Origin of the sequence: Methylobacterium sp. (genome assembly GCF_019745455.1) — a bacterium.
Taxonomy (GTDB): Bacteria; Pseudomonadota; Alphaproteobacteria; order Rhizobiales; family Beijerinckiaceae; genus Methylobacterium.
In genome coordinates this window covers 1-54,664 of the sequence record NZ_JAIETD010000018.1, presented here as the reverse complement: position 1 = coordinate 54,664, position 54,664 = coordinate 1, and the positions used below count along the sequence as shown (strand labels likewise).

Genomic DNA, 54,664 nt, shown 5'->3' with positions numbered 1-54,664 from the left:
CCATACAGACGTTATGAAGACGCAGGCGCTGCGTCAGGCGCTGGACACGCACAAGTTCGACGCGGCCTTCGGCGGCGCCCGGCGCGACGAGGAAGCCTCGCGCGCCAAGGAGCGGATCGTCTCCCTGCGCACGGCGCAGCACCGCTGGGACCCCAAGCGCCAGCGCGCCGAGCCCTGGCACCTCTACAATCTCAAAAAGAAGCGCGGCGAGTCCCTGCGGGTGTTCCCGCTCTCGAATTGGACCGAGCTCGACGTCTGGCTCTACATCGAGCAGGAGCAGATCCCGATCGTGCCGCTCTACTTCGCGGCCGAGCGCCCCGTGGTCGAGCGCGAGGGGCAGCTCATCATGGTCGACGACGACAGGCTTCCGCTCGAGCCCGGCGAGACTCCGAGGAACCTGCGCGTCCGCTTCAGGACCCTCGGCGACTACCCGCTCACCGGCGCAGTCGAGAGCGATGCCGCGACCCTGCCGGAGATCATCGGCGAGACGCTGGCCGCCCGCACCTCCGAGCGCCAGGGCCGCGTGATCGACAAGGACGGCGCGGGCGCGATGGAGCGCAAGAAGCAGGAGGGCTATTTCTGAGATGACGATCCATCAGGCACCCCAGGCTTTCGGCTACGACGCCTTCCTCTCGGCGCACCAGAACAAGGAAGTCCTGCGCTTCATCACCTGCGGCTCCGTCGACGACGGCAAGTCGACGCTGATCGGCCGGCTCTTGCATGACACCAAGCAGATCTTCGACGACCAGGTGACGGCGCTCCAGCGCGATTCGCGCAAGCACGGCACCCAGGGCGCCGAGATCGACCTCGCCCTCCTCGTCGACGGGCTTCAGGCCGAGCGCGAGCAGGGCATCACCATCGATGTCGCCTACCGCTTCTTCTCCACCGACCAGCGCTCCTTCATCGTCGCCGACACGCCCGGCCACGAGCAATACACCCGCAACATGGCGACCGGCGCCTCGACGGCGGACGTCGCCGTGATCCTCGTCGATGCCCGCGCGGGGCTCACACGCCAGACCCGCCGCCACGCGCTCCTCGTCTCGCTGCTCGGCATCAGGCGCATCGCGCTCGCGGTGAACAAGATGGATCTCGTCGGCTGGTCGGAAGGCAAGTTCGAGGAGATCACGAAGGCCTTCGAAGCCTTCGCCGCGCCGCTCGGATTTACCGAGATCCGCGCAATCCCGCTCTCGGCCAAGAACGGCGACAACGTCGTCCTGCCCGGCGCGGCGGTGCCCTGGTACAAGGGCACGCCGCTTCTCCAGTACCTCGAAGAGGTTCCCGTCCGCGTCGAGGAGCAGGCGGCGCCGTTCCGCATGGCCGTCCAATGGGTCAACCGGCCGAACTCGGAATTCCGCGGCTTCGCGGGGCTCATCGCCAGCGGCCGCATCGCGCCCGGTGATGCGGTCATCGTCGAGCCGTCGGGCCGGACCTCGACCGTCGCCCGCATCTTCACCGCGGACGGCGACTTGCCCGTCGCGGTCGAGGGCCAGTCGGTCACGCTCGTCCTCGCCGACGAGATCGACGCATCGCGCGGCTCGGTGATCGTGGCGGCCGACGCACCGATGCGCGTCACCGACAAGCTCGACGCCCGCCTGTTCTGGGCGGCAGAGAGCGAGTTGCTGCCGGGTGCGACCTTGCTCGCCAAGATCGGAACCGTGATGGTGAACGCGGTAGTCACCGAGATCCGCACCCGAATCGACCCCGAAACCGGCAAGGCGGAGTCGGCCGCACGGCTCACCGCCAACGACATTGCCGACGTCTCGCTCAGCCTGGACCGGGCGGTCGCGGTGGATGCCTATGGCACCAACCGTGATACCGGCGGCTTCATCTTGATCGATCGCGAGACCACGGACACCGCAGCCCTCGGTTTGATCCAACCCGATGCAGCCGCGTCGAGCGTCAAGGACGAGCCGGAAGAAAGCCGTGCGGCCCGCTCGGGCGGTGGCTTCCTGTCGAGGCTGCGCTGGGTCTTCGGCGGCATCTGAGGCGACACGGTTTCCTCTTCGATGGTCTGTGCGATGATGCGGTTTCATCGCCAAGCGAGGGGCCGGGCGAGGTCCGCTTCCGCTGCAGGGCGGCGATGCGCGGGTCACACGCATCTTGCCCGGGTCTGCCGGCATCTCTAGGGTCCGCGCGCCGCGGCGGGAGCTTGGTCGAAGCTTCGCCCGCCCGTACCCGATCATGAGGAGCATGCCGCCATGGGCTTTCTGTCCGACGCCCTTTCCCGCGTAAAGCCGTCCGCGACCATCGCGATGACGCAGAAGGCGCGCGAGCTGAAAGCCGGCGGGATGGACGTGATCAGCCTTTCGGTGGGCGAGCCCGATTTCGATACGCCCGATCACATCAAAGACGCGGCGGTCGAGGCGATCCGGCGAGGCGAGACCAAATATCCGCCTGTCTCCGGCATCGTGCCGCTGCGCGAGGCCATCGCCAAGAAGTTCAAGCGCGAGAACGGCCTCGACTACAAGGCGTCGCAGACCATCGTCGGCACCGGCGGCAAGCACGTCATCTACAACGCGCTCCTCGCCACCCTGAACCCCGGGGACGAGGTCGTGATCCCGCGTCCCTACTGGGTCTCCTATCCGGAGATGGTGGTACTCTGCGGCGGCACCCCGGTCTTTGCCGAGACCGACATGGCTCACGACTTCAAGCTCCAGCCGGAGGAGCTCGAGCGGGTGATCACCCCGAAGACCAAGTGGATCATCCTCAACTCGCCGTCGAATCCCTCGGGCGCCGCCTATGCGCGAAACGAGATGAAGGCGATCACAGACGTGCTGATGCGGCACCCGCATGTTTGGGTTCTCACCGACGACATGTACGAGCACCTCTGCTACGGCGATTTCGAGTTCGTCACCCCGGCGCAGGTCGAACCCAACCTGTACGAGCGCACGCTCACCATGAACGGCGTCTCGAAGGCCTATGCGATGACAGGCTGGCGCATCGGCTACGCCGCCGGCCCCGAGCACTTGATCAAGGCGATGGACTTCGTCCAGGGCCAGCAGACCTCGGGCGCTTCCTCGATCTCCCAATGGGCGGCGGTCGCCGCCCTCGACGGGCCGCAGGAGCATCTCGCCCGCTTCCGCAAAGCCTTCCACGAACGCCGCGACCTCGTCGTGTCGATGCTCAACCAGACCAAGGGCCTGAAATGCCCGACGCCGGAGGGTGCGTTCTACGTCTATCCGTCCTGCGCCGAGACGATCGGCCGCCGCACCCCGTCGGGAAAGACCATCGAGACGGACGAGGATTTCGTGCTGGAGCTGCTCCAGGCGGAGGGCGTCGCCGCGGTTCACGGCTCAGCCTTCGGGCTGGGTCCAAACCTCCGGATTTCCTACGCCACGTCGAACACGGCGCTGGAGGAGGCTTGCAACCGCATCCAGCGGTTCTGTGGCTCGCTGAGCTGAAGACGAGGCTCCCGGCTTGCCCGGAAGAAGCCGAGGCCGGTCGCGACGTTGACGAGTGCTGTCCCTGCTTCGTTCCGGGACAGCGCAGTTCGGCAGCCTGAAGGGCTGCATTAGGGATCTTCGCTGAGGATGGTGCTCGATCGGGGAACCGATCTCCGATCCTCGCCGAGCCCTGGGTTACACGACCATGCGACGCCTTCTGACGGGCGGCATCAAGGCCATCCTCGCGATCGCCGTGCTCTCAACTGCGGCTCACTGGGCGATGCGGGTTCAGCGCGATCCCGCGCCCGACAACCGGGCCGTCGCGGCGATGCCGGATCCGGTCACGACCGGCTCGATCTCGCCTCGTCCTTCGGTGGAGCCTCCGAAACCAAAGGACGCCGCCAGCGGCCTCGACCAGCGCCACCTGTCGGAGTTGATCGCCGGAACTGCGCCCGAGAAGGCGAAGCCTAAACGGGCCGAAGCCGCCAAGCGCTGAATCGAGACCGTCACGTAACGGTCGTCACACTCTGATGCGCTCTCCCTCATCACGAGGAGAGCGAGAGCGATGACGGACCTGCGGAACCCGACCCGGCGCGAGACGATGGCCGGAGCCGTGGCCATAGGGCTAGCCGCAAGCAGCCTGCGCTCCAGCATAGCGACGGCGCAGACCTCCGTCCTGACTGCGCGAGGCCTCGTCTACGATGCCGCGAAGGTAGCGCAGGGCGCGAAGGCTGAAACGGTCGGGCTCCCTGGGGTTCTTGTCTCAAACGGGCGCGACATCGTTCGTACGGATCAAGATGGTCGCTACGCGCTCGCCGTCGCGGACGAAGACATCATCTTCGTCGTGAAGCCGGCCGGCTACGCGCTGCCACACGACGCCGACAACATTCCGCGCTTCAGCTACATCCATCACCCGAGCGGAACGCCGCCGGAGCTCGCCCTACGCTATCGCGGCATCGCGCCGACGGGGCCAATGCCCGCCTCCATTGATTTCGGCCTGACGCCCCGGTTCGAGCCCGACGCCTTCGAGGCGATCCTCTTTACGGATCCGCAGCCGGAGAGCCCGATCGAACTCGGTCATGTGCGCGACACGGCGGTGGCCAGGGTTCTCGGCACGTCGGCGGCGTTCGGCATCACCACCGGTGACATCCTGTTCGACGACCTATCATTCTACGGTCGCTCCAACCGCATCATTGGCCGCATCGGCGTTCCGTGGTTCCACATCGGCGGCAATCACGACCTCAATTTCGAAGCCGCCGACGCCCGCTACAGCCGCGAGACTTTCAAGCAGGTCTTCGGCGCGCCCTACTACGCCTTCCATCACGGCAAGGCGCTCTTCCTGATGCTCGACAACGTCCATTATCTCGGCGCCGCCTCTGGCAAGGGTGACGGCATCGGTCGTTACGAGGGCCGGATCGGGGAGCGCCAGCTCGCCTTCATCGCCAACGTGTTGACGGAGACGCCGCGCGACCGGCTCGTCGTGGTGGCGATGCACATCCCGCTCTTCACCGACCTCGATCCCAACGACCCGCGCCAGAACACCACCGACCGGGACGCGCTCCTCGCGCTCCTGGAAGGGCGCCGCGTTGTCAGCATCGCCGGGCACACCCACACCACCGAGCATCATTACCCGCGCGATAGCCATCATCACCACGTCCTCACCGCCGTCTCTGGGTCGTGGTGGAGCGGGCCGAGCGTGCGGACCGGAATTCCCTCCGCAGATAGCCGCGACGGCACGCCGAACGGATTTCACATGCTTTCGATCGACGGTGATCGTTACGTCACGCGCTACCGCTCGGCGCAAGGCGAGCCCGACGAGGCGATGCGGATCATGCTCGAGAGCCAGTTCCGGGGCGGGGCCGCCGAGGTTCTGAAGGAATACCGTCCCACTCAGACTCTGCGCTCGCCGATCGCCCTCGAGAGCGTCCCGGCCACCGACCTCGTCGTCAATGTCTTCGATGGGGGCCCGAAGACGAGGGTCGCCTACACGATCGGCGATGGCGAGGCGATCCCGATGACCCGGCGGAGGCGGCCCGACCCATTCGTGGCCGAACTCTTCCTTCGCTATCCCGACACCAGGAAACCGTGGGTCAAGGCGGAACCATCGAGCCACATCTGGACCGCGCGTCTTCCAGAGACGCTGCTGGCCGGCACCCACTGCATCACGGTGAGAGTCCGCGACGAATACGATCGGCCGCTGCAATCCTCCATGCTGATCGAGGTCCTGGCGGGCAGCGAGAGAGCGCCGCGCGGCTGAGGCGGGTGGGGCACCACAGATGGAACCCTGTCTGGGGGCGCCGGTTGGTTGAGCATACCCGACAACCGAAACAGGAGGCTCTGCATGGCCAATCCAGGCCTACCGATCCCCGAACCCTTGCCCGGCGGCATTCCCGGCGACCTTCCAATGCCGCCGCCACCCGACGAAACGCCTGACATCGGGCCGACCGGTCCGCGCTCGCCCTATCCTGTCGACGATCCCGGAATTGGCGAGCCCGGCGGTCCAGGCAGCGAGCCTGACTATCTCCCGGGCGTGCCGACCGACCCCGGCGTGAGACTGTAAGTCTGCTCAATGATCCCCATGCGACGCGCGAACGTCGCGTGGGGCGCTCAGTATTTCCGATAGACTGGTTGCGACATGGCGGGCCTCTTCGTCGGTCAGCCGGAGCTGGAACGGCGGCAGAGCTCCGGCCTGCAATGCGACGACAGCTTGCCCCCGTTCATCGGTTCCCACTTCGATCGCGGAAGAGGTGACTTCCAGCATCGCGATATCCTCGTCCGCGAGATCGTCAGGCAGATCGCCGTCGTCGGGTTCGTCGATAGCCGTAAGCAATTGGCCAACCGCTCGGACGAGCGCACGAGCGGCTCGCGCATCCATCACGACGGCCGTGGATTGCTCGTCCTTCTGAAAAGAGAGCTGGATGTTCGCACCTTCAAGGGAAACAGAGATACCCGCCATGGATCGCCTAACTGTTTGGGGTCGAACCCTTATATGATCTCGCCGGGTCAAAGAACACAGGTCTGGGACGCCATCTATCACGCAATCTCGCGGCGTCGGCGCCGATTCCCTCGGCTAAGGCGCCTTGTTGCCGCCGCATCATGGGCCTAAGTAGTGGCTTGCGGAAAGGGGAGGGATCGGTGCTCGATCGGTGCCAACGTCCAGGTCCTTTCGTTTCCGCAAGACTGAAAATACCCGCTTCGTATCGTCCAGTGATGGGCAAGCGTTGTCGGGACGTAAACGATACGAGGTTTTATTCGTGAATACCGGCACTGTTAAGTGGTTCAACGAGACCAAGGGCTACGGCTTCATCCAGCCGGATGACGGCGGCAAGGATGTGTTCGTTCACATCTCCGCAGTCGAGCGGGCTGGCATGCGCAACCTCGTCGAGGGCCAGAAGATCTCCTACGAGATCCAGACGGACAAGCGCAGCGGCAAGGACTCGGCTGGAAATCTCCAGGCGGCCTAAGGTCCTCTCGCGACCGACCTGCTAGGTCGGCGTCGCCACGCCGGATACAAGACCGGTCTCCGCTTTCCGACGACCTTCTCTTGCGGGAGGATGTTGCCGGACGGCAAAACAATAGATCCGTCGGAAAGGTCGCTCGACCTCAAGGCCAATCAGTAACATATCGGCCGGCCACTGCGCTACGGCCCAATCAAGAACGAAAGTACTCGAAACTCGAATGTTGTTCGAATATACGCGCCGTTGTGGCGTCCGGTCGCCTGTCACGGATGCGGCGACCTTCAAGGTGGCCCGCCTGCGCGAGGCGCCCTTCGGTCTTTGCAGTGACAGCAAGACCAACTCCGTCGACCTGACGGACCTCATCGATAGCTCTTATAACTATCACTCTCCCCGCGAACTGCGTTGGCATCTCGCCGAGCGGTTTGGACTGGCCCCATCTGCCGTCGCCCTTCGCGAGAGCGCCTGATCTGAGCATGGCCAGCGGACCTGAGAAGGCCGCTGGCTTTTCCATGTTCAAAGGAGGCACGCGGGCTCGATACTGCCTCCAGGGTCATCGCCAGGTTCGGTGGTGCTATCGCGAGAAAGCGTCCAACACCGCATCTTTCATGCCGCCTGAGACGGCAACCAGTTCGCCGTGGACAGGGTCCGTACGATTGTAGACGGTGGCTCGGCCATCGAGATCGCTGACCACCCCGCCAGCTTCCCGCAGGAGAAGATCTGCGGCGGCCAGATCCCAGTCCCGCGCATCCGACGAAACAAGTCCGATATCGATCGAACCTTCGGCCACGCGAGCGATGCGCAGGGCGAGGGAAGGAACCCGGTCGACGTGAACGAAGCTCGGTTTCGCACCGGCTTTGGTTCCACCGCGCGCGAGGCGGTCGATCATCGGCTTCGGTCCGGTGACCCGAGCGCTTTCCAGCACCGTCTGCCGGGAAGCTGAAATGACTTGGCCGTTGCACGTTGCCCCACCGCCCGCGGAGGCCTCGTAGAAGCGATCTGTTACCGGCGCATGGACGAATCCGAGGGCAGGCGCGCCGCCGATCAGCAGCGCGACGGCGATCGACCAATCCGGATGACCTGACAGGAAGGCGCGTGTGCCGTCGATGGGATCGACGATCCAGACGAGATCGTTGCCGAGCCGTGCCGCGTCGTCGACGGTTTCCTCGGAGAGCCAAGCTGCCTCGGGCAGAAGGCTGCTGAGCCGCACCTTTAGGAAGGTGTCCACCGCAACATCGGCCTCCGTTACCGGAGAGCCGCCCGCCTTCGACCAGACCCTCGCCCGCGTTTGGCTTCCGGCCTGGAAGAACGGCAATGCAAGGCCTGCCGCCTCGCGGATCGTCTCGCGCAAAGCGGGGAGCAGGGCACGCGCGGCAGTGGAAGAAAGCGAGGCGGACATACGGCTCCGTACGGCTTGGGATGGCCGGCCGCTCCAAGGCAGACCGAATCTCCGAGCGAGACGCAAGCCGTCGCCCATTGCGTTGTAGGGCGCGGCCAGGGACGCCACAAGGACGGCGCTTCGGTGGGGATGCCGCACCTCTCGATGATCATGGCAAGGAACCGTTGAGCATTCCGATGGCTTTCATCGGAGCCACGATCGCTTAACTGTCACTCTTAAGGCGTCTAAAGGAGATCTGACCCAAATATGCTTGTCATGACGCGCAGTGAGACTGTGCATTAGCAAGCTAGAAAGCAACCTTCGCGATGAAGACTTCAGCAACCATTTTCACTGAGGCGCATGAGGTCATCGGCCAGGATGGCATATCTGCCTCCATCACCGGTCTCGTCGTATCCCGTCTCCCTATGTTCGGACGTATTCCCGGCAGCAGCAGCCCCGCCGGGATCGCCCTGAGCTTTGCTGGGGACGATCCCGAGGCTTGCGGTGACGATTGCTTCGCGCTCCTCGTCGTCGATGCCGAGGGCCAGACGCTTGGAAGGCTCGGGCCATTCCATGAGGACGACGTCGTCGCCATCTGGCGCGATGTCGCCGCCAAGTCGGGCCTGCCGCGGATGATCGTCCGCGAGGACGGGCAGCTTGCCACCGTCTCGCGCCAGATCGGGCCGGTTTCTCTCGGAACCACCCGTCAGCGTCGGCGGCATGGATCCTTGAGCAACAGGCGTCCCCGCTTTCTCGTCCGCCGCAAGACAGGGCAATTGCCCGTCCGGCCGCTGATCCATCGCGGCGAATCGGAGATCATCAGCGGCGCGCTGTCCTGAACTGTCCTGAACTGTCCTTAGGCCCGAAGCCAGGCCTGCAATATCGCGTCGGCGGCGAGACCGGCGAACAGGATCAGACCCGCGTCGCGGTTAGACCGGAACAGGGCAAGGGCGCGGCGCCCATCCCTCTCCCGCAATCGCAGAACCTGACTTGAGAGATGCCCTGCAAAGAGCACGAGCCCAAGCCATCCCATGACGCCGGTTCCCGAAAGCCAGGCGGCGAGACCGATCCCGAGCGCCGCCGCAGCGTAGAAGAGACCCACTGCAGGCCTGACGATGGCCCCGAAGAAGCGGGCCGAGGAGCGAATGCCCGCGATCTCGTCGTCTTCGATGTCCTGCACCGCATAGATGGTGTCGTATCCGATCACCCAGGCGATCGTGCCGGCATAGAGAAGCAGGGCAGGCACCTCGACACGGCCGAACAAAGCGGCCCAGCCCATCAACGCCCCCCAAGCGAAGGCGAATCCGAGCACGAGCTGCGGCATCGGCATGACCCGTTTCATGAACGGATAGATCGCCACCGGCACCAGGGAAACCAGGCCGACGCCAATGGCCGTGCCATTGAACTGCATCAGCACCAGAAACCCGACGAGGGCTTGCGCAACGAGGAAGATCGCGGCGTGGCGAGGCCTCACCTGTCCCGAGGGCAGGGGACGGCCGCGCGTGCGCTCGACCTTCGCGTCGATGTCCCGGTCGGCGATGTCGTTGAAGGTCGAGCCGGCTCCCCGCATGGCGATGGCGCCAACGAGGAAGAGTGCAAGGTGCCAGGGGTCCGGATAGGGGCTCCCTGCCGCGACCGCCGCGAGGGCCGAGGACCACCAGCACGGCAGGAGCAGGAGCCACCAGCCCACCGGCCGGTCGATCCTGGCGAGACGCAGATAGGGCCGAGCCGCGCGCGGCGCCAACCTGTCCACCCAATGACCGGCCACCGCATCGGCGACCCTGCCATCGGCCATCAGCGGCTCTGGCACGGCCGCAGCAGCGTCGATGTCATGCGGATCAGAGGGCGCCCTGAGGCATCTTCATGCTGCCGGTGAGGCCAGGACCGCCGAGCAGGCCGCCGCCGCCGTTGGACGCCTGGGCACGGGCCTGGGATTCCATCTTGGAAGCCTGGGCGGCCACGGCGCAGACCTTGGTCTTGATGCCACCGACCTTGACGTGGTCGGCCTTGAAGCCCTCGGCGAAGGAATCCGGGATCGAGCACCACTCCTTGTTGGCGGCGATCCACTTGACGCCCTCGGTGCCGTTCGACTGGAGCTTGCCGAAGAGCGCGCAGGCGGCCTGCGGCGTCATCTTATTCTTCGAGTTCGATGCCGAGTTGGCCTTGGCCACGAGATCCTTGCGGTCCTGAAGCGTCTTCTGGATCGCGCCGCAATCGACACTTTGCGCCAGGGCTGGGCCGGCAATCACCATGCCGGCGACACACGCGGACACCGCCAACGCGATACGATTCAAAGACATTCCCGAGCTCCCTCTCACCCATCCCATCCCGGCGTCATCAACCGGGACCTGCCACGGGTGCCCTCGATATCGAGAGTTCGCCCGTCAGGCAGCGACAGCAATCCGAATGGCTGACCTTTCCGCATAGGAATGTGGCGTCTTTCGAACCGCAAAGGATCGGCGACGCTGCCATGTGGGGAACGATGAGAAAACCGAGATCCGTTGCATTTCTGCAATACTGACGGCGAGGAGCAATGCGCTGCAGCGTTGACACGCTCGAACCCTCACGCGACGACGCCGGCATGGCAGCCTATGACTTCACCGCCCCACGCCTCTACATTGATTCGCCGTTGCTGGCCGGGGCGATCCTCCCCCTCGACAGGGCACAGGCGAACTATCTCCTCAACGTCCTGCGCCGCGGGCCCCAGGATCCCGTTCTGGTCTTCAACGGCCGGGACGGCGAATGGCGCGCCGCAATCGGCCAGACCGGGCGAAAGAGCGCAGAGTTGACGTTGCTCGAGCGGACTCGGCCGCAGCCAGGCAAGGCCGACCTCCACTACCTGTTCGCTCCGCTCAAGAGCGCCAGGCTGGACTACTTGGCCCAGAAGGCGGTGGAAATGGGGGCTGGCACCATCCGGCCGGTTTTCACGCGCTATACGCAGGGCGAGAAGTTGAACACCGAGAGGCTGCGGGCGAACGCCATCGAGGCTGCCGAGCAATGCGGCATCCTCGCCATCCCCGATCTGCCGCAGCCGGCACGTCTGCCTGCGGCCTTGGCCGATCTCTCTCTGGAAAGACTGCTCGTGTTCTGCGACGAGGATGCCGCCGTATCGGACCCCATTGAGGCTCTCAAGCAAGCTGCGGATCCGGGTGCTCCGCCGCCCCTCGCCGTGCTTATCGGACCTGAGGGCGGGTTCGCGGCGGAAGAGCGCGCCCTCATCCTCGAGCGCCCGAACACGGTCGCCCTCTCTCTCGGACCTCGCATCCTCCGCGCCGATACCGCTGCCGTCGTCGCACTTGCCCTCGTGCAGTCGGTGCTGGGGGACACACGTTGACGTCGCGGCGCGTTGTTCGACCTTGTCGGCTGGACTAAGGAGGCGACATCAACCCAAGGGGCATGCTTGCCCCGCCTTACGGCATGCCTCTTGACCGGAGGACGGCCCTTCCTTCACCGCGAGGCAGCGCATGGCGCGCGACACGTCCGACACCACGCCGCTCACAACGCGTGCGGAGTTGATCGCCTGGTTCGCGGCCGGCGAGAAGCCGGGTTCGCGCTTCTCCATCGGCACCGAGCACGAGAAGATCCCGTTCTACCGTGACGGCAACAGGCCCGTCCCCTACGAGGGCGAGAACGGCATCCGCGCCCTCCTCGAAGGGCTCAAGGAGCGCACCGGCTGGGAGGGTATCGAGGATGCAGGGCATATCATCGGCCTCGCCGGTGCCGAGGGCGGGGCGATCTCCCTCGAACCGGGCGGGCAGTTCGAGCTGTCGGGGGCGCCGCTGCCCGACGTTCACCACACGCTCGCGGAACTGAACACCCATTTGGAGGCTGCTGCGGCCGTAGCGAAACCCCTCGGCATCGGTTTCCTCGATCTCGGCATGAGTCCGAAATGGACCCGCGATCAGACGCCGATCATGCCGAAAAGTCGCTACCGGATCATGGCGGCCTACATGCCGAAGGTCGGCACTCTCGGCCTCGACATGATGCTCAGGACCGCCACCGTTCAGGTCAACCTCGACTTCTGCTCGGAGGCCGACATGGCCGCCAAGATGCGGGTTGCGCTCGCGCTCCAGCCTGTGGCGACCGCCCTCTTCGCGAACTCCCCCTTCACGGATGGCCGCCCGAACGGCTATCTGTCGCGCCGCTCGGAAATCTGGCGTCACACCGATCCGGACCGTACTGGCATGCTGCCGCAGGCCTTCACTGAGGGGTTCGGTTACGAAACTTACGTCGACTGGCTCCTCGACATGCCGATGTATTTCGTGAAGCGCGGCGAGACTTATCACGATGTCTCCGGTGCCTCGTTCCGCGATCTCATGGCCGGCCGCTTGGCGGCCATGCCGGGCGAGTACGCCACCGTCTCCGACTGGGCGAACCACGCCTCCACCGCCTTTCCGGAGGTGAGGCTGAAGCGCTTCATCGAGATGCGTGGGGCCGATGTCGGCGGTCCGGCGATGATCGCCGCGCAGGCCGCTTTCTGGGTAGGCCTTCTGTACGATGCCCGCGCGCTCTCCGACGGCAGCGACCTTGTTAAGGAATGGAGCGCAGCCGATCGCGAATCCCTGCGCGCAACCGCGCCGCGTCTCGGGCTCGCGGCCAGCATCGGAGGACGGAGTGTCGGTGCCGTGGCGGCCGAGGCTCTCGCCATCGCGCGCCGCGGGCTGACTGCCCGCGCACGGCGAGATGGCAACGGACGTGACGAGGCGATCTACCTTCAACCGCTCGAAGCAATCGTCGCAGCCGGCCGTTCGCTGGCGGAGGAGCGGCTCGCCAAGTTCGAGAGCGAGTGGCACCGTTCGGTAGAGCCCGCCTTCGAGACCTGCGCATTTTAACCCGACCGGAAGAGCGCCGGTTCCGCGGTGTTCGCGCGCACGCAAGGAACTCAGGCGTTCGGTTACGGTTCATCTTGTCAGTGATCTTTTAGGCTCATTATCGAGATGGAGGTTTCCCTATGTCGCGCATCCTGACCGCCGCCCTCGCCGGAACGACCGCCATCGGCATGATGGCCGGCTCGTTCACCCCGGCTCAGGCGGCTCCGCTCGCAGCGGTGACGTCAGCGCAGATCGCCGGCCAGGCTGGTCACGTCGAAGAGGTTCGTTATCGCGGCGGTTACTATGGCGGGGGCTATGGCCGCGGTTACGGCCGTCGCGGCGTCGGCGTCGGCGGTGCCCTGGCGGCCGGTGCGGCCCTCGGCATCATCGGCGGCGCCCTCGCCGCGAGCGCCGCACCTCGCTACGGCTACTACGATTACGGCTATGCCCGTCCGGCCTACGGGTACGGCTATGCCCGACCTGCCTACGGTTACGGATACGCCCGTCCGGTCTACGGCTATGGCTATCCGTCCCACGGCTACGGTTACTACGGCTACTGAGCATTACGGCCTCGAGCGGGCCGTCTGACCAGGTCCAACTCTACCGATGAAGCCCCGTCCTCGAACATCGAGGGCGGGGCTTTCGCATGACGTGATGGAGTGCGTGAGATGACCGATTCGGGACATCGTCTGGAGCTGGATCTCACGGGCCTGAAGTGTCCGCTTCCGGTCCTTCGCACGCGCCGTGCCCTGCGGTCGCTCACCCCTGGTGCCACCATCACCGTCACTTGCACCGATCCACTGGCAGCGATCGATATTCCCCATCTCGTGCTTGAGGAAGGCGATCACCTGGAAGATCAGGAGAGGGCAGGGGCCGCTCTACGTTTCACCATTCGACGTCACGATCCAGTCGGTCCCTAGCCGGCGCTCGAAGGTCCTTCGGTCGGTCGGCCTCATTCATGCGCTATCTTGGTTGGTATCGACCCGGGATGCGCAGAACGTCCTGACTATCGACGCTTCACCGCATGCAGGACGAGAGAGGGACAGGATGGCACCAACGATTGGCGGCACGCGCATCGTTCACGACGGATGGAGCCGGTTCCTCGTCGCGGACATCACGCTGGCGGATGGAAGCCGCATCAAGCGCGAGATCGAGGATCATGGCCGCGCCGTCGCCGTCCTGCCCTACGACCCGGATCGCAAAGTCGCTCTTCTCGTCGAGCAGTTCCGGCCGCCTGCTTTCCTCGCCTCGGGCATCACGTCCTTGATCGAGGTGCCTGCAGGCCTGCTCGACGAGAACGACCCGGAAGAGGGGGCGAAGCGGGAAGCGAGTGAGGAGGTGGGTGTGACGCTCGGCGCCCTCGAACATGTCGGCACCGTCTGGAGCATGCCCGGTATCTCCACCGAGCAGATGGACCTCTACCTCGGGCCTTACCGCGCCAAGGATCGTCACGGTAGTGGTGGCGGGCTCGCCGAGGAGCAGGAGAACATCATCGTCCGTGAGATCGAGCTCGCGACGCTGGCGGCTATGAGCGATGCCGGAGAACTCACCGATATGAAGACGCTCACGCTGCTCCTTGCCCTCAGGCTCCGGCATCCCGAACTCTTCTGACGCTCAGTCAGTGGGTCGGTGCGGCCGTTCGCATGAGCGGAGGAGGTCTGTCGCTTCAGATCTTCGAGGCTGCTTCCTCGGCCGTGCTCCGGCGCGTCGGTGGAGGATCGCCTCGTCCATCCGACAGTTCCGTACCGATCAGGGCGAGGAACCGCCATGAACGGACAAAATAACGGTGGAACAATCGTTTCGGATTCTGCACGAACCGGAACAGCCATTCGAGGCCGTTCCGCTGCATGAACACCGGCGCGCGGGGCTGTAGGCCCGCCGCCACGCTCAATGCGTCGCCGACGGCCGCCACGATCGGCGCACCCATCGCAGCACCCTGCTGATCGACCCAAATCTCGGATTTCGGCGCTCCGACCGCCATGATGACGAGCGTCGACCCGTGAGCCTTCACCTCCGCCGCGAGCCATGAGGAATAGGCAGCGTCCCGCTCGAACCCGAGCGGAGGGACCGCAAACGCGACCGATCCTGGCTCAGCCCCGGCTCGGTGCAGCCGCTCGGTAGCGGCGTCTCCGACGCGATCGTCAGAACAGACGAGAAAGACCCGACGGTCTTCCGTCCAAGGACTCGCCAAAACCGCTGCCAAGATGTCGTGCCCGGTGACGCGGTGAGCCTGTTTGTGTCCCTTCAAGCGAGCGAGCCAGACCAGCGGCATGCCGTCGAGTGTTCGAGCCACAGCGCCCGAATAGGCATGCCGAAAGGCCGCGTTCTCGGAAAGGCTAACGATATGATCCATGTTGGCGGTGACGATGAGGCGCGGCCGGCCCGCGGCTGTCATGCCGGCCGTGGCGAGGATGTCGGCGGCACTGCCCGACGCGAATTCAAGACCGAAAAGGGTCACGCCCATGGCGATGGTCCCGTCATGGCGACAGGGGCGATCGATGCAGATCCTTCGCCCCGCATACCTACAGCGACCCTTTCGAGGGAATTCGTACTGACAGTCACAGCATCTCCACGGAGCCGAACAACCGCCTTCGTCCAGGAGACGATGGCAACATCACGCTGCGAGGACATGCATGCATCGGTCCAACGTGACATCGGCTGGTATTACCCATTTCCAACAAGCGGCCCACCCGCGTCCAGGTTCAATCGCAACTAGGTATCACGCATCGACGGCTCGGAAGCTTCGGCTCCGAGCGACGTTTCCGTGCCTCGACCGCCGACGGTCTCGACCTGCGCCGAGAAGGAGCGCGATGCCGGCGCCGAGAGCCGCACCGATGGCCAGAGCTATCGGCAGAATGATCTTGGGGGAAGGCGGCCAACTGCGTACGCGCGCCGGCGTCGCTGATGAGATGATGCGGACATTCGCGTTGTTGAGCCGCTCCTGCTCCTTCGTCTCGCCGGACCGTCGCAGGAAGGTCTCGTAGACCGCCTTGCGGGATTCGAGTTCTCGCTCCAGCTCGCGCAGGCCGACATTGGCGCGGTCGTTGGTCGCGGTCTCGGTCTTGGCCGCCTCCAGACTCTTGCGGATCGTGGCTTCGCTGGCCGCTGCCCGGTCGTAGTCCTTCTGGGACGTGTCGATGATCCGCTCCTTCTCGCGCTGGATCAGGCGCTGAAGGTCGCGCTGCTGCGCGTATTGCTCGGCCATCGCGGGATGGCGCTCGCCCAGCCGCGTGGCGAGCTCGGCGGTGTTACGCGACAGCGTAGCGTATTGCTGGCGGAGGTTCTGCATCTCGAGGGATTGGAGCATCTCTGGCAGCGACGTCCCTGCCTCGCCGGCCCTCATGCGCTTGGCCTGATCGAGGCGCTGGCGGGCCTCGGCGGCGCGGATCGAGGCGGTGACGAGCTGCTGGTTGAGGTCACCGAGCTGCTGGTCGGAAAGAAGCCGGCCACTGGTGCTCACGAGCTTGTTGTCCTGGCGATAGCGGACGACCTTCCGTTCCGCGTCCTCGACACCCTGCCGAAGGGCGGCGAGACGACCGCTCAAGGATTCCGATGCGCGGCGGGCGACCTCGGTCCGCGCCGCCGCCTCTTCCGCGAAGAAGGCCTCGCCGATCGTATTGGCGATTGTGGCCGACTTCTCAGGAACAGTGGTTTCGACGGTGACGTCGATCACGAAGGTGCGCTCGGGACGCCGCACCGTGGTCTTCAGCTTGAGGGAATCGAGGGCAAGGTTCACTGGGTCTCGCCCCGCCAGGGGCGCCTCCATCCCCAGCACCTGCTTCACCCCATTGATCAGGGGGCTGGAGGAGGGTGGACGTAGGAACTCGTCATCCGCGGCGAGGTCGAGCTTGCGCACGACGCGCCGCAGGACGTTGTCCGACTGGATCACGCGGACCTGACTCTCCGCCAGGGACACGCCGCTATCGGCCTGAGGCGTCCGGCTGCTGATGTCGTTGTCGAGGACACGCAGGTCGGCCGGGTCGACGAGGATTTGGATGCTCGACGTATAGCGAGGGGGCAGCATCGTCAGGGTCGCCACCGCCATGGTGACCATGAACAGAACGCCGAGGACGATGAAGCCGAAACCCTGCCTCAGGCGCCGAAAGACGGTCTTGGCATCGAGGCTTCGATCCTCTGCCACCACCTGCACCGGTTCACCTCTGATGTTGGTCCCGAACTCAAACATCTGTTGCGTTCCCTGAACCGTCCGCCGCACGGTCATCCTGATCGTGACGTCTTGGAACGGGACTGTCCCATTCTGAACCACGATGCCCTGCAAAGGCCGAGGGCGAAGGTCCTTCCGCATCCCGCATGCCAGCGCAGAACGGCGCTGCGGCACCGATGAGAGCCGCGAGCGCGCCTCTAACGAGTCGGGATCGTTGCGGGCCCGTCAACGCGGCACGTTACCGAGTAGACCGACTTTGCCGAGTTAGCTGTGAACGGTGAGCAATTCGGCCCGCTGGCTCAGGAGGGTGCGACCACTCCCGCCGGGTCGTCCCGGTAGGCGTCGATCCCTTGGGCGAGGAAGGCCTGGAAGCGCCCTGAATCCGCACGAGCAAGAGCGTTCCAACGCGCAACGTTCGGACGGGCCCGGCTCGCCATCTCGCGCGTCCGGCCGGATCGAAGCGCTGTCGCCAGCGTCGCTGCCGCGGCGGCAGGCTCGCCGGGGGTGATGAACAACCCGGACTCCCCGAGCACCTCGTCGAAGACCTCGCCCGCGGGAGCCACCACCGGCAGGCCGCCATGCTGAACTTCGAGCAGCGGCAAGCCGAGGCCCTCGGCCCGCGACGTGGAAATGAGGAGGTGACAACGTCCGGCCAGGGTCCTCAGCGCGGCTTCGTCGAGGTACCCGTGCAGGGTGAGGAATGGCGGCGGTTCGGCGAGGAAGGCGTGCTCGCCCCATCCCGTTCGGCCGACGATGTGCAACTCTGTCCGGATGCCGCCGGCGTTGAGGGCCGCCGCGATAGCGATGGCCGCTCCGTAATCCTTGCGCGGCTCGATCGTCCCGATGGCAAGAAGCCGAACGGGTTCGCCGTCACGGTACTCGGCCGGCCCTGAGAGGTCCGAGAGCCCGAACACGTCGCGGACCGGAGGGCGAAGCAGCGCCACGAGGGCATCGCGCCGGCACCGGGTCCGAAGGGCCTTGCCGGTCGTACATGAGTTGACGAAGAAGCGCCGGCCGAACCGTACCGCCAGGGCGAAGCTCGGCGCCATGTAGAGGCGGCTCTTCCAGTTCAGCTCCCGCGGCCGCGTCAGCAGGAAGAGGTCGTGGATATAGGCAAGGCAGCGACTGCCGAGAGCGAGCGAGAGGGGAGCCGGAGGGAACCCGGGAAAGACGATGAGGGCGGACCGGTGAGCGAGCCCGAGAGCCGGCAACCCGACCTGCTGCCATGCGACGAGGCTGATCAGGCCGGAACTGGTGACCTCCCGGACGGAATGCGATCGCAGGGCCGGCGAGGCCACGAGATCCATCGCCACCCGCTCGATGCCGGTGACGTGGCCGCGTAGATGAGTCTGGTCGATGAAGATCCGCCGCGTCGCCGGTGTCTCGCGCATCAGGAAGATCCGGTCCGAAGGCGGCTCAGGAGGCTCGCAAGGTAGATGAGCCTCCTGAGCCAGAATGGCTGACCTCGCCCCATCAGCCTGTGCTTGACGCGCCTCAGGCGCCGCAGCGCAGGATGGGACGATACCTGCAGCGTTGCTGCGTTTCCCTCGTAGCGATCGGCAGAGAACGCAAAGTATCTCATGAGATCGGGGGAGAACCGAATTCTTGCCCCTGCAGTACCGGGAAGGGGTCCGAGCCAGACCTCCAGGATATCGTGCATCCTGAGGGCAGCAGCAGCGTAGCTGTTGCGGTTCTCCAAGGCGATGCGGCCCCAGGCGCCGAGATTGCGGCGAAGTTCCGGGTCTGCGATCAGGCGTTCGATACTGCTCACGAGGTCTGATGCCCGCACGGGCGTCAACAATCCCGATACGCCGTCGATGACGGCCGTGGTCAATCCGCAGGAGCGATATGCGACGGTCGGCGTACCGCATAAGCCCGCCTCCACCGGCGTCTGCCCCAAAGTCTCGGTCTGGCTGGCGGTGATGTAGATGTCGCAGGCGCCATACCATTCGGCCAGGCGGGCCTCGTCCCCGATCGGCCCCGTCGCGATCAGGTCCGGCAGGCCGAAGACGGATGGGTCGTCGAGCCGTCCGGCTGCCACGAAGCGGATACCGGGCCTGGCTATGGCCTTCAGAGCCACCGACAGGTCGGCAAAGCCCTTTCCCGGCGCGTCGACGATGACAGCGCCGAACATCACGATCACGTCGTCTTCCGGCAGTCCCAGCCTCTGGCGAAGCACAGCCTTGCTTTCCGGACGAAACACGCCCGTCGGGAAGGCGAGGTCCATCTCGAAAACGCCGGCATCGTTTCCGGCAAGGTGCCGGGCCGCCATTGCGGTCCAGGCCGAATTGGCCAGCAGCATCGGGCCGCCAGGGGCCTCGAGCACGGCGCGCTTGCGGGCATAGACCTCAGCGATGCGGGTCGGCGGAAGCTGTGGGTAATGATCGGGGGTGGGGCACCGCGCGTCGCATCCCGAGGCGATCAGCGCGCAGCTCTGCGGAAAGGCGCAGCGGCCCGTAAGGGGGAAGAGGTCGTGAAGAACAGCCGCCACGGGCAGGGAGGCACCGAGACGCCCCAGAATGTCGTTACTCCGGGTCGCACCATGGAGATTGCCCGCCAGAACGAGGTCGTGACCGCCTGCAGCGATAGCGGCCTCGGTCTTCGGGAACGAATTGGTCCACTCCGCCGCTGCTGCAGGCGATTCAGACCTCAACTCCACATGTGTCAGGCGATGGTGGGCGAGGCCAAGGGCCTCGGCAAGGCGCCGATGAGCGATGCCGGCACCTGCGGTGTAACCCGTATCCGTGAGGGCTACGATCGACCGGCTCCCATACGCGGACGGCAGCGAGCCGCGCGGATAACGCTGAAGCAGGACAGGCCGTCCGATGCGGGCGAACTCGGCTCCTTGCTCGGACAGCCGATTCCAGAGATCCGTCATCGGATCGGTGGCCTCGATGCCCTTGCCGCCTGCCTCGACGACAGCCGCCCTCTTCCAGAGACAGTCGCCACCAACCGCAAGATCGATGTCGGAAGCCAGAAGAGCGCGTGCAGGTCTCATCCGGCCCGGCGATTGCGCCGAGGCATCGACCGCAAGCACGCCTCGATCGAACAGGACGCGCAAGCCGGCCACGACGTCAGCGCCCATCAGCGCCGCATGGAGAGCAAGGGCAGCGAGCGCGCCGGGAGCGAGAAGATCGCCGGACCGAATGACGAAGAAGAACTCCGCGCCTTCGTATTCCAGCACATCTGCGATGCGGAGACAGCCGGATTCTACCCGATGACTTCGAAGATTCGGATAATCCTGACGCTCCACCGAAGCGAGTGTCGCGGCATCGCCTCGTTCCGATGCTGATCCCGTCACGACGACCAGAATCAGAGGCCACCGATTGCCGTTCGGAAGGTTCTGCGGAAGCGGGGGCGCTTTGTGGAAGTCTCCGAAGGGCCAGCCGGCGATGCCGTGCGACGCCTCGTCGAACTTCTCCACGTCGCCAGCCTGTCGCACCGCTTGCAAGCTTTCCGCCTGTCGAGGACCTCAATCGGGGCCGCTAAGGCCAAGACACAAAAGGGCGATGGATCAGGGCGGGAAATTGGTCGGAGTGATAGGATTCGAACCTACGACCCCCACGTCCCGAACGTGGTGCGCTACCAGACTGCGCTACACTCCGACAGCCGGCGCAAAAGCCGGCGCCGGAGCTATAGCGACCCGCGTCCCCTGCCGCAAGCGATCGTTCGGCCCTCGTCCTCGGTTCGTGCAAGCCGGCCCGGAAGGTTCAGTTCCTCCGGCCAACCTGGCAGGAGCGATGTGACGCTCATCGGTACCCTCCAGCCTTCGATGGCGACAGCACCGACATAGCCGGGAAAGGGCGTGAGGCCGTGAAGACTCCAGCCGCGCGCTGCAGTCTTGTCGCCGCCAATGCTCAGCACCTCGGCACGATGCGGGGGGACGGTGACCACGAAGCTGTCGAGCGGCAGGGAAAGGCCGAGACCGCACGCCTTCGCAAACGCTTCCTTACGGGTCCAAAGTCCCATGAATGCGTCAAGGAGCGTATCGGCATTGTGGCGTTCGAGGTCTCGGACCTCTTCCGGCGCGAAGTGATGCCGTGCGATGCGCAGCGCATCCGGGATCGAGCGCACCATCTCGATGTCGACGCCGATCCTACCTATCCTTGAGAAGCCGACGAGTGCCTGATCGCCCGAATGCGACAGGTTGATATGGAGGCGACCCCGCTCGGGTCCGGCCAATTCCGGCTTGCCGGTCGTTCCGGTTTCAAAGCGCAGCGCTTTCGGATCGACGTCGAGTGCGCGGCCAAGGACGAAACGAAAGGCAGCATGGCTCACGACGAAGCGGTCGCGATCCTCGCGCCTGAGAAAGCGGTCGGCCCGCTCTCGCTCATCGGAAGAGAGGAGGGCGAAGCACGCGACACCTCTTTCATGGTTGCAGTCTGGGTCTGTAGCGAGGCCGGCACACCAAACCTCGCTATGAGCTTCCGTCATCGCCGGCCGGACCTACATCGAACGCGATCCGCTCCGGGAGCTTCCACGTGAAATCACCGTACCGGTGGCCGCGGATAGGAATATCCAGGCCAGAAATGCCACTTCCGCTGCAGCGACCGAGGCATAACCGAAGCCGAGAAAACTCACGACGTCCCAGTCGCAACGCATCGAGCGGATGATTGGAAGAATAAACAGAATTAGGAATACGCCTGCCGCGAGCAAGCAAATCGTCCTGGACATCTTGGCAATACCGGGTGATCAGAATCTCCGGCGTTGACCTTGATTGGTTTTCAACCTGACGGCGAGACCAAAAGTCCGCTCTCGCTTGTCGGGATGTTAAGTGTGGTAAAATCGCCTCGGCACGAATCCAATGGGTATCGGCGTGGCACAGTGTGTCGAACGTTCAGGCCGGCCTCGATCTATTCTCGTCACGCGTAGATGTTGCCGCCCGTCTGAGGAAAGCGCTCGGCAAGGGCGCGACGGAGCTTCTCGAGTGCCCGGTTCTCGATCTGTCGTACGCGCTCCTTGGAAATACCGAGCCTTTGTCCAAGGGCCTCAAGCGTCGCCTGATCCTCGGCGAGGCGCCGCTCCTTGAGGATCCGCAACTCCCGCTCGGAGAGCACTGCGAGCGCCTCGTTCAGCCAGGTCAGGCGCCGCTCTCCATCCACCGAGGCCGAGACAGTCTCGTCAGGCAGTTCGGCGCCGTCGACGAGGAAATCCATCCGTTCCGAGGAAGCCTCGCTCTCGTCACCGACCGGAGCGTTGAGCGACATGTCCGGGCCGGACAGCCGCGCATCCATGAGCGCCACATCCTCGCGCGACACCCCGATTGCGGTCGCGATGCGGCGATGGATCTCGTCGCCCACATGCTCTTCGGTCGATTGCATCAGCCGGGCGCGTAGGCGGCGCAGATTGAAGAACAGCGCCTTTTGCGCCGAACTCGTTCCGCCACGCACGATGGACCAATTGCGCAGGATGTAGTCCTGGATCGAGGCGCGGATCCACCATGTCGCGTAGGTGGAGAAGCGCACCTCGCGCTCCGGCTCGAACCGAGCCGCCGCTTCCATCAACCCCACATGACCTTCCTGAACGAGGTCGGCCATGGGCAATCCGTAATGGCGGAACCGGCCGGCGATGGCGATGACGAGGCGCATGTGGGCCGAGATAAGCCGATGAAGCGCCTGCTCGTTGCGGCTGTCCTTCCACGCCACTGCGAGCCCTCGCTCCTCGTCACGGGCAAGGAAGGGGGCTTCCATCGCCGTGCGAATGAACTGGCGCCGAATACCCGCGATATCCGCCATCCCTGCCTCCGCCTCTGTGAACCGAGCGCTTCCACTGCAAGGGCCAAGCGCGCCAACGGAGCGGCTGCAAAACCTTTGTCAGGCAACCGACAACGGGAGCAGTGAAACATGGTTCCGCTTCGACGAGAGGCGGGTCAGGATGCCGCGGCAGCACGAAAAAGGCCCGGCGCTGACGCACCGGGCCCTGTGATCTCATCATAAGCGAGAGGACGTGCCTCAGGCGGCTTCTTCCTGCAGATCGTCGCCCTCGGGTTCGACGTCACCCTTGGCGCGGCGCGGCGACTTCGCGAGGCTCTGCTCGATGAGCTTGAGAGCTTCGGTCTCGGTCACGCGATTCACGGCCGAGATCTCTCGCACGATCCGATCGAGGGCAGCTTCGTAGAGCTGGCGCTCGCTGTAGGACTGCTCGGGCTGAGCCTCAGAGCGGAACAGGTCACGCACGACTTCCGTCACCGAGAGGAGGTCACCAGAATTGATCTTGGCCTCGTACTCCTGAGCGCGGCGCGACCACATCGTGCGCTTGATGCGCGCGCGGCCGGTCAGCACGTCGAGAGCCTTCTTCACCAGTTCCGGCTCGGCGAGCTTGCGCATGCCGACGCTGTTGGCCTTGGCGGTCGGCACTCGCAGAACCATCTTGTCCTTCTCGAACGACACGACGAACAGCTCGAGCTTGTAGCCAGCGATTTCCTGCTCCTCGATCGCCGTGATGCGACCTACACCATGGGCGGGATAAACAATCGCTTCCCCGGTCTTGAAACCTTGGCGGCCAGCCGTCGTCTTCTTAGCTGTGGTCATGCGAGAAGCGCCTCCAGAACATCGCGCGGGTTCAAACCCGTGCTCAACCATGTCGCCCGGGGTGGGTTACCCGGCTTCAGCCCCTGTCCGCCGGCTCGCAACGTGATCATCACGCCAAAACCATCGGTTCCCAGGCTTGCCGTTGCCCTATGACCGTGACTACGCAACCGCGAAGGGCAGGATACGCCTTCAACGATCGGTTACATGCCGAACTCTTTCCCAAACAAAACTGGGAACCACCAGCAGGGATAGGAAGGGCACGTCAGGCTAGAACGACGGCAGGCGCTCTGTGTACCACAAACAGGCACATGAATCAAAGGATTGCGGCCGTAAACCCGCAATCTCTTCCCCGGCTAAGCCAAGCTTCTGCACGATTTTCGAGAAACGCCGGATGCCGCTATGAGGCGCTGACCCGGCCGGTCCCGGCTTAATCACCGGTACCGGGATTGGCGGAGAAATGCGCCTCAAACTTACCGGAGACGCCGTCCCATTCCTTCGCGTCGGCGGGAGCGTCTTTCTTCTGCGTGATGTTCGGCCAGCTCTTGGCGTAATCCGCATTCACCTTGAGCCAGTTCTCGAGGCTCGGCTCGGTGTCGGGCTTGATCGCCTCGGCAGGGCATTCCGGCTCGCAGACGCCGCAATCGATGCACTCGTCAGGATGAATGACGAGCATGTTCTCGCCTTCATAGAAGCAGTCGACCGGACACACCTCGACGCAGTCCATGTACTTGCACTTGATGCAGTTCTCGGTGACGACGTAGGTCATTGAGCCTTCAGTCCTCGATCCGGTGGTCCGGAGCCGGCATATCGCGCGTGATAGGGTTGTGCACAGCAGCCCGGGCGGGATGGTGCGCCAGTCATCTTTCCTGGCGGTTAAAGTCCAAGGTGAAGGCCTTACTCGACCCACGCCCATAGACGGCAGGGCTCTAGACCCTGCAAATCGTCGTGACAAGCACCGAGGTGCTAGCCGCCACCTACCCCTCAGTCGGGGGAAGAAGGCGACAGGTCCTCGTAGAGCAGCCGCGCTTCGGCAGCCGGTCCGCGCCTTTCGCCAAGGTCAAGCACTCGCACGGTTGCGGTGCCGTGTAGCGCCGCCACCGTCAGCACGTCGCCGCAGGCGATGGCCTTCGCCGCGCTCTCGATCCGAACGCCATTGAGCCGGACGAAGCCATCGGTGACGAGGCGCGCGGCAAGGGAGCGCGATTTGGCGAACCGCGCGAACCAGAGCCACTTGTCGATACGCTGCCGGTCATCCTTCATCGAGGTCCGTCGTAATGATCTGCCTCAGCGCTTCCCGCCGTCGGCCTCGAGTTGGGCCTTCAGCGCGGCGAGCTTGGCGAAAGGCGAATCCGGATCGGGCGCGCGCTCCCGGCGCGGCGGACGTTGATCCTCGCGGGTAGCACCTCGCGCCTCGTCACGACGTTCCGGACGGTTGCGGCCGGGCTCGAACCGCTCGCGGCGGGGCGGACGTCCGCCTTCCGGCCGGGCTTCGGAGCCCTGAGGCCGCGAGGCTCCCTCGGCCGTCCGATTGCGGCGGCCATCGCCGGCACTTGCAGCCGCGGGCCGCCGATCCTGTTGGCCGCGATCGTCCTGACGGCCGCCGGCTCCGCGAGCACCTGGAGCTCCGTCGCGTCCGCTGCGCGGCCGGTTCTGGCGTGGATTGGCGTTGCGCGCCTGACGCTGAAGCCGCCAGACTTCGGTGGTGATGACCTCCTCGGCTGCGGATGCGTCGGTGGACGCGGCTTCCGCAACCTCGGCCTCGGTTGCTGCAACAGGCTCCTCGACGGCCTCGGCGAGAGCTGCGGCGTCCGCTACCGGTTGGGCCATCTCCGGTTCGGCAATGTCCGGCTCTGCAGGCACGGCCTCGACGGCTTCGCCTTCATGCGCCTCAGGTTCACGCTCCTCGATTTCGAGGCCCACAGCCACCGGCTCGTCCGCAGGGGTTTGAACGTCCTCGGGGAGAACCGAGTCCTCCGTCGACCCGGATTCGATCTCTGCGCCAGCCTCTTTCGTCGAGGGGATGGAATCTTCCAAAGGACCGGCGGTCTCGTCGAGGACGGCTTCCGTTCCGCTCTCATCGCCAACGGTTTCACTCACAACACTTGTTTCGTCCGAGCTTGCCGCAGCCACCGGCACAATCGGCTTTGTCGCCGCCGCCGGGATCAGCGGGACCGTGATCGCAGCGCCTGGTCGGCTCTCCGGCGCGTAGCCGAGCGATTTCAGGATCGAGGCGAAATCCTCGCCCGAACAGCCGACGAGAGAGGTCATCCCGACCGTCGGCACAAAGGTGTCGTCATCGGCCGTGCCCGGTGGCGGATCACCGGCCGTGGTGCCCGGACGGTAGGCGATCGCAGGGCGGATCAGGTCGGCGAGGCGCTCCAGGATGTCGACGCGCACGGCGCGCTCGCCGCAGACCCGGAAGCCGGCAGCCCGATACAGGCCCTTCGCGATCTCCTGATCGACCTTGATCGACGTGCGGCCTGAGCCTGCGAGATGCGCGATCTCGTCGAGTCCGCGCTGGTCGAGACCGCCATTCTTCAGCGCCCAGAGCTGTGCCGACAGAGTGCGCGGCGCCGGCTTCAGGAGCGCCGGCAGGAAGATGTGATAGGCACCGAACCGTACCCCATGGCGCCTGAGGGCGCCGCGGCCCTCCTGGTCGAGGCTCCGCATCTCGTGCATGACCTTGGACCGCTCCAGCACGCCGAGCGCCTCGACCACCTGGTAGCCGATGCCCTTCGACAGGCCGACGAGATCCGCCGCCGTCTCGATCTCCATCAGCGGCCCGAGCAGGCGAACGACATAGGCCTTGAGCCAGGCGGTGAGGCGGCCCTCGACCTTGTCGCGGGCAGGACCGGTGAGGTGCTCGTCGGCGACCAGGCGGACATGCGGCTCGAACAGCTTGTCGCCGGGTGCGAGCTTGGCGACGGGATCGCCGGTCCAGCGGATGATGCCGTCATGCGAAAGCACGATCGCCGAATCCGCCGCCGTAGCGAACCGCTCGGCCCGTGCCTCGATCTCGCCCCCGAGCGCTTTCTCGGCGGCGCTGCGCAGGGTCTTGGCCTCATGGCCCTCGGCACCAGGGTCCGGAACGAACCGGAAGCCGTGGAGGTGGCCGACATGCTGCCCCTCGACGGTGACGTCGCCGCCGGCGGTGATCTCAGCTTCCAACATCGTATTCTCTCTGAGGCGCCGCATCAGGACGCTGGTGCGCCTGTCGACGAAACGGCTCGCGAGGCGTTCGTGCAGGGCGTCGGACAGCCTGTCCTCTACCCGACGCGTCTCGCCCTGCCAATGCAGGGGATCGCGAAGCCAGTCAGGCCTATTCGCCACGAAGGTCCAGGTCCTCCCTTGCGCGATCCTCTGAGAGAGCGCGTCGATGTCGCCGTCGACGCGGTCGATCATCGCCACGTGCTTGGCGAACCAGTCGTCGGGGATGCGTCCGGCCATCCCCCTCATCAGGAAGCGGTAGAGTTGGGCGACGAGGTCGGCGTGGGTTTGGGGGTGGACCTTGCGGTAATCCGGCACGCCGCAGGTGTCCCATAGGCGCTGCACCGCGGCCCGCCCCTGCGCGAGATCGCGGATGTCCTCCTCGCGCATGAGGATCTCCAGGGCAGACTGGTCCTCGCCCATGGGGGCACGGGTCAAGCCCTTCTCGCGCGGATGCTCGTCGAGACTTTCCTGGAGGGCCTTGAGCGAACCGAATTCGAGGTCGGGGTTGCGCCATTGCAGGACGCGCAACGGCTCGAAACTGTGGCTCTCCAACGCCTCGACCATCTCGGGCTCGAAGGCGGGGCAACGACCCGTCGAGCCGAAGGTGCCGTCAGAAAGGTGGCGGCCGGCACGTCCGGCGATCTGCCCCATCTCGGGAGGGGTGAGCTTGCGAAAGCGGGTCCCGTCGTATTTCCAGTTCGCCGCGAAGGCGACGTGGTCGACGTCGAGGTTGAGTCCCATCCCGACAGCGTCGGTAGCGACGAGATAATCGACGTCGCCGGATTGGTAGAGCTCGACCTGGGAGTTGCGCGTGCGCGGCGAGAGAGCACCGAGAACCACCGCCGCGCCGCCGCGCTGGCGCCGGATCAGCTCGGCGATGGCGTAGACCTCCTCGGCCGAGAACGCGACGATGGCCGTGCGCCTGGGCAGGCGGCCGATCTTCTTGTCGCCGGCGAAGGTCAGCTTGGAAAGGCGAGGGCGCGTGGTGATCGCGACGCCCGGGATCAGCGACTGCACCAGCGGCAGCATGGTCGAGGAGCCGATCAGCAGAGTCTCTTCGCGTCCGCGCTGGTGGAGCAGGCGGTCGGTGAAGACGTGACCGCGATCCATGTCGGCGGCGAGCTGGATCTCGTCGATGGCGACATAGGCGAGGTCGAGGTCGCGCGGCATCGCCTCGATCGTGCAGATCCAGTAGCGAGGCCGGTCCGGCTTGATCTTCTCCTCGCCGGTGACGAGGGCGACCTTCTCGGGCCCCACCTTGGCGACGACGCGCAGATAGACCTCTCGCGCGAGCAGACGCAGCGGCAGGCCGATCATACCGGTGGGATGGGCCAGCATCCGCTCGATGGCGAGATGCGTCTTGCCGGTATTGGTCGGGCCGAGCACCGCCGTGACGCCGCGAGAGCGGGCCTGCGGGGGGAGGGAACGGCGGGTCATCGTGAAGGAGCGGTCCCTTCGGGCAAAGAGGCCGTCGGCGCGGTATGGAAGACGCGCGAGGATTGAGCGGATCAGTCGCCCCGGTCGCGTCGGGGATAAGGCCGCGACCCTCGGCTGTCCTCACCATATGGGGCGGCACGCCCCCTTCCGCCAAGGGCCGGATCGTCCGCGGCGATTCCCGGGACGCCGTAAATCTCGATGCGGGTCGAGCCGCGCCGCGGTTCGAGGTCGGCGCACAGGGTATCCGGAACGCTGGTGATCGGCCCGCGCCGGGACGGGCGATTCTCGGTGACCTGCGCGGAGGAATAGGCGTCGCCTCCGCAGGACGGAGAAGAAACGAGGCTTTCGGCGCAGGCCGGACCGGTGGCGAGAAATGCGATCACCGGAAGCCAGCGCATCGCCGGTCCTCTATCGACCGTCGAGGCTCGCCACCGCGCCCGGAGCGGGTGCCGCAGCCGTCGTGGTTCCGCCGCTGCGCTGCCAGCGGGTGGCCTCGATGATGTTCGTGCCGATCGTGGTGCGCACCGAGATCCGGACGGGCAGAAGCACGCGGGTGCCTTCTACGGGCGCCAGCCACACCGACATGTCGCGATTGTCCTCCATGAACTTCACGCCGGGCCGGTCCGGCCGATGACCGGCGATCGGCTGGTAGCGGGCGTTGCAGACGAGAACGGGGCCGGAATAGCCCGGCTTCTCGACATTGCGGGTCTCGCCGTAGCTCAGCACCACGTTGAACCGCGTGGCGCCGTCGAAGACGGGCAGGGTGCGGTTGCAGTTCTCTGCGTCGGTGAGCGAACCCTTGCCGATCGCCGGCATCATCAGGGCACTGGCCGGATCGACGACGCCGCGCCGGTTGGCCGCGGTGATCGGCACGCGATCGCCGAGGTCGACCAGCGGCGGCGTGATCTCGGCCTGGGTGACGTTGCCGCTGGACAACGCCATCCGCACGGCGATTCCGGCGTTGGAGGTCTTTGTCGCGATGGCGAAGGTCGAGGGCTGCGGTGCGCTGGTCATCGATCCGCTGGCGCGGGCTGACCCCATGCCGCCGGTGACAGCGCCGACGAGCCCTGTGAGGCGGGCCGACACGTCCATCTTGTAGCGGCTGCCCTCGAACGAGCCGGAGACCTGCGCGGTCCCGATCGGGATGCCGGCGAGGTTGACGCCGTAATCGACCGTGACGAGCGCAGGGCTCGCCTTCGGCCGGGCGATAGCAGGCACGGCGGCGACGGCAGTCGCGACGAGGGTTGAGAGAAGAAGGCGCATGGCGCACATGGCTTTCGGGACTCGGCTTTCGGACTCGGTTTTTCGCGAGATCGCATGGTGGAATGCGCGTCGCTAGCTGGCCGAAGTGGCCGACCTCGCCATCGTCGCCTCAAGATGGTTAACACACCGTTGGCCGAGGCCAAGTCTGGCAAAGCCGCTAAGGCTTAGTCTGGCAAAGCTTGAGACGGATGGTTTGTGGTCGCTCGACCTTGACGGAGACCCCCTCCAGCCCCTATAGCCTCGCGCCTTCAATGACAGCGCCGATCGATCGGGTCAGGCGTGCGTGAGGCTTTTGTCGCAGTGGCGGTGGAAGCGTCCCGCCAGGTCGGTCGAACCGCGAAACGAAACGGGATCCTAGACCATGTCGCGCCGTTGCGAACTCACGGGCAAAGCCGTGCAGACCGGCCACCTCGTGAGCCACTCGAACCGCAAGACCAAGTGCCGGTTCCTGCCGAACCTGTGCCAGGTCACGCTGCAGTCGGACGCTCTGAAGCGTCGTGTGCGCCTGCGCGTCACCGCCCATGCCCTGCGCTCGGTGGAGCATCGCGGCGGCCTCGACGCCTTCCTGATCAAGGCCCGTGAGATCGAACTGTCGCAGGGCGCCCGCCTTCTCAAGCGCGAGCTGCACAAGAAGCTTGCCGAGGTCGAGACTCCGGCCGCCGCCTGAGTGGGCGCGCGAGGCATTAGCCTCTCGAGCCTCTCGCTTTCGATCTTCATTCTCGTTTCGATCGGCCGTCGCATGCCTGAAGCGTGCGGCGGCCTTTCCTGTTCGTGACACGGTCCGCCACGGCCGATGAACGCCCTCCTTCTCATCGCTCCGATTTTCGGCCTCATCCTGATCGGATGGGGCGCGGCCCTGGCCGGCCTCCTGTCGGAGAAGGTCAGCGAGGGCTTGTCCGAATACGTTTTCGCGATCGCGGTTCCGGCCCTCATCATCGCCACCCTGACACGGCCCGGCCTCACCGGTGCGATCACCTGGTCGTTCTGGTTCAGCTATTTCGGCGGCGTCGCGGTGGCCTGGGCGGCGGCGTCCTTCATCGGCGCACGGCGCGATGGCGTCGGTCGCCGCGGCGCCGTCCTTCACGGCTTTGCGGCGAGCCAGTCCAACACCGTCTTCATCGGCGTTCCGATGATCCTGCAGGCCTATGGCGAGGCCGGCGCCTTCCCGCTCTTCATGCTGCTCGCCGTCCACCTGCCGCTGATGATGGGCGCCGCGACCTTCCTGATCGAATCGGACGGAGACCAATCGGTAGTGAGGCGGCTGCGCAGCCTCGGGCTCGTGCTTGCCCGCAACCCGATCTTCCTCGCCCTGGCAGCCGGCCTCGCGATGAAGGGCCTCGGGCTCTCGCCGGGCGGCATGGTCAAGACCCTGATCGACGCCATCGCCGGCACCGCCTCGACCTGCGCCCTCATTGCCCTCGGCGCCGGCCTCGTCCGCTACCGGGTGGTGCACGACCTGCCGGGCGCTCTGGTCATCTCAGGCCTGAAGCTTCTGATCCACCCGCTGGCAGTCTGGGTGCTGGCGTTCCACGTCTTCACGATGCCGCCCGCCTATGCCGGCGTGGCGGTGCTGTTCGCCGCGATGCCGATCGGGATCAACTCATACCTGCTCGCGGTCCGCTACCGGGCCGAGACCGGCATCATCGCCGCCGCCGTGATGATCTCGACCCTACTCGCCGCCGTGACGACGCTCGGTTGGCTCGCGGTCCTCGGGAAGGGCTGAGCAGGATCAGCGCAATTCACTGAGCGCTGTAGACCGGAGATCCGAATTCGGCGGAGGCATCCAGAGACGCCCTCGATCGGAAGGGAGGCAGGCTCCTGAAATGATTCGATCGGGCTCCCCTTCACCGTCTCGGGGCCGCATTTCATACTGATCCGACAGCCCGATCATTAGCTTCGAAGGGGAACGGCGTCGGCTCCCACAGATGCTCCATCCCGAGCTTGCGGGCCGTCACCCGTTCCATATCCCGAAGGACATCGCCGACACCCGACTTGTCGTCCGCCGCGACGAGCGGCGCCCGCCGATCGATCGCCGTCTGGACATCGGCGTAATACTGTTTGTACGAGGGGCTGTCCCGAGGCGAAATATAGACCGACATGTCGAAACCCTTGCCGTAAATTTTCATCGCGGCGTCGACGTCTCCGGCCTCCCTGAGAAAGTTCCTGTAGCCAAGTCTTCCGAAATAGCCTGCGGAAAATCCAATCAGACTTCTCGTATGTTCCAAGAAGGTTTCAAGATCTTCCATTTTTCTCAGGAAATGAATTGTGAAGTTCTCAACGGAATACGACAATTCTCCAGCAACGCGACGGTCATCATGGTCCTAAATAATGTCGCGATTCTGTCTTGGGAACATATCTGTATCTCGACCGCTTGCCGCTCCGGTATACGTGAACATATGGGATACGAGGCAAAAGGGCCTGAACAGTTCGGCATTCCGGCGGCGGTAGATCCAGATGCTCCTTAAAACGTGGCGAAGAGGCTTCATAACGATACAGTAGTCAAAACGAACAAGATCGTCACGGCGATCGGCTGGAGCAGCTTCTTGATCTGGCGCTTCGTCGTCATGGCTGCTCGTAGGGCCTCATCTCGATGACGACGATACACTTCGTTCCAGGAAACGTTTTATAAACAGCAAACGCCAATTCAGAGGATCGTGCGGCGGTCAGCGGCGAATTTCCAGTTTTTACTTCGTGTATGCATGCCGTAAAAACTGGTGCTCGCTCCAAGACGTCAAGTCGAAATCTGTCGAGAGTTCCGTAGACTGCCTCACTCCCTGACTTCAGCAGAGAATACTCCGGAACCAACCTATCGTCATTCAGCCTTTCGATCAGGTGTTCCAGTTCCTTGTGGACCCGCGTCCCATACTCGCTCGGATTCCAGTAATTGCCCAGCATCTTGATCGTGTCCGCGGCCAAGTCGGTACGGTCCTGGACGACGGGGCGCAGGGGGCACGCTTCGTTGACCACGTCGCGTGTCAACGTCCAGACCCAGAAGCCCGGCGTCGCGCGGGTCTCCGCCGGAACAGTCGCATCATAGTCCCGCGCGTTGAAGCCGAAGACGGCCTTACGTTCGGCGGTGTTGCGGCTCGATAGGTAGTCGTAAAGCTTCGCCGCCTGATCGAAGGGCGAGTGTGGGCAGGCGTGATGCCCGGCAGCAGAAGCGGGGGCTTCAGCGAGAAGGCCGGCTGCGCCACCGCCTCCTCCTCAAGGCCATCGCCTGTCCATCGCGTCCTCGCTATGACTTCGCCCGACTTCCCGTCGCGGACGGTTTGGACCGCTCCTGTCGTTTCGAAGATCGTGCTCGTGCCGTCGGGAGCGACGACGATGTGGCGTTCATCCCAGCCCTTCGACCGATCGCCACGATTGTAGGTGAAGCGGATCGCCGTACCGTCCGACCCGATCGCACCCTCCTCGATCGACCAATCATTCGAACTGGACCCGACCCTGATCCACCGTCCGCCATCTGACTGTCCAGCCGGAGCGCGAGGTTGGTCGGCGCTGTACTTGCGATCCAGGCTCCGCTGAACGCGAATCAGCTTCGTCTCGAAGGCCAGGGCGGCGAGCCGGTAACGGAGGGCATCAATCTCGCCCTGATGCTTCGAAGGGAGCCGCATGGATCGTCCTCGTTCATGATTTGTTCCAATGTGGCGAGGATTAGGAGTAATGTCGCCTCATAGGCTTTAACTCGCAATTATATACGTGACAAAGCAGAAACGAGGGTGTAAGTCCTATCTATCGAACGGACACGCTTGTTATGAACCTCTCGGACCCTCGCTTCATCGACGTTGACGCCGCCCGCGCTTGGCTTGAAGCGCAGCGCTGGATGAACGGTCGGGTCTGCCCTCACTGCGGCAACGCCGACGAAGCCAAGATCAAGGCGCTCGCTGGCAAGGCCCATCGCCCCGGCGTCTATCAGTGCAACGAGTGCCGTGAGCAGTTCACCGTCACGGTCGGCACCGTCATGGAGCGTTCCAAGATCCCGCTCAACAAGTGGGTGATGGCAATGCATCTCATGTCCTCGTCCAAGAAGGGCATGTCGGCTCACCAGCTCCACCGCATGCTCGGTGTCACCTACAAGACGGCGTGGTTCCTCTCCCATCGCATCCGTGAGGCCATGCGTCCCGGTCCCGACGCCGGCCCGATCGGCGGCGAAGGCAAGATCGTGGAGGCCGACGAGACCTATTTCGGCAAGACGGAGGAGAGCCGTCCTTCCCCGAAGCGCAAGGGCCTCCCCTACACCAAGGGCGGTCGCTCTGGCCCGTCCAACAAGCTCGCGATCGTGTCCCTGGTTGAGCGTGGCGGCACAGTCCGCTCGTTTCATCCTGGCGTGGCCGACAAGGTCGCCGTGACCGCGATCGTGAAGGAGAACATCGCCAAGGAGTCGAAGTTCTTCACCGACGAGAGCCGCCTTTACACGGGCCTCTCAGCGCACTTCGTGGAGCACTCCACCGTCAAGCATTCGGTCGGCGAGTACGTCCGTGGCGAGGTCCACAGCAACACGATCGAGGGCTATTTCAGCATCTTCAAGCGCGGCATGAAGGGTATCTATCAGCACTGCGCTGAGAAGCACCTTCACCGCTACCTCGCTGAGTTCGACTTCCGCTACAACCACCGCACCAAGCTCGGCTACAGCGACTATGAGCGTTCCTGCCAGTTGGCGCAGGGCCTTGCCGGCAAGCGCCTCACCTATCGGCGGACTGACGAAGCCAGTCGATATCTATAGGGCTGAGAGACATTTAAGGCGCTTGCGCAATGCGGAAGCGCGCAAATATTAAATTTATTCTCGGCCGGTTATTCACCTTCCACTAAGGCGCGTATGGTTCTAATTGGCATTAGCATCTTTGGCGATGCTTTACTATCAGAGTATGGCTCAAACCCTAGGCTGCTGTAGAACGCAGTAGACTCTTCGTCGTATGACTGAAGAGTTAGGGCGTACATCCCAGCAATTTCCGAGATTTGATATACCTTATCAAAGACGTCCGACAACAGCGCGGTTCCGACGCCTTTGCGTTGGCATTCCCGGTGCACACCTAGAAACGCTAAATGAACGGCCGGAAATGCGGTATAATTTTTCGTGTAATCTGCTGGCTTGCTTGGAAGAGCCGCCATGCTCTCGTTTCCAATTTGCAGCGCGTAATAACCTACAACCCGACCTGTCGCAGGGAAGATGGCTTCAAAAACGCGATATTCGACGCGATCAAAGCACTTCTTTGAATTATTCTTGTACCAGTTATCTATGGGACGCCGTCCGCACTCAAAAAAATTGCGCGGGCGGTCTCGTTGATAGCTCTCAATAATTACTTGCAAGGGTTCTAGCGCGCGGCCACGCTGATGTTGTTGCTATCACGCATTTCACGACCGCGGCGGTAAACTTCCTTGAGCTTGGCGTTTGGCGCCCCGTTCTCATTATAAAGACGGCGCACAAACTCCGCAGCCTCGCGCTGATTTTTGAACGCGAGCTTCTCGCTCTTGTCGCTGCTAAGGCCTAGCCAGAGCCGAAATGTTTGAAAGAGGTTCATGTCGTCACTGCTAGCCCGGCCCGAGTTGCGACACACTGTGTTAGGTGCGGGTTAACGGCTTATGATCAGGGTCGTTCCGCATCCTCATAGGGCCAAACTAGCCCGCCGTCCATTGCATCAGACTGCGCCAATAAGATGCTTGGTATGCATATACATAAAAATCGAGAGAAGCCTCGACCGCCTTTAGCCCTTATTTGGAAGCGGCTTCCGCTTCTCAGGCGGTGTCGACAGCAGCCGCTTGGCGATCTGGCTCATCCGCGCTTCGTCGGGTTCAGGGGCCGCCGACGCTTGCCCCTTCGCGTGGCGAGCCTCTAGCTTGGCTTCGTCTTCCTGTTTGGGCCGTTCACTCATGTCTCGCCAACCTCTTCCGTATGCCGCGAAGCATGCACCTTGGACGATCGGCCAACAAGTTTTCGTGCTTCGCCCCAATCACGCAGCGGTCATAGGCCAGTGCCTCGGGACGTGGCCCGAAGTCGAAATGCAAATGGCGCGGATGCTTGCGCTCCTTCTTCGCGCCGACACAGACGCTGCCGTAGCGGTATACCTGACGCTTCGTCGCTCTACCGCACGCAAGGAAGCGATCTATGCTGCTGCCATACATTTAGAAGCCGAGGCAACAGCCATTCTAAAGGCTTTAATGGTCGTTGTTGATGCCGCAGAAGGCGAGAGAAATAGCTTAGCGCATGGGCAGTACTTCTGTACTGATGTCTTGCCGGAAAGTATTCTATGGATAAATATGACTGATGGAGTTACAATACAAACAAGATTGTTGAGGGAATTGAAAAGCCTGGATTTTACGACTACCCCAGAGCAAAGAAAAGACTTTATGGCTAAGGTTTATCACTACACGATCAAGTCACTCTATTCTATTAGAGATCAGATATTTGAGGCGGAGCACGCAATATATTTGTTTAATCAGTATCTGATGTGCATACAGGGGTTTAAGCTTTCTGAGACGCGCGAACAAATATACGATCGCATACGTCGTCTAGCTCCCATGGCGAGAGCCATTCGCCACCTTCTCGAACTCGCCGATCGAAAAGCTCAGAAATCTCCTGTCTGGCAATATCAACAAAGCTACGAATTTGGCTCTCAGAGCGGACGGCTTCGCCTTGAGGCCAATGAATGGGTGGAAATCCGTAAGCCCAGTCTATAGGCGGAAATTCCTGCAATTTTTCTTCGTCCGCCATAGCGAACTCACCCGCTGCATCAATGCCTTAACCGATCAGCTTGTAGCCGAATGGATTCCCAAAGTCTGCTTTGTCAGGTATATAATTAGGCTTTAACTCCTATAAGGTTGATAAGCCCGCGCCCGCGTCGCGGATGCCGTGCCGTGGAACTGGGTCGCGTCGGGCAGGAGGCCGCAGACGCAGTGGCGCTTTCCTACCGCTGTCCGCCCGCCCGCCGCGGCGCCCTGATCACGCCGCCGTCATCCTCCTCGAACAGCTCCGCCAGCTTCTCGGTCATCGCGCCGCCGAGATCCTCGGCGTCGATGATCGTGACGGCGCGCTTGTAGTAACGCGTCACGTCGTGGCCGATGCCGATGGCCAGAAGCTCGACCGGCGAGCGGGTCTCGATGTCCTCGATCATCCAGCGCAGGTGACGTTCGAGGTAGTTGCCGGGGTTCACCGACAGGGTCGAATCGTCCACCGGCGCGCCGTCGGAGATCACCATCAGGATCTTTCGCTGTTCGGGCCGCACAAGCAGGCGCTTATGCGCCCAGTCGAGGGCCTCGCCGTCGATGTTCTCCTTGAGGAGCCCCTCGCGCATCATCAGGCCGAGGTTCTTCCGGGCACGGCGCCAGGGCGCGTCGGCGGATTTGTAGACGATGTGGCGAAGGTCGTTGAGGCGTCCTGGGGCGTTGGGCTTGCCCGCCGCGAGCCAGGCCTCGCGCGATTGCCCGCCCTTCCAGGCCCGCGTCGTGAATCCGAGGATCTCGACCTTGACGCCGCAGCGTTCCAGCGTCCGTGCCAGGATATCGGCACAGGTCGCCGCCACGGTAATTGGGCGTCCCCGCATCGAGCCGGAATTGTCCAGCAGCAGCGTGACGACGGTATCGCGAAAGTTCGTGTCCTTCTCCTGCTTGAAGGAGAGTGGCTGGAACGGATCGGTGATCACGCGCACCAGACGAGCCGGGTCGAGCTGGCCCTCCTCTAGATCGAAGTCCCAGGCCCGGTTCTGTTGAGCCAGCAAGCGGCGCTGGAGCCGATTGGCGAGACGGCCGACTACGCCCTGGAGATGGGCGAGCTGCTTGTCGAGGTAGCTGCGCAGGCGCGCAAGTTCCTCGCCGTCGCAGAGATCCTCGGCATGGATGATCTCGTCGAATCGCTGGTTGAAGATCTTGTAATCGGGCCCGCGCGCTTCGTTGGCCTTTGACGTCGGAGGCCGCCAGGCTTCCGAGGCTTCCTCGGATTCCGCATCCTCGGCCTCGTCGGGGAGCTCGCCGGAGGGTGCGTCCGCGGATTCTGTGGCGCCCTCCTGCAGATCGTCGGAGGCTTCCTCCGAGCTTTCCATCTCGGCACGGTCGCCCTGGCTCTGCTCCTCGGCATCGCCGTCGCTCGGATTCTGCTCGTCGTCCTGCGCCTCGCTGTCGTCGTCGCTGTCGTCGTCCTCGGGTTCGAGGGGCGTCTCGTCGGCGAGGTCGAGGGAGGAGAGGAGGTCACGTACGGAGCGTGCGAACGTCCGTTGGTTCTCGATCGAGTTCATCAGGCCGTCGAGGTTCGTCCCCGCCTTGTCCTCGATATGCGAACGCCACAGCTCCACGATCTTTCGAGCGGCCTCGGGTGGGGCCTGCCCGGTCAGGCGCTCGCGCACCATCAGGGCGACGGCGTCCTCCATCGGCGCGTCGGCCCGGTCGGTGATGTCCTCGTACTTGCCGCCGCGATGGTAGCGGTCCTCCAGCATGGCCGAGATGTTGCTGGCGACACCCGCCATCCGGCGCGAGCCGATGGCCTCGACGCGGGCCTGCTCGACGGCATCGTAAACCGCGCGGGCTGCCGCGTTCTCGGGCGCCAGGCGGCGGTGCACCGCGACGTCGTGGCAGCCGAGGCGAAGCGCCATGGAATCGGCGTTGCCGCGCAGGATCGCGACGTCACCGGGCGAAAGCTTACGCGGAGGCTCGGGCAGGCGCGCCTTGTCGCCGGTCAGCGCCGGCCGGTCGCTGGCATAGGTGACCTCGACCTCGGCCCGCTTGGCGATAGCGCGCAGGCACCCCGCGACGGAGCGCTTCAACGGCTCGGACACGGCCTCGCGGCGGTCGCCGGGTTTGCGGTTGGAGATGGACATGCGAGCTAGCGATCTGCCTCGAACAGGAAGGGACGGGTCAGGAGGTCGTCCCACGCATAGGGACAGTCCGCAGGCGAGGATCGCGGAGACCTTTTCATCTGCCTCGCCGCGCCCAGGCGAGTCAGGCGGAAAGCATCCTGCTGCACCTCTTGAAGGCTGGCCTTCAAGCCAGGGCTCTTCCTCAGGTGAATGAGCGCGCGCTCGCGATGCTCGGCAATACTGAGCGCCCAGCTCCTGCTGCGACGCTCGGGCTGGTGATCCCACTCAAGCATGTGAAGCAGGATGATCTCGATCGCGCTCCGGAGCCGGCAATATTCGTCGAGGCCCACCTCGCTCAGCTCCTCGGCGATATCGTCGAGGTCGAGCGCTTCGACCCCGCAGGCGCGGAGGTGGACGACCTGCTCCTGGACCCAGGTATAGAGGTCGTCCTCATAGCGAGTCCGCACGGACGGCGTCGTTCCCTCACCGGGTCGCCTGTCCTTCGGAACGGGCTCACCCATCGCATCCTCCCAGGATCGTCAGCTCAGCGCCACGTTCGCCGCGCTTTCGGGCAATTCCTTGCCGAAGGCGCGCTGGTAGAATTCGGCCACCAGGGTCCGCTCGAGCTCATCGCACTTGTTGAGGAAGGTCACGCGGAAGGCGAAGCCGACATCGGCGAAGATTTCGGCATTCTCCGCCCAGGTGATCACCGTGCGCGGGCTCATGACGGTGGAGAGATCACCGTTCATGAAGGCATTGCGGGTCAAATCCGCGACACGCACCATCCGGTTGACGACATCACGGCCGCCTTCGCGCTGGTAATGCGTCGCCTTGGAGAGGACGATGTCGACCTCGCGGTCATGGGCGAGGTAATTCAGCGTGGTGACGATCGACCAGCGGTCCATCTGGCCCTGATTGATCTGCTGGGTGCCGTGATAGAGCCCCGAGGTGTCGCCAAGACCAACCGTGTTGGCCGTGGCGAACAGGCGGAAGGCCGGGTGAGGGCGGATCACCCGCTTCTGGTCGAGAAGCGTCAGGCGGCCCGAGACTTCCAGGACGCGCTGGATAACGAACATCACGTCGGGGCGCCCGGCATCGTATTCGTCGAAGACGAGGGCGACGTTGTTCTGCAGCGCCCAGGGCAGGATGCCGTCCCGGAAGGCGGTGATCTGCTTGCCTTCCTCCACCACGATCGCGTCCTTGCCGACGAGGTCGATGCGCGAGACGTGGCTGTCGAGGTTGATCCGCACGCAAGGCCAATTCAGCCGCGCCGCGACCTGCTCGATATGGGTCGACTTGCCGGTGCCGTGATAGCCGGTGACCATGACGCGGCGGTTTCGCGCGAAGCCGGCAAGGATCGCCAGCGTCGTTTCTCTGTCGAAGAGATAATCCGCATCGAGGTCGGGGACGTGCTCGTCGGTCTTGGAGAAAGCCGGGACCTTGAGGTCGATGTCGATGCCGAACACGTCACGGACCGAAACGGTCCGGTCGGGAAGCGAAGCAGGCGTGTCGTCAGAGAGCATAAGGACCTCGTCGGGGCGAGGCGTGCCTCAGGGCACGAACCTCGCGGGATCTATCGTTCATGGAACGCCGCGATGCCGCTTCGGCTCCGCAGCTAAGCGCCATGCTTAGTCGTCATCACCGGCAAACGGCAACGTCGGGACTTCGCGAAACGCCATCCGCATATAGGGCTTCATCCGCGATTTGCCGAACCGGACCCGTGAAATGCCGTCATGCGCGGCCTGCATCGTTCGTGCCGACCTGAGCGAAAGAGCAGGACCGTCAACAAAGTCCGGCAGCCCGCAGGGTATCGTGCGCCTTGATGATGTCGCGCAGTCGCTCCTCGAAGGATCGATCTCCGCCATTGGCATCGGGATGGAAGCGCTTCACCAGCACCTTGTACTGTGCCTTGATCGCCGCCGTGTCGGCGGTCTCGTCGAGGCCGAGGACGTCGAGCGCTCGCAGGATCTTGGCCGAATGGCGCGGCCGAACCGGCTCCGGCGCCGCACGACGTTTGGTACCCCCGACCCCCTCGGCGCGGAGAATGCCGAGCGGATCGACATAGGCCCAGTCGCGTGCCGGTTCGCCGCCATCGGCCTTGCTCGCACGAGTCGCCGGATTGACGCCCATCGCCCAGGTCGGACGATGACCGATCACCGCATCCTTCTGATAGGCCTGAACGGCGGCGTCGTTCATTCCGTCGAAGTAATTGTAGGTCGCGTTGTAGGCGCGGACGTGATCGATGCAGAAGCGCCAATACTGACCTTCCGCCTTGCGCCCCTTCGGCGCGCGGTAGAGCCCGGCCAGCTTGCAGCCGGGCGTCTCGCATCCCGCCGCGTCGGCCGCCTTGGGCTCGTCGCAGGTCGGCTTGATACGGATGCTGTCGAACAGGCGCGAGTTGAGATCCATGACCAGGCGATTATGAGGGGGCGGCAGGCCAACACAAGTGCGCCGGGCCTGATGACGCATGCGGACATCGGGGGTTGACGCGGATGAGCCGAGGATCGGCCCCGGAGGAAGAGACGATGAGCGAGACGGGAACGCTGAAGGACTGGATCGCCAAGGCGCTGACGGAGGCCCTGGCACCCACCAGCCTCGAGGTGGTCGACGAGTCCCACCTCCATGCCGGCCATTCCGGTTGGCGCGAGGCGGGCGAAACGCATTTCAGGCTAGATGTGGTCTCTTCAGCCTTCGAAGGGAAGAGCCGGGTCGAGCGCCATCGCCTCGTCAACGGCGTGCTGGAGCCGGCGTTCCAGCGCGGCCTTCACGCCCTGGCCGTGAAGGCCCGCACTCCGGCGGATGCAGGCTGAGATCGAAAGTGGGCGGGAGCGGCCATGGTCCTGCAATGCACGCCGCTCATCGCCATCGACGAGGCGGAACTCGAAGAGAGCTTCGTGCGCGCCTCGGGTCCCGGCGGCCAGAACGTCAATAAGCTCTCCACCGCCGTGCAGCTTCGTTTCGATGTCCGTCGTTCGGCATCCCTGCCGGATCCCGTCGCGGTTCGGCTGATGCGGCTCGCCGGCCGCAGGCTGACTCAGGATGGCGTCATCGTCATCAATGCACAGCGTTTTCGAACCCAAGATCGAAACCGCGCCGACGCCCGCGAGCGGCTGGCCGAACTCGTCGCCGAGGCAGCGGTGCCACCGACCCCGCGCCGCGCCACCCGCCCGACCCTTGCCTCGAAGAAGCGCCGCCTCGACGACAAGTCGCGCCGGAGCGAGACCAAGCGGATGCGTGGGCCTTCGGGATCGGACTAGGCTCGAAGCGGCGGCGCTTGGGTGAGCCTCGCCATCTCAGCCACGGCTCACCGCCGGTTCACCGACCGGAGGCGCGCTTGCGGGCGCGTCGGGAGCCGGAGCCGACGGGCCGGTGACGTAGGCGCTGCCCGGCTTGGCCAAGGTCAGGACGACGGCGACCACCGCGAGGATGCCGGCGAGGGCCGCCGGAACCAGAAAGGCGTCCTCGCCGAAGCGGTTCTGCAGGATGCCGCCGACGACGGCGCCGGTGCTCAGGGCCCCCCAGAGCGGAGCCTGGATCCAGAAAGACGGCGCCGGCTTGTGCAGGATGAGGTTCGCCAACCCGGTCCCGAACCGCACCACCGCCCCGGTGACGTAGGTGAGGGCGAGGCTTCTGCCGGCCTCGTCCTGGAGCGTCGCGTTCTGGAGGCCGAGGGCAAGGACGATCGGGTAGGCGTGGAGCGGCCAGGCGAAGGTGCCGTAGGGCATGACGACGCCCGCCGCCAGGAGCAGGGCCTGCAGCAGGAGCAGCACCGAGAGCCGCCATGCCCCGACCCAGGCGGCGATCAGCGTGCCCGCGAAGGCGCCGAAGCAGAAGATCAGGATCACGGAGGCGACTCGAGCCGTGCTCTCCCAATCGCCGAGGCTGGCGGAGACGCCGAAGCGCGTGGTGTTGCCGCTCATGAACGACATGAAGAGCTGGGAATATTCGAGGAAACCGATGGAATCCGCGCAGCCGGCGAGGCCGGACAGCGCCAGGGCGAGCGGGACTCGCGTCGTCGCGCTCGCCGGAAACGACTTGTCCTGCTGGTCCGCCATCGTCTTCTCCTGAGGCCGCGCCTCAGTGCGACGGCGTTCTGCAAGCGGACGGCAACAGAAACTGAGCCATAGGGTTGCATCGCCGAGGGCGATCCCTTCCGGCGACGCGATCACTTCGCGATGAGACCGTCGCGAAGAGGCTCACGCGACACGGCGAAGGCCTGCTCAGGATCGCTCCAGAACCACAACCCGTCCCGGTACGGCGGCACCGCGCTCGCGTCGGACGGCGGCTTCCTCGAATAGCCGAACCGCGAGGCCGCACGCCGTCGCCGCCTGCCGCAGAAACGCGTCGCCATGGGCGTACCGTCCGTCCTCCCCGAGTACGACGTCATCGCCCTCATGGGACTGCACCGTGAAGGCGCAGAAGCCTTCCGGCTTGAGGGTCGTGGCGATGGCCGCGAAGATGGGGACGAGGTCCCCGAGGTAGATGAACACGTCAGCCGCCACGACGAGATCGGCGATGCCCTCGGGCTCGGCAATCAGGAAGGTCCGAAGATCGCCGGCGACGAGGCGCCGATAATGGCCGGACTTCTCGGCCCGCACCAGCATGGCGGGCGAGAGGTCGACGCCGACGAGGTTCTGCGACCGTCCGGTCAGAGCCTCGCCCATAAGGCCGGTGCCGCAGCCGAGGTCGAACACCGTTGCAAATCGAGCCGCGGCGCCGGCAACGCGGTCGAGAGCGTCGATTACGATCGCCGGCCCGCGATAAGCGAGATCCCCGACGAGGTGGCGTTCGAAGCGCGGCGCGTAGCCGTCGAACAGCGCCCTGACATAGGCTGGGCTCATCGCCTCCAGCATCACTCCTTCGCCTAGCCGCGTGAGGTGGAGGCGGGCGCCGAGGCCATCCTCCGGATCGAGTTCTAGGGCAGTGGCATAGGCGCGGATGGCGGCGTCGTGGTCGGCCGGCAGGCCTCCCTTTCGATGGCGTGCCTCGCGCGCTCGGCCGAGGAGAAACCAGGCCGGAGCGTAACGCGGGGCGAGATCGAGGGCTTGCTCGGCCATTTCGGCGGCGGCGAGTGCATTCCCTTCGGCAAGGCAGGACTGCGCATACTCATAGCGACGGTCGGCGAGGATGTCTCCGGAACTCTGCTGAAGGGCCATGAGCGGGTTCGAGAGGGGTCCTGACCGGGGATCTGAGCCCTATATCCGCTCCCATGCCCCTCAGCGCCAGCGATCTTCTCACCCTCACCCGCGAAGGGCTCTATTGCCCGCTCGGACGTTTCCATATCGACCCGACCTGGCCGGTGAAGCGGGCGCTGATCACACACGGCCATGCCGACCATGCCCGCTCCGGCCATGGCCACGTGCTCGCGACGCCCGAGACCCTGCGGATCATGGCCGTGCGCTACGGCGAGGATTTCTGCGGCACCCGTCAGGAAGCGAGACTCGGCGAATCGATCCGCATCGGCGACGTCACGGTGCGCTTCGCCCCGGCCGGCCACGTGCTCGGCTCGGCACAGATCGCCGTAGAGAAGGACGGCCTGCGCGTCGTGGTCTCCGGCGACTACAAGCGCGCACCGGACCCGACCTGCCTGCCCTTCGAGGTCGTGCCCTGCGACGTCTTCATCACTGAGGCGACCTTCGGGCTGCCGGTGTTCCGGATGCCGGATACGTCGGACGAGGTGAAGAAGCTGCTCGCTTCCGTCGCGCTGTTTCCCGAACGCGCCCACATCGTCGGAGCCTATGCGCTCGGCAAGGCGCAACGGGTGATGGCCCTGCTGCGACAGGCCGGTTACGACCAGCCGATCTATCTTCACGGCGCGATGGAGAAGCTCACCGAGCTCTACAAGCGCGAGGGCATTCCGCTCGGCGAGACGCCGAAAGTCGCGGCCGCCGACCGGGCAAAGCTCCACGGCGCCATCGTGCTGTGCCCGCCCTCGGCGATCCAGGATTTGTGGTCCCGCAAGTTCCCCGACCCTGTCACCTCCTTCGCGTCGGGCTGGATGCGGGTACGCGCCCGCGCCCGCCAGAAGGGCGTCGAGCTGCCGCTGGTCATCTCCGACCACTCCGATTGGCCGGACCTCTGCCGCACCATCCGCGAGACGGGTGCCGGGGAGGTCTGGGTCACGCACGGGCAGGAGGACGCGCTGGTGCATTGGTGCGGGACGCAAGGGATCAGGGCGCGGCCGCTGCACATGCTCGGCTACGGCGACGACGGCGAAGCGGAGACACCGGAGGCGGCGGCGTGAACGAGTTCGCCCATCTCCTCGACCGCCTCGCCTACGAGCCTCGCCGCAACGCCAAGCTGCGGCTGCTGCAGGATTATTTCACGCATGCGCCAGACCCGGAGCGGGGCTATGCGCTCGCCGCCATGACCGGCGGCCTGACCTTCAAGGAAGCCAAGCCCGCGATGATCCGCGGCCTCGTCGAGGCGCGGGTCGATCCCGTGCTGTTCGGGCTGTCGCACAATTATGTGGGGGATCTGGCGGAGACGACGGCGTTGATCTGGCCGCAGGAAAGCCCTCCCCCTTCTGCGGGGGAGGGTGCCTCGCAGAGCGAGGCGGGAGAGGGAACCGAGGCATATCTGAAGAGGGCAATGCTCCCTTCTCCCGACCCACTTCGTGGGCCACCCTCCCCCGCAGAGGGGGGAGGGGAATGCGCACCGCTCCTCGGCCACAACAACCCGCCCCCGCACATCCCAACCCTTGCGGAGGTCGTCGACACCCTGGCGACCACGAAAAAATCCAACCTTCCGGGCCATATCGCCGCCTGGCTCGATGCCCTCGACGAGACCGAGCGCTGGGCGCTTCTCAAGCTCATCACCGGGGCCCTGCGGGTCGGCGTCTCAGCGCGGCTCGCCAAGACCGCCGTCGGCGCGCTCGGCGGCCACGACGCCGATGCCGTCGAGGAGGTCTGGCACGGCCTTGCGCCGCCCTACGAGAGCCTGTTCGCCTGGGTCGAGGGCCGGGCCGAACGGCCGGAGACGCTCAATCCGGCGCCGTTCCGGCCGCCGATGCTGTCGCACCCGATCGACGAGGAAGCCGACCTCGACAAGTTCGATCCGCGAGATTTCTCGGGCGAGTGGAAATGGGACGGAATCCGCGTCCAGCTCGCCGGTGGTCGCGACCGGGACGGAGTCCAGGTGGCGAAGATCTACTCGCGCACCGGCGAGGATATCAGCCACGCATTCCCGGACCTGGCCGAGGCGATCACCTTCGAGGGGACGCTCGACGGCGAGCTCCTGATCCTGCGGGAGGAAAGGGTGCAGAGCTTCAACGTCCTGCAGCAGCGGCTCAACCGCAAGGCGGTGACGGGCAAGCTCCTGGAGGAGTTCCCGGCCCATGTCCGCGCCTACGATCTCCTGACCGCCGAGGGCGAGGATCTGCGCCCGCTGCCCTTCATCGAGCGCCGGACGCGCCTCGAAGGCTTCGTCGGCGCCCTCGACCATGCCCGCATCGACCTGTCGCCGCTCGTCCCCTTCGCGACCTGGGAGGAGCTTGCCGCCGCCCGGGCCGACCCGGCCTCGGTCGGGGCGGGGGAGGATGCCGACGCGATCGAGGGCGTCATGCTCAAATCTTGCTCCAGTCCCTACCTTCCCGGCCGGCCGAAGGGCCCGTGGTGGAAGTGGAAGCGCGAGCCGCACATCGTCGACGCCGTGATGATGTACGCCCAGCGGGGTCACGGAAAGCGCTCGTCGTTCTACTCGGACTACACCTTCGGCTGCTGGCGCGAGGCGCCCGAGGGCGGCGAGGAACTCGTGCCCGTCGGCAAGGCCTATCACGGGTTCACGGATGCCGAGCTCGCCAAGCTCGATCGCTACGTCCGCAACAACACGACGAAGCGCTTCGGTCCCGTCCGCGAGGTGGCCTACGGCGCCGATAGCGGTCTGGTGCTCGAGATCGCCTTCGAGGGCGTGCAGCGCTCGACGCGGCACAAATCCGGCGTGGCCATGCGTTTCCCCCGCGTCAGCCGCATCCGGTGGGACAAGCCCGCGCGGGAAGCCGATCGCGTCGAGGCCCTGGAGCGCATCCTGGCACGGGGAGAGCGCGAGGTCGCGCCGGGCGAGAGCATGGAGGCGAGCGAATGAAGGCGGGCCGGATCGGACTGATCGAGGGCTTTCAGGACGGCGAGATGCGGCGCCAGGCGAGCGCCCGGTTCACGGTCTCGACACCGGGCCAGGGCTTCACCGACATCACCGAGAGCGTGGTCGAGTTCGTCGCCTCCGCCGGCATCGCACAGGGCCTGGTCACGGTGTTCTGCCGGCACACCTCAGCGTCCCTGACAATCCAGGAGAACGCCGACCCGGACGTGCGCACCGACCTCATGACGGCCCTCGACACCCTCGCTCCGCGCCATGCGGGCTACGTCCATGGGATCGAGGGGCCGGACGACATGCCCGCCCATATCCGCACCATGGTGACGGATTCGGGCCTGACCATTCCGATCGTCGGCGGCAGACCGGCTTTGGGCACCTGGCAGGGGATCTACGTCATCGAGCACCGCGACCGACCGCATCGGCGAGAGATCGTGCTGCAGGCGATTGGGGGGTGAGGCGAGCCTTGTTCGAGCGCTCCCCGCTCCTCCCTCCCACCACCTCATCCTGAGGCGCGAAGCGGAGCGAAGCCTCGAAGGAGGCCTCCAGTGGGCTCCGCAATCACTGGAGGCCTCCTTCGAGGCCCGCTGACGCGGGCACCTTAGGATGAGGTCGCGGGAGGGAGGAGATGCGCACATCCAAGATGCTCTCGCGTTTACAGGCGCGAGCCTGCGAACGAATCATTCGATCATCGGCTTAGATCGAGCGAGAGGAGCACCTCCGTCACCCGCTGCCGGGCCGCGCCTTCCAGCGGCAGGATCGGCCGCGGCGGCTTCGCACGGCAGATCCCGAGGATGTCGAGGCTCGCATAGACCACGCGCAGGCTGGAGAACTCCCTGAACAGGCCCCAGAGCGGTTCGAGCCGCGCATTCAGCCGACGCGCCTCGGCTGCATCCCCGCCCTCGACGGCGCGGACGATCGCCAAGGCGATCTGCGGGAACGCGCCTGCGATGACGCTGTACCAGGCGTCGCCGCCCGCGAGCAGTGCCTCCACCGCATTCCAGTCGCCGCTATAGCCGAGCGAGAACCCGTCCGGCACGGCGCCACGAAGCTCGGCCAGATGCGCCGCCACGGCAGGTGCCTCCGGGGCAGGGCTCTTCACGGCGACGATGCCGGGAAGCCCGCTCAAGCGCCCGACGAGGGCGGAGGTGAAGCGGAAATGCGTGGTGCCAGGATTGTCGTAGAGGCAGAGGGACAGCCCGCTCTCCCGCAGCACTGTCGAGACATGCTCGAAGACCTCGTCCTCGGTCAGCGGCGTATAGGAGACGGCGGCGAGAAGGCCGGCTGCGGCACCCGCCGCTCTCGCGTCTTGGGCGAGCCGCACGGCCTCATCGGTCCGCAACGCGCCGACCCCCACGAGAATCGGCACCCGGCCTGAGACTTCCTCCAGCGCGGCGTCGACGGCCCGGCGCCGCTCGGCGCGAGAGAGATAGGGGTATGTGCCGGTGCTGCCGAGGAGGCCGATCGAATCGACGCCCGCTGCCGCGAGTGGCGCCACGAGCCTGCCCAAGGTGGCGGTATCGACCTGGCCGGCCGCATCGGACGGCGTGATCGGAAAGGCCGATAGCCCTTTGAGCAGCATCGCGAATCATCCTCGTCGCCGAAGGAGCGGCTTACGATAGCGGTCACCGCCGGATTAGCACCACGCCGCCGACGAGGAGCGCCACGCCGATCAGGCGCGGCAGGTCGAGGGGGCGCTGGGTCAGGCCCATCCATCCGAAATGGTCGAAGGTCACCGAGGCGAGCATCTGGCCGGCGACCAGGAGCGCGATGAAGGTCGCCGCGCCGAGCTGCGGCACGAGGACGATCGAGAGGCCGACGAAGATCGCGCCGAACAGGCCGCCGCTCCAGGCCCACCAGGGGATGCGGGCCGCCGCGCTCGCGGAGGGGAGGGGATCGCGCAGGGCGAGGGCGAGCAGCGCCATGCAGGCGAGCCCGACCACGTGCTCGCGACACCGTACAATGCGGCCGAGCTCAGGGCGCTGCGGAGGTTCGTGTTCAGCGCGTGCTGGACCACGATGCTCGCGCCGGCCACCATCGCCAGCACGGCGGCGACCAGGAGTTCAGGCATAGCGCTTGGCTCCCGCGACACACAGAACGACGAGGCTGCAGGCCGCCAGCATGGTCGGGGCGACCGGCTCGTGCAGCAGGAGGCCTGCGAGCGCCAGGCCGAAGAAGGGCTGCAGCAGTTGCAGCTGCCCGACGCCGGCGATTCCGCCGAGCGCCAGCCCGCGATACCAGAACATGAAGCCCACGAGCATGCTGAAGACCGAGACATAGGCGAGGCCGAGCCAAGCTGGCAGGCCGATGCCGCTCCAGACGTCCGGAAGCGTCGCCAGCGCGACGACCGCCATTACGGGCAGAGACAAGACGAGTGCCCAGGAGATCACCTGCCAGCCGCCGAGCCGGCGCGAGAGCGCGGCGCCTTCGGCATAGCCGAGACCGCAGAGCAGGATGGCCACCGCCATCAGGAGATCGCCGGTGAGTGAGGCGCCGTCGCCGTTGGCGAGCGCGAACCCTGCGACCGTCAGGCTGCCGATGCCCGAGAACAGCCAGAAGGCGGGTTTCGGCCGCTCGCCGCCGCGCATGACGCCGAAGATCACGGTGGCGAGGGGAAGCAAGCCGATGAAGACGATGGAGTGGGCCGCGGTGATGTGGCGGAGCGCCATCGCGGTGAGGAGCGGGAAGCCGATGACGACGCCGAGGGACACGATCGCCAGCGAGAGAAGATCGCTTCTCGCAGGGCGCCGTTGCCGCAGAACCAGAAGCAGCCCGGCCCCGAGCAGGGCTGCGATGACCGCGCGCGCCGAGGTCAGGAAGAACGGCGTGAAGCCGCCGACGGCGACGCGCGTCGCAGGCAATGATGCGCTGAAGATAATGACGCCGAGGAGCCCGCTTCCCCAGCCCTGAGCATTCCGCTGCATCTCACGGCCTCCCCCGACCGACACCGCCGCACCGCCAACAGCCGGTCTCGAACCTTGACAATCACGACCGCCCCATGCCGTCAAATACCGCCTCGCTCGCTATCCATGCGGATCAGGCATGATGAACCCGGCCCATCTCGACCTGTTTCGCGCCGTCATGCGCCATGGCGGGATGACAAGGGCCGCCGCATCCCTCGGCATCGGTCAGCCGCATGTCAGCCGCGCGATCGCACAGCTCGAGGCGGAACTGGGTTTCCTCCTGTTCGTGCGCGGCCATGGGAGCGCGGTTCCGACGCGGGAGGGGGAGGCGTTCGCGCGCGAGGTCGAACGGACCTATGCCGGCCTCGATCACCTGCATGCCGCCGCCCGCCAGATCCGCGAACTCGGCACAGGGCCGCTGCGCGTCGCCTGCCAACCGGCCCTGGTCTCCCGCCTGGTTCCCTCCGCCATCCGGCGCCTGACCATCGAACACCCGGGAGTCCGCGTCGCGGTCCACGTGCCGAGCCCGGACACGATCTGGGCCTGGGCCGCCTCGGGACAATGCGATATCGGCCTCGTGCGGCCGCGCTCGGGCCATGCCGGCGTCGCCAGCGAACCCTTTCTCACCGTCGAGGCGGTCTGCGCTCTGCCGAAACGCCACGCGCTTGCCGCCAAGCGCGTGATCAGCGTCGAGGATCTCGCGGGCGAGATCATGATCGCGGGTGGCCCGGGCGTTTTCCAGCAGGCGATCGAGGACACCCTCGCGCAAGCAGGGATCGCGCCGCTTTTCCCCTTCATGGCGCAGTACACCGCGGCGCGCTGCGGACTCGTGGCCGAGGGCCTGGGGCTCGCCATCGTCGATCCCGTCGCGAGCCGGGACCTTGCCGGTCTGCCGATCGTGCTCAGGCCGTTCCGGCCCCGCATCCCGATCGAGACGGTGCTGATCCGGCCGGCCGGGCAGCCGCCGGATCATCTGACGGAGCGTCTGATCGGGTTGCTGAGGGCGGAACGGGATGGGCTCGTGGCGGAAAGAGGATTCGAACCCGTCGGTCGATAGCGGCCAAAACTATCTAAAGGCATCTGGGCGGTGCATTTCCGTACCCGGTCAGGCATGATCCGCATCATGCAATTCCGCCGCACAGCGATATTCGGTCGATGGCTAGATACGCTGCGGGATCGGCGAGCTGCCGCTCGCGTCGAGATGCGGATCGATCGCCTCCGGCTCGGCAACCCTGGCGATGTCAAAGCCGTTGGTCATGGCGTCAGCGAGATGCGAATTGATTACGGCCCTGGGTACAGAATCTACTTCATTCAGCGCGGATGCGAAGTCCTGGTTCTCTTGTGCGGCGGAGACAAGTCCAGCCAGAAGCGTGATATCGAACAGGCTCATGCCTTGGCTGAGCAGGAGTGATCCGATGCCTCTGGAAACCGTTCCCTACGATACGGCCGAGCATCTGAAGACCGATGAGGACGTGGCGCTTTATATCGAGGCTGTCCTGGAGGAGGGCGACCCGGTGCTGTTACGCGAAGCCATCGGGATCGTCGCGCGGGCGCGGGGCATGACCCAAGCTGCCCGAGAGACAGGCCTCACCAGCGAAAGGCTCTCCGCGTTGTCGGAGGAAGAGAATCCGGGTTTCGACACCATCTTCCGCGTTCTCAAGGCCTTAGGTCTGCAACTGACCGTCAAACCGAGCGTCGAGAACGCGCGCTGAGACCGATCAAGGCTTATTCACCGCGAACGCCCAATACCCCTTCGCCCGCAGATCGCAGGCCGGGCAGGTGCCGCAACCGTAGCCCCAGTCGTGGCGCTCCCCGCGCTCCCCGAGGTAGCAGGTGTGGGTGTCCTCGACGATGAGGTCGACCAGCGGCTGCCCGCCGGTCTCCTTTGCGAGGGCCCAGGTCGCGGCCTTGTCGATCCGCATCAGGGGCGTATCGAGGACGAAGCGGCGGTCCATGCCGAGGTTGAGCGCGACCTGCAGCGCCTTGATCGTGTCGTCGCGGCAATCGGGATAGCCGGAGAAATCGGTCTCGCACATGCCGCCGACGATGCGGCGAAGGTCGCGGCGATAGGCAAGGGCCGCCGCAAAGGTGAGGAAGACGATGTTGCGGCCCGGCACGAAGGTGTTGGGCAAGCCATCCGCCTCGAAGGCGATGGCGGTCTCGCGGGTCAGCGCGGTGTCGGAGATCGCCCCCAGGGCATCCAGCGAGACCATATGGTCCTCGCCGAGCCTGGCGGCCCAGGCGGGATCGAGAGTCGAAATGCCTTCGCGCAGGCGGGCGCGGCAATCGAGCTCGATGCGATGGCGCTGGCCGTAATCGAAGCCGATAGTCTCGACGCGGGAGAAGCGCGCCAGCGCCCAGGCGAGGCAGGTGGTGGAATCCTGCCCGCCGGAGAACAGGACCAGGGCGCCCTCGTCCATCATCGCGCTCAATCGCCCTCGTATTCGGCCCAGGACATCGGTGTCTCGAATACCCTCACGGAGGAGAGCGCCGGCAGTGCCCCTTTGGTGCGATGCCAGATCCAGGCCGCGATATGCTCGGCGGTGGGGTTCTCCAGGCCTTCGACCTCGTTGAGGCAGTAATGGTCGAGCTGCTTCAGGATAGGGTCGAAGGCAGTCTCGACATCGAAAAAGTCGACGACCCAGCCGGTCTGCGGATCGACCGGCGCGCTCAAGGTGAGTTCGACACGGTAGGAATGGCCGTGCATGCGCCGGCAGCGATGGGTGTCCGGCACGTTCGGCAGCCAATGCGCCGCCTCGAAGGTGAAGGCTTGGGTGATCTTCATGGGGCGTACCTAACCGTCCCGCACGCGCGATGCCACCGTCGGCACCGGAACGCTATGGAATTCCGATGATCTTGTGCGTCTGCAGCGAGAGGCGCCAGCGGGCGTCCCGGCGGCAGAACTCAACGGCGGCCTGGGTGTTCGCGAGCCGATCCGGCCCGTCCATCGGCTGGAGCCAATGGTGGCGGAACGCGAGCCCGGCCAGGGCATCCAGGTCGAAGCTGTCCTGCGGATAGACCAGCTTCAGCTCGTGGCCGGAGGTCTGGACCAGCGGATTGCCGGCCTTGGGACTGACGCAGATCCAATCGATGCCGTCTGGCGCGGCCAGCGTGCCGTTGGTCTCCACGGCGATCTCGAACCCTCGGAAATGAACCGCGTCGATCAGCGCGGGATCAAGCTGAAGCAACGGCTCGCCGCCGGTGAAGACGACGTAACGGCGATGCTCCCCACCGGCCCAGGCGACGGCGATCGCCTCGGCCAGGTCTACCGCTGACGCGAACCGCCCTCCGCCCTCGCCATCCATTCCGATGAAGTCGGTGTCGCAGAAGCGGCAGGCTGCGCCGGCGCGATCCTCCTCGCGGCCGGACCAGAGATTGCACCCGGCAAAGCGGCAGAACACGGCCGCGCGTCCAGCCTGGGCGCCCTCGCCTTGGAGAGTATGGAAAAGTTCCTTGACCGCGTAGGACATCGTGACCTTAGGCCGCCGTAACGTTCGGCACTGCTGAAGAGGCGCAAGGCCTTAGACCCGGCGCCACATCGACGCCACCTCGCGCGAGCCAGCGTCGAGCCTCTGGTTATCGGACGAAATAGTCCGCTCCGCGACACTTAAGCCCTCTGCCATGCTCTCGCCATGGAACCCGCGTTGGTGGGGCGGAGTCGTGAGTGCGGCGGTGTTGTGCCTCTCGTCATGATGTCCTTGCGGGACATTCGTGGTGCGGAGCCGCCGAATCACATTCCAAGATGTCGGCGGCCGACCGGCCGGATCCGACCTTTTCGAGACGGGCCTGATGACGAACCGATTGCTGAGCCGTTTCGTTCTCGGGCTCGCCGCCAGTGCGGCACTGGTCGCTGGCGGCGCCGCCCATGCGGTGACCGCGCCGATGCTGGTGGTCGACGTGGATTCCGGAAAAGTCCTGCACGCCCAGGCGGCGACCGATCCGTGGTTTCCGGCCTCAATCACCAAGCTGATGACCGCCTACGTTGCCCTCGACATGGTGCGGCAGGGCAAGGTCTCGCTCGATTCGCTGATCACCATCTCGGCCGAGGCCGCCTCGGAACCGCCCTCGAAGATGGGCTTCAAGCCGGGTACGCAGCTCACCCTCGACAACGCCCTGAAGATCATCATGGTCAAGTCGGCCAACGACGTTGCACATGCGATCGGCGAGAACCTCGGCGGGTCGATCGAGGGCTTTTCGGCGATGATGAACGAGGCGTCTGCGCGCATCGGCATGCGCGAGAGCCGCTGGACCAATCCTCACGGCCTGCCCGACAGCCGGCAATACACGTCCGCCCGCGACATGGCCGTGCTCGGCCGCGCGCTCACCCGCGACTTCCCCAATTCCCACCAGCTCTTCTCGATCAGCGCGATCCAGTTCGGACGCTCGGTCATGGCGAACCATAACGGATTGCTCGGGCGCTATGCCGGCGCCGACGGCATGAAGACCGGGTTCATCTGTTCGGGCGGGTTCAACGTCGTCGCAAGCGCGACCCGCAACGGCCGCCGCATCATCACCGTGGTGATGGGACAGCCGAGCGCACGCGAGCGTGACATCAAGGCGGCCGACCTGTTCGATTACGGCTTCGCGCAATCGGCCGGATGGACCGCGCCGACGCTGGAAGGCCTTCCGGGATCCGGCGTCTCGGCGCCGCCGGATATGCGGCCGTACATTTGCGACAAGCGCAGACCCATGCCGGTGGATTCCGGCCAGGGCGCGGTCGTCGCGGGCGGCAATGCAGACCAGGCGAATACACAGCTCATGGCTGCGGCCTCACCGCTACCCTCGGCACTCGCCTTTGCCACCATGAACAGTGCCGCGCTCCGCAATCGCGCCCTGCCGCCTCGTGCGCCGCTGCAGCCGATCCCGGTCTGGATCGGCCGCGACGCGGCCGAAGGCGCGCTCGCCATGCAAGCGCAAGACGATGAGGAGAAGGCCGAGAAGGCAGCTGCCCGCACGGCTAAGATGGAAGCCGCCAAGGCTGCCAGAGAGGCGAAAGCCGCCCGCAACAAGAACGCGACGGCCGCGACGAAGACACGACCGGCGACGCCTGCCTCTGCGACAGCCTACACGTCCGTCGAGACAAGTCCGGTTCTCGCCGGAGCTCCCGCGCAGAAGCTCACATCCACGAAGGCGACGCCGAAGCCCAATCCGGCTTCCGTGAAGGCGCAAACCGTCAAACCAGCGGCCAAGCCGGTCGCAGCCAAGCCGGTCGCAGCCAAGCCGGTCGCAGCCAAGCCGGTCGCAGCCAAGCCGGTCGC

58 protein-coding genes, 1 tRNA gene and 1 pseudogene (1 of these 60 cut by a window edge) are annotated in these 54,664 nt (G+C 65.2%); 27 read left to right on the top strand and 33 right to left on the bottom strand.

Annotated elements, in window-relative coordinates; genetic code table 11:
* The 6 genes from cysD to K2Y56_RS03060 all read left to right on the top strand — a co-directional run.
* On the top strand, window positions 1-583 hold the 3' portion of the coding sequence (gene cysD, locus K2Y56_RS03085; protein ID WP_292504890.1) for a sulfate adenylyltransferase subunit CysD. 353 nt of this gene lie to the left of the window's left edge; only the last 583 of its 936 coding nucleotides appear in the window; the start codon falls outside the window, past its left edge; its stop codon occupies window positions 581-583.
* Between the two features lies 1 nt (window position 584).
* On the top strand, window positions 585-1,985 hold the full coding sequence (gene cysN, locus K2Y56_RS03080) for a sulfate adenylyltransferase subunit CysN (RefSeq protein WP_292504887.1): 1,401 nt from the start codon (window positions 585-587) through the stop codon (window positions 1,983-1,985).
* A 213-nt stretch (window positions 1,986-2,198) separates the two neighbouring features.
* Window positions 2,199-3,401: a pyridoxal phosphate-dependent aminotransferase gene (locus K2Y56_RS03075; protein ID WP_292504884.1), complete on the top strand. Its 1,203-nt coding sequence runs from the start codon at window positions 2,199-2,201 to the stop codon at window positions 3,399-3,401.
* Between the two features lie 187 nt (window positions 3,402-3,588).
* The gene (locus tag K2Y56_RS03070; protein WP_292504882.1) at window positions 3,589-3,879 is read left to right on the top strand and encodes a hypothetical protein; all 291 of its coding nucleotides are present in this window, start codon (window positions 3,589-3,591) and stop codon (window positions 3,877-3,879) included.
* Between the two features lie 69 nt (window positions 3,880-3,948).
* Entirely contained in the window at window positions 3,949-5,640 is a 1,692-nt protein-coding gene (locus K2Y56_RS03065; RefSeq protein WP_292504879.1) for a calcineurin-like phosphoesterase family protein, read from the top strand.
* An 84-nt stretch (window positions 5,641-5,724) separates the two neighbouring features.
* On the top strand, window positions 5,725-5,943 hold the full coding sequence (locus tag K2Y56_RS03060) for a hypothetical protein (protein ID WP_292504877.1): 219 nt from the start codon (window positions 5,725-5,727) through the stop codon (window positions 5,941-5,943).
* Between the two features lie 6 nt (window positions 5,944-5,949).
* Here K2Y56_RS03060 and K2Y56_RS03055 read toward each other — a convergent pair whose 3' ends face one another.
* Complete coding sequence (locus tag K2Y56_RS03055) at window positions 5,950-6,339, bottom strand: hypothetical protein (RefSeq protein ID WP_292504874.1); 390 nt, start codon at window positions 6,337-6,339, stop codon at window positions 5,950-5,952.
* A gap of 298 nt (window positions 6,340-6,637) precedes the next feature.
* Here K2Y56_RS03055 and K2Y56_RS03050 point away from each other — a divergent pair, with 298 nt between their 5' ends.
* Together K2Y56_RS03050 and K2Y56_RS03045 are read left to right on the top strand one after the other, a co-directional pair.
* The gene (locus K2Y56_RS03050; protein ID WP_055887763.1) at window positions 6,638-6,847 is read left to right on the top strand and encodes a cold-shock protein; all 210 of its coding nucleotides are present in this window, start codon (window positions 6,638-6,640) and stop codon (window positions 6,845-6,847) included.
* 214 nt (window positions 6,848-7,061) lie between these two features.
* Window positions 7,062-7,307 carry an AsnC family transcriptional regulator gene (locus tag K2Y56_RS03045; protein ID WP_292504869.1) on the top strand — a complete coding sequence of 82 codons (246 nt, stop codon included), beginning with the start codon at window positions 7,062-7,064 and terminating at the stop codon, window positions 7,305-7,307.
* A 105-nt stretch (window positions 7,308-7,412) separates the two neighbouring features.
* Here K2Y56_RS03045 and K2Y56_RS03040 read toward each other — a convergent pair whose 3' ends face one another.
* Entirely contained in the window at window positions 7,413-8,237 is an 825-nt protein-coding gene (locus K2Y56_RS03040) for a 3'(2'),5'-bisphosphate nucleotidase CysQ (protein WP_292504867.1), read from the bottom strand.
* Between the two features lie 404 nt (window positions 8,238-8,641).
* Here K2Y56_RS03040 and K2Y56_RS03035 point away from each other — a divergent pair, with 404 nt between their 5' ends.
* Window positions 8,642-9,055, top strand: coding sequence for a DUF6101 family protein (locus K2Y56_RS03035; RefSeq protein ID WP_292504963.1), 414 nt, complete (start codon window positions 8,642-8,644; stop codon window positions 9,053-9,055).
* Between the two features lie 17 nt (window positions 9,056-9,072).
* Here K2Y56_RS03035 and ubiA read toward each other — a convergent pair whose 3' ends face one another.
* Window positions 9,073-10,011: a 4-hydroxybenzoate octaprenyltransferase gene (ubiA, locus tag K2Y56_RS03030; RefSeq protein WP_292504865.1), complete on the bottom strand. Its 939-nt coding sequence runs from the start codon at window positions 10,009-10,011 to the stop codon at window positions 9,073-9,075.
* Window positions 10,012-10,054: 43 nt separating this feature from the next.
* Window positions 10,055-10,468 (bottom strand): hypothetical protein, encoded by a 414-nt coding sequence (locus tag K2Y56_RS03025; RefSeq protein WP_292504958.1) that lies wholly within the window; start codon window positions 10,466-10,468, stop codon window positions 10,055-10,057.
* 329 nt (window positions 10,469-10,797) lie between these two features.
* On the opposite strand from K2Y56_RS03025, the gene K2Y56_RS03020 reads away from it, so the two are divergent.
* The 5 genes from K2Y56_RS03020 (at window position 10,798) to K2Y56_RS03000 (ending at window position 14,638) form a co-directional block, all read left to right on the top strand.
* Entirely contained in the window at window positions 10,798-11,550 is a 753-nt protein-coding gene (locus tag K2Y56_RS03020) for a 16S rRNA (uracil(1498)-N(3))-methyltransferase (RefSeq protein WP_292504863.1), read from the top strand.
* A 130-nt stretch (window positions 11,551-11,680) separates the two neighbouring features.
* Window positions 11,681-13,048 (top strand): glutamate--cysteine ligase, encoded by a 1,368-nt coding sequence (locus tag K2Y56_RS03015; protein ID WP_292504862.1) that lies wholly within the window; start codon window positions 11,681-11,683, stop codon window positions 13,046-13,048.
* 119 nt (window positions 13,049-13,167) lie between these two features.
* Window positions 13,168-13,587, top strand: coding sequence for a hypothetical protein (locus tag K2Y56_RS03010; RefSeq protein ID WP_292504859.1), 420 nt, complete (start codon window positions 13,168-13,170; stop codon window positions 13,585-13,587).
* A gap of 108 nt (window positions 13,588-13,695) precedes the next feature.
* Complete coding sequence (locus tag K2Y56_RS03005; RefSeq protein WP_292504856.1) at window positions 13,696-13,947, top strand: sulfurtransferase TusA family protein; 252 nt, start codon at window positions 13,696-13,698, stop codon at window positions 13,945-13,947.
* 127 nt (window positions 13,948-14,074) lie between these two features.
* On the top strand, window positions 14,075-14,638 hold the full coding sequence (locus tag K2Y56_RS03000; protein ID WP_292504854.1) for an NUDIX hydrolase: 564 nt from the start codon (window positions 14,075-14,077) through the stop codon (window positions 14,636-14,638).
* A gap of 55 nt (window positions 14,639-14,693) precedes the next feature.
* Here K2Y56_RS03000 and K2Y56_RS02995 read toward each other — a convergent pair whose 3' ends face one another.
* From K2Y56_RS02995 to K2Y56_RS02935, 13 genes are all read right to left on the bottom strand, one after another.
* Complete coding sequence (locus K2Y56_RS02995; protein ID WP_292504852.1) at window positions 14,694-15,491, bottom strand: WecB/TagA/CpsF family glycosyltransferase; 798 nt, start codon at window positions 15,489-15,491, stop codon at window positions 14,694-14,696.
* A gap of 255 nt (window positions 15,492-15,746) precedes the next feature.
* Window positions 15,747-17,213, bottom strand: a complete 1,467-nt coding sequence (locus tag K2Y56_RS02990) for a GumC family protein (protein ID WP_292504849.1) — start codon at window positions 17,211-17,213, stop codon at window positions 15,747-15,749.
* A 278-nt stretch (window positions 17,214-17,491) separates the two neighbouring features.
* Window positions 17,492-18,583: a glycosyltransferase gene (locus K2Y56_RS02985; protein WP_292504846.1), complete on the bottom strand. Its 1,092-nt coding sequence runs from the start codon at window positions 18,581-18,583 to the stop codon at window positions 17,492-17,494.
* A complete protein-coding gene (locus K2Y56_RS02980; RefSeq protein ID WP_292504843.1) occupies window positions 18,583-20,634 on the bottom strand; it encodes a glycosyltransferase in 2,052 nt (683 codons plus the stop codon). The genes K2Y56_RS02985 and K2Y56_RS02980 overlap by 1 nt, the downstream gene beginning before the upstream one ends.
* Before the next feature lie 86 nt (window positions 20,635-20,720).
* Window positions 20,721-20,797 (bottom strand) — tRNA-Pro (locus K2Y56_RS02975).
* A gap of 28 nt (window positions 20,798-20,825) precedes the next feature.
* On the bottom strand, window positions 20,826-21,470 hold the full coding sequence (locus tag K2Y56_RS02970; RefSeq protein WP_292504840.1) for a 4'-phosphopantetheinyl transferase superfamily protein: 645 nt from the start codon (window positions 21,468-21,470) through the stop codon (window positions 20,826-20,828).
* Window positions 21,471-22,054: 584 nt separating this feature from the next.
* On the bottom strand, window positions 22,055-22,927 hold the full coding sequence (locus tag K2Y56_RS02965) for an RNA polymerase factor sigma-32 (RefSeq protein WP_292504837.1): 873 nt from the start codon (window positions 22,925-22,927) through the stop codon (window positions 22,055-22,057).
* A 216-nt stretch (window positions 22,928-23,143) separates the two neighbouring features.
* A complete protein-coding gene (locus K2Y56_RS02960) occupies window positions 23,144-23,722 on the bottom strand; it encodes a CarD family transcriptional regulator (protein ID WP_292504836.1) in 579 nt (192 codons plus the stop codon).
* Window positions 23,723-24,149: 427 nt separating this feature from the next.
* A complete protein-coding gene (fdxA, locus tag K2Y56_RS02955) occupies window positions 24,150-24,488 on the bottom strand; it encodes a ferredoxin FdxA (protein ID WP_292504833.1) in 339 nt (112 codons plus the stop codon).
* Window positions 24,489-24,703: 215 nt separating this feature from the next.
* On the bottom strand, window positions 24,704-24,982 hold the full coding sequence (locus tag K2Y56_RS02950) for an RNA-binding S4 domain-containing protein (protein ID WP_292504830.1): 279 nt from the start codon (window positions 24,980-24,982) through the stop codon (window positions 24,704-24,706).
* Between the two features lie 24 nt (window positions 24,983-25,006).
* Window positions 25,007-28,369: a helicase-related protein gene (locus tag K2Y56_RS02945; RefSeq protein ID WP_292504827.1), complete on the bottom strand. Its 3,363-nt coding sequence runs from the start codon at window positions 28,367-28,369 to the stop codon at window positions 25,007-25,009.
* A gap of 71 nt (window positions 28,370-28,440) precedes the next feature.
* Entirely contained in the window at window positions 28,441-28,767 is a 327-nt protein-coding gene (locus K2Y56_RS02940; RefSeq protein ID WP_292504825.1) for a hypothetical protein, read from the bottom strand.
* A 10-nt stretch (window positions 28,768-28,777) separates the two neighbouring features.
* On the bottom strand, window positions 28,778-29,641 hold the full coding sequence (locus K2Y56_RS02935) for a DUF3108 domain-containing protein (RefSeq protein WP_292504822.1): 864 nt from the start codon (window positions 29,639-29,641) through the stop codon (window positions 28,778-28,780).
* Window positions 29,642-29,993: 352 nt separating this feature from the next.
* On the opposite strand from K2Y56_RS02935, the gene rpmB reads away from it, so the two are divergent.
* Both rpmB and K2Y56_RS02925 read left to right on the top strand, forming a co-directional pair.
* Window positions 29,994-30,299 carry a 50S ribosomal protein L28 gene (rpmB, locus tag K2Y56_RS02930; protein WP_292504820.1) on the top strand — a complete coding sequence of 102 codons (306 nt, stop codon included), beginning with the start codon at window positions 29,994-29,996 and terminating at the stop codon, window positions 30,297-30,299.
* Between the two features lie 126 nt (window positions 30,300-30,425).
* A complete protein-coding gene (locus K2Y56_RS02925; protein WP_292504817.1) occupies window positions 30,426-31,355 on the top strand; it encodes an AEC family transporter in 930 nt (309 codons plus the stop codon).
* A 142-nt stretch (window positions 31,356-31,497) separates the two neighbouring features.
* Here the strand turns inward: K2Y56_RS02925 and K2Y56_RS02920 are convergent, their stop codons facing one another.
* Window positions 31,498-31,878 (bottom strand): hypothetical protein, encoded by a 381-nt coding sequence (locus K2Y56_RS02920; RefSeq protein WP_292504815.1) that lies wholly within the window; start codon window positions 31,876-31,878, stop codon window positions 31,498-31,500.
* 316 nt (window positions 31,879-32,194) lie between these two features.
* Window positions 32,195-32,548, bottom strand: coding sequence for a hypothetical protein (locus tag K2Y56_RS02915; protein ID WP_292504812.1), 354 nt, complete (start codon window positions 32,546-32,548; stop codon window positions 32,195-32,197).
* 838 nt (window positions 32,549-33,386) lie between these two features.
* Here K2Y56_RS02915 and K2Y56_RS02910 point away from each other — a divergent pair.
* Window positions 33,387-34,355, top strand: coding sequence for an IS1595 family transposase (locus K2Y56_RS02910; RefSeq protein ID WP_292504810.1), 969 nt, complete (start codon window positions 33,387-33,389; stop codon window positions 34,353-34,355).
* 68 nt (window positions 34,356-34,423) lie between these two features.
* On the opposite strand, the gene K2Y56_RS26430 is transcribed toward K2Y56_RS02910, so the two are convergent.
* Both K2Y56_RS26430 and K2Y56_RS02905 read right to left on the bottom strand, forming a co-directional pair.
* The gene (locus tag K2Y56_RS26430) at window positions 34,424-34,939 is read right to left on the bottom strand and encodes a GNAT family N-acetyltransferase (protein ID WP_366848141.1); all 516 of its coding nucleotides are present in this window, start codon (window positions 34,937-34,939) and stop codon (window positions 34,424-34,426) included.
* 5 nt (window positions 34,940-34,944) lie between these two features.
* Window positions 34,945-35,151, bottom strand: a complete 207-nt coding sequence (locus tag K2Y56_RS02905; protein WP_292504807.1) for a hypothetical protein — start codon at window positions 35,149-35,151, stop codon at window positions 34,945-34,947.
* A gap of 484 nt (window positions 35,152-35,635) precedes the next feature.
* On the opposite strand from K2Y56_RS02905, the gene K2Y56_RS02900 reads away from it, so the two are divergent.
* Window positions 35,636-36,307, top strand: coding sequence for a hypothetical protein (locus K2Y56_RS02900; RefSeq protein ID WP_292504805.1), 672 nt, complete (start codon window positions 35,636-35,638; stop codon window positions 36,305-36,307).
* A 227-nt stretch (window positions 36,308-36,534) separates the two neighbouring features.
* On the opposite strand, the gene cobT is transcribed toward K2Y56_RS02900, so the two are convergent.
* The 4 genes from cobT to K2Y56_RS02880 all read right to left on the bottom strand — a co-directional run bounded on the left by cobT (window position 36,535) and on the right by K2Y56_RS02880 (window position 40,824).
* The gene (cobT, locus tag K2Y56_RS02895; protein ID WP_292504801.1) at window positions 36,535-38,436 is read right to left on the bottom strand and encodes a cobaltochelatase subunit CobT; all 1,902 of its coding nucleotides are present in this window, start codon (window positions 38,434-38,436) and stop codon (window positions 36,535-36,537) included.
* A 5-nt stretch (window positions 38,437-38,441) separates the two neighbouring features.
* Complete coding sequence (locus tag K2Y56_RS02890) at window positions 38,442-38,936, bottom strand: DUF29 domain-containing protein (RefSeq protein WP_292504799.1); 495 nt, start codon at window positions 38,934-38,936, stop codon at window positions 38,442-38,444.
* A gap of 18 nt (window positions 38,937-38,954) precedes the next feature.
* Entirely contained in the window at window positions 38,955-39,938 is a 984-nt protein-coding gene (gene cobS / locus K2Y56_RS02885) for a cobaltochelatase subunit CobS (protein ID WP_292504797.1), read from the bottom strand.
* 259 nt (window positions 39,939-40,197) lie between these two features.
* The gene (locus K2Y56_RS02880) at window positions 40,198-40,824 is read right to left on the bottom strand and encodes a DnaJ domain-containing protein (RefSeq protein WP_292504794.1); all 627 of its coding nucleotides are present in this window, start codon (window positions 40,822-40,824) and stop codon (window positions 40,198-40,200) included.
* A gap of 116 nt (window positions 40,825-40,940) precedes the next feature.
* Between K2Y56_RS02880 and K2Y56_RS02875 the strand changes: the two genes are divergently transcribed.
* The gene (locus K2Y56_RS02875; RefSeq protein WP_292504793.1) at window positions 40,941-41,225 is read left to right on the top strand and encodes a BolA family protein; all 285 of its coding nucleotides are present in this window, start codon (window positions 40,941-40,943) and stop codon (window positions 41,223-41,225) included.
* Between the two features lie 24 nt (window positions 41,226-41,249).
* Entirely contained in the window at window positions 41,250-41,672 is a 423-nt protein-coding gene (gene arfB / locus K2Y56_RS02870) for an alternative ribosome rescue aminoacyl-tRNA hydrolase ArfB (RefSeq protein ID WP_292504792.1), read from the top strand.
* A gap of 36 nt (window positions 41,673-41,708) precedes the next feature.
* Here arfB and K2Y56_RS02865 read toward each other — a convergent pair whose 3' ends face one another.
* Both K2Y56_RS02865 and K2Y56_RS02860 read right to left on the bottom strand, forming a co-directional pair.
* A complete protein-coding gene (locus tag K2Y56_RS02865) occupies window positions 41,709-42,470 on the bottom strand; it encodes a YoaK family protein (protein WP_292504788.1) in 762 nt (253 codons plus the stop codon).
* 165 nt (window positions 42,471-42,635) lie between these two features.
* The gene (locus K2Y56_RS02860; protein ID WP_292504786.1) at window positions 42,636-43,571 is read right to left on the bottom strand and encodes a methyltransferase domain-containing protein; all 936 of its coding nucleotides are present in this window, start codon (window positions 43,569-43,571) and stop codon (window positions 42,636-42,638) included.
* A gap of 53 nt (window positions 43,572-43,624) precedes the next feature.
* Here K2Y56_RS02860 and K2Y56_RS02855 point away from each other — a divergent pair, with 53 nt between their 5' ends.
* From K2Y56_RS02855 to K2Y56_RS02845, 3 genes are read left to right on the top strand one after another with little or no spacing between them, the layout of a single operon-like run.
* Entirely contained in the window at window positions 43,625-44,659 is a 1,035-nt protein-coding gene (locus tag K2Y56_RS02855) for a ligase-associated DNA damage response exonuclease (RefSeq protein WP_292504783.1), read from the top strand.
* Window positions 44,656-46,497: a cisplatin damage response ATP-dependent DNA ligase gene (locus tag K2Y56_RS02850; RefSeq protein ID WP_292504781.1), complete on the top strand. Its 1,842-nt coding sequence runs from the start codon at window positions 44,656-44,658 to the stop codon at window positions 46,495-46,497. Before K2Y56_RS02855 ends, K2Y56_RS02850 begins: the two co-directional genes overlap by 4 nt.
* Window positions 46,494-46,961, top strand: a complete 468-nt coding sequence (locus K2Y56_RS02845; RefSeq protein WP_292504778.1) for a secondary thiamine-phosphate synthase enzyme YjbQ — start codon at window positions 46,494-46,496, stop codon at window positions 46,959-46,961. The genes K2Y56_RS02850 and K2Y56_RS02845 overlap by 4 nt, the downstream gene beginning before the upstream one ends.
* A 230-nt stretch (window positions 46,962-47,191) precedes the next feature.
* On the opposite strand, the gene K2Y56_RS02840 is transcribed toward K2Y56_RS02845, so the two are convergent.
* The 3 genes and pseudogenes from K2Y56_RS02840 to K2Y56_RS02830 all read right to left on the bottom strand — a co-directional run bounded on the left by K2Y56_RS02840 (window position 47,192) and on the right by K2Y56_RS02830 (window position 49,427).
* Window positions 47,192-48,085: a dihydrodipicolinate synthase family protein gene (locus K2Y56_RS02840; RefSeq protein ID WP_292504775.1), complete on the bottom strand. Its 894-nt coding sequence runs from the start codon at window positions 48,083-48,085 to the stop codon at window positions 47,192-47,194.
* Between the two features lie 43 nt (window positions 48,086-48,128).
* Window positions 48,129-48,574 (bottom strand): annotated as a pseudogene (locus K2Y56_RS02835) (DMT family transporter).
* The gene (locus K2Y56_RS02830; RefSeq protein WP_292504773.1) at window positions 48,567-49,427 is read right to left on the bottom strand and encodes a DMT family transporter; all 861 of its coding nucleotides are present in this window, start codon (window positions 49,425-49,427) and stop codon (window positions 48,567-48,569) included. Before K2Y56_RS02830 ends, K2Y56_RS02835 begins: the two are co-directional and overlap by 8 nt.
* Before the next feature lie 118 nt (window positions 49,428-49,545).
* On the opposite strand from K2Y56_RS02830, the gene K2Y56_RS02825 reads away from it, so the two are divergent.
* Genes K2Y56_RS02825 through K2Y56_RS02815 form a run of 3 tightly spaced genes read left to right on the top strand, consistent with a single transcriptional unit; the run spans window position 49,546 to window position 51,118 of the window.
* Window positions 49,546-50,463 (top strand): LysR family transcriptional regulator, encoded by a 918-nt coding sequence (locus K2Y56_RS02825; RefSeq protein ID WP_292504771.1) that lies wholly within the window; start codon window positions 49,546-49,548, stop codon window positions 50,461-50,463.
* Window positions 50,464-50,517: 54 nt separating this feature from the next.
* Window positions 50,518-50,817 (top strand): type II toxin-antitoxin system RelE/ParE family toxin, encoded by a 300-nt coding sequence (locus tag K2Y56_RS02820; RefSeq protein ID WP_366848136.1) that lies wholly within the window; start codon window positions 50,518-50,520, stop codon window positions 50,815-50,817.
* 4 nt (window positions 50,818-50,821) lie between these two features.
* Entirely contained in the window at window positions 50,822-51,118 is a 297-nt protein-coding gene (locus K2Y56_RS02815; RefSeq protein WP_292504769.1) for an addiction module antidote protein, read from the top strand.
* A gap of 6 nt (window positions 51,119-51,124) precedes the next feature.
* On the opposite strand, the gene queC is transcribed toward K2Y56_RS02815, so the two are convergent.
* The 3 genes from queC to queE are packed head-to-tail and all read right to left on the bottom strand — an operon-like array spanning window position 51,125 to window position 52,876.
* Window positions 51,125-51,829 carry a 7-cyano-7-deazaguanine synthase QueC gene (gene queC / locus K2Y56_RS02810; RefSeq protein ID WP_292504954.1) on the bottom strand — a complete coding sequence of 235 codons (705 nt, stop codon included), beginning with the start codon at window positions 51,827-51,829 and terminating at the stop codon, window positions 51,125-51,127.
* Between the two features lie 5 nt (window positions 51,830-51,834).
* On the bottom strand, window positions 51,835-52,191 hold the full coding sequence (gene queD / locus K2Y56_RS02805; RefSeq protein WP_292504766.1) for a 6-carboxytetrahydropterin synthase QueD: 357 nt from the start codon (window positions 52,189-52,191) through the stop codon (window positions 51,835-51,837).
* Window positions 52,192-52,243: 52 nt separating this feature from the next.
* Entirely contained in the window at window positions 52,244-52,876 is a 633-nt protein-coding gene (gene queE, locus K2Y56_RS02800; protein ID WP_292504765.1) for a 7-carboxy-7-deazaguanine synthase, read from the bottom strand.
* Between the two features lie 319 nt (window positions 52,877-53,195).
* On the opposite strand from queE, the gene K2Y56_RS02795 reads away from it, so the two are divergent.
* Window positions 53,196-54,664: serine hydrolase (locus tag K2Y56_RS02795; protein ID WP_292504762.1), on the top strand; the 1,469-nt coding region annotated here is incomplete at its 3' end.

Bases quoted from the DNA above. Each gene is read 5' to 3' on its own strand.
- K2Y56_RS02945 (WP_292504827.1), bottom strand. From the start codon at position 28,369: ATGACCCGCCGTTCCCTCCCCCCGCAGGCCCGCTCTCGCGGCGTCACG.
- cysN (WP_292504887.1), top strand. From the start codon at position 585: ATGACGATCCATCAGGCACCCCAGGCTTTCGGCTACGACGCCTTCCTC.
- K2Y56_RS03055 (WP_292504874.1), bottom strand. From the start codon at position 6,339: ATGGCGGGTATCTCTGTTTCCCTTGAAGGTGCGAACATCCAGCTCTCT.
- K2Y56_RS03065 (WP_292504879.1), top strand. From the start codon at position 3,949: ATGACGGACCTGCGGAACCCGACCCGGCGCGAGACGATGGCCGGAGCC.
- K2Y56_RS02815 (WP_292504769.1), top strand. From the start codon at position 50,822: ATGCCTCTGGAAACCGTTCCCTACGATACGGCCGAGCATCTGAAGACC.
- ubiA (WP_292504865.1), bottom strand. From the start codon at position 10,011: ATGGCCGATGGCAGGGTCGCCGATGCGGTGGCCGGTCATTGGGTGGAC.
- rpmB (WP_292504820.1), top strand. From the start codon at position 29,994: ATGTCGCGCCGTTGCGAACTCACGGGCAAAGCCGTGCAGACCGGCCAC.
- K2Y56_RS03040 (WP_292504867.1), bottom strand. From the start codon at position 8,237: ATGTCCGCCTCGCTTTCTTCCACTGCCGCGCGTGCCCTGCTCCCCGCT.
- K2Y56_RS03000 (WP_292504854.1), top strand. From the start codon at position 14,075: ATGGCACCAACGATTGGCGGCACGCGCATCGTTCACGACGGATGGAGC.
- K2Y56_RS02950 (WP_292504830.1), bottom strand. From the start codon at position 24,982: ATGAAGGATGACCGGCAGCGTATCGACAAGTGGCTCTGGTTCGCGCGG.
- K2Y56_RS02935 (WP_292504822.1), bottom strand. From the start codon at position 29,641: ATGTGCGCCATGCGCCTTCTTCTCTCAACCCTCGTCGCGACTGCCGTC.
- K2Y56_RS02880 (WP_292504794.1), bottom strand. From the start codon at position 40,824: ATGGATCTCAACTCGCGCCTGTTCGACAGCATCCGTATCAAGCCGACC.
- K2Y56_RS03020 (WP_292504863.1), top strand. From the start codon at position 10,798: ATGGCAGCCTATGACTTCACCGCCCCACGCCTCTACATTGATTCGCCG.
- K2Y56_RS02910 (WP_292504810.1), top strand. From the start codon at position 33,387: ATGAACCTCTCGGACCCTCGCTTCATCGACGTTGACGCCGCCCGCGCT.
- K2Y56_RS03060 (WP_292504877.1), top strand. From the start codon at position 5,725: ATGGCCAATCCAGGCCTACCGATCCCCGAACCCTTGCCCGGCGGCATT.
- K2Y56_RS03035 (WP_292504963.1), top strand. From the start codon at position 8,642: ATGTTCGGACGTATTCCCGGCAGCAGCAGCCCCGCCGGGATCGCCCTG.
- K2Y56_RS02995 (WP_292504852.1), bottom strand. From the start codon at position 15,491: ATGGGCGTGACCCTTTTCGGTCTTGAATTCGCGTCGGGCAGTGCCGCC.
- K2Y56_RS02905 (WP_292504807.1), bottom strand. From the start codon at position 35,151: ATGAACCTCTTTCAAACATTTCGGCTCTGGCTAGGCCTTAGCAGCGAC.
- K2Y56_RS02840 (WP_292504775.1), bottom strand. From the start codon at position 48,085: ATGCTGCTCAAAGGGCTATCGGCCTTTCCGATCACGCCGTCCGATGCG.
- K2Y56_RS02820 (WP_366848136.1), top strand. From the start codon at position 50,518: ATGATCCGCATCATGCAATTCCGCCGCACAGCGATATTCGGTCGATGG.
- K2Y56_RS02900 (WP_292504805.1), top strand. From the start codon at position 35,636: ATGGCGCGGATGCTTGCGCTCCTTCTTCGCGCCGACACAGACGCTGCC.
- K2Y56_RS02855 (WP_292504783.1), top strand. From the start codon at position 43,625: ATGCCCCTCAGCGCCAGCGATCTTCTCACCCTCACCCGCGAAGGGCTC.
- K2Y56_RS03025 (WP_292504958.1), bottom strand. From the start codon at position 10,468: ATGGTGATTGCCGGCCCAGCCCTGGCGCAAAGTGTCGATTGCGGCGCG.
- fdxA (WP_292504833.1), bottom strand. From the start codon at position 24,488: ATGACCTACGTCGTCACCGAGAACTGCATCAAGTGCAAGTACATGGAC.
- queC (WP_292504954.1), bottom strand. From the start codon at position 51,829: ATGATGGACGAGGGCGCCCTGGTCCTGTTCTCCGGCGGGCAGGATTCC.
- K2Y56_RS02920 (WP_292504815.1), bottom strand. From the start codon at position 31,878: ATGGAAGATCTTGAAACCTTCTTGGAACATACGAGAAGTCTGATTGGA.
- K2Y56_RS03005 (WP_292504856.1), top strand. From the start codon at position 13,696: ATGACCGATTCGGGACATCGTCTGGAGCTGGATCTCACGGGCCTGAAG.
- K2Y56_RS02830 (WP_292504773.1), bottom strand. From the start codon at position 49,427: ATGCAGCGGAATGCTCAGGGCTGGGGAAGCGGGCTCCTCGGCGTCATT.
- cobT (WP_292504801.1), bottom strand. From the start codon at position 38,436: ATGTCCATCTCCAACCGCAAACCCGGCGACCGCCGCGAGGCCGTGTCC.
- queD (WP_292504766.1), bottom strand. From the start codon at position 52,191: ATGAAGATCACCCAAGCCTTCACCTTCGAGGCGGCGCATTGGCTGCCG.
- K2Y56_RS02875 (WP_292504793.1), top strand. From the start codon at position 40,941: ATGAGCGAGACGGGAACGCTGAAGGACTGGATCGCCAAGGCGCTGACG.
- K2Y56_RS02985 (WP_292504846.1), bottom strand. From the start codon at position 18,583: ATGCGCGAGACACCGGCGACGCGGCGGATCTTCATCGACCAGACTCAT.
- K2Y56_RS02990 (WP_292504849.1), bottom strand. From the start codon at position 17,213: ATGTTTGAGTTCGGGACCAACATCAGAGGTGAACCGGTGCAGGTGGTG.
- arfB (WP_292504792.1), top strand. From the start codon at position 41,250: ATGGTCCTGCAATGCACGCCGCTCATCGCCATCGACGAGGCGGAACTC.
- K2Y56_RS03015 (WP_292504862.1), top strand. From the start codon at position 11,681: ATGGCGCGCGACACGTCCGACACCACGCCGCTCACAACGCGTGCGGAG.
- K2Y56_RS02965 (WP_292504837.1), bottom strand. From the start codon at position 22,927: ATGGCGGATATCGCGGGTATTCGGCGCCAGTTCATTCGCACGGCGATG.
- K2Y56_RS02925 (WP_292504817.1), top strand. From the start codon at position 30,426: ATGAACGCCCTCCTTCTCATCGCTCCGATTTTCGGCCTCATCCTGATC.
- K2Y56_RS03010 (WP_292504859.1), top strand. From the start codon at position 13,168: ATGTCGCGCATCCTGACCGCCGCCCTCGCCGGAACGACCGCCATCGGC.
- K2Y56_RS03070 (WP_292504882.1), top strand. From the start codon at position 3,589: ATGCGACGCCTTCTGACGGGCGGCATCAAGGCCATCCTCGCGATCGCC.
- K2Y56_RS03075 (WP_292504884.1), top strand. From the start codon at position 2,199: ATGGGCTTTCTGTCCGACGCCCTTTCCCGCGTAAAGCCGTCCGCGACC.
- K2Y56_RS02845 (WP_292504778.1), top strand. From the start codon at position 46,494: ATGAAGGCGGGCCGGATCGGACTGATCGAGGGCTTTCAGGACGGCGAG.
- K2Y56_RS02890 (WP_292504799.1), bottom strand. From the start codon at position 38,936: ATGGGTGAGCCCGTTCCGAAGGACAGGCGACCCGGTGAGGGAACGACG.
- cobS (WP_292504797.1), bottom strand. From the start codon at position 39,938: ATGCTCTCTGACGACACGCCTGCTTCGCTTCCCGACCGGACCGTTTCG.
- K2Y56_RS02860 (WP_292504786.1), bottom strand. From the start codon at position 43,571: ATGGCCCTTCAGCAGAGTTCCGGAGACATCCTCGCCGACCGTCGCTAT.
- K2Y56_RS03045 (WP_292504869.1), top strand. From the start codon at position 7,062: ATGTTGTTCGAATATACGCGCCGTTGTGGCGTCCGGTCGCCTGTCACG.
- K2Y56_RS02865 (WP_292504788.1), bottom strand. From the start codon at position 42,470: ATGGCGGACCAGCAGGACAAGTCGTTTCCGGCGAGCGCGACGACGCGA.
- K2Y56_RS02940 (WP_292504825.1), bottom strand. From the start codon at position 28,767: ATGCGCTGGCTTCCGGTGATCGCATTTCTCGCCACCGGTCCGGCCTGC.
- K2Y56_RS02825 (WP_292504771.1), top strand. From the start codon at position 49,546: ATGATGAACCCGGCCCATCTCGACCTGTTTCGCGCCGTCATGCGCCAT.
- queE (WP_292504765.1), bottom strand. From the start codon at position 52,876: ATGTCCTACGCGGTCAAGGAACTTTTCCATACTCTCCAAGGCGAGGGC.
- K2Y56_RS02960 (WP_292504836.1), bottom strand. From the start codon at position 23,722: ATGACCACAGCTAAGAAGACGACGGCTGGCCGCCAAGGTTTCAAGACC.